Annotated in this window: 48 protein-coding genes and 5 pseudogenes (1 of these 53 only partly in view); 19 read left to right on the top strand and 34 right to left on the bottom strand. The window is 38.7% G+C overall.

Features of this window, described 5'->3' with window-relative positions; all coding sequences use genetic code 11:
* Positions 1-435 precede the first annotated feature (435 nt).
* The 6 genes from ybgC to ACFIMP_RS03995 form a co-directional block, all read right to left on the bottom strand.
* A complete protein-coding gene (ybgC, locus tag ACFIMP_RS04020) occupies positions 436-876 on the bottom strand; it encodes a tol-pal system-associated acyl-CoA thioesterase (protein ID WP_375611759.1) in 441 nt (146 codons plus the stop codon).
* A gap of 211 nt (positions 877-1087) precedes the next feature.
* Positions 1088-2182 carry a Holliday junction branch migration DNA helicase RuvB gene (ruvB, locus tag ACFIMP_RS04015; protein ID WP_375613207.1) on the bottom strand — a complete coding sequence of 365 codons (1095 nt, stop codon included), beginning with the start codon at positions 2180-2182 and terminating at the stop codon, positions 1088-1090.
* Between the two features lie 13 nt (positions 2183-2195).
* Complete coding sequence (gene ruvA, locus ACFIMP_RS04010) at positions 2196-2810, bottom strand: Holliday junction branch migration protein RuvA (protein WP_375611757.1); 615 nt, start codon at positions 2808-2810, stop codon at positions 2196-2198.
* Positions 2811-2823: 13 nt separating this feature from the next.
* Positions 2824-3339, bottom strand: coding sequence for a crossover junction endodeoxyribonuclease RuvC (ruvC, locus tag ACFIMP_RS04005; protein WP_375613206.1), 516 nt, complete (start codon positions 3337-3339; stop codon positions 2824-2826).
* Positions 3340-4930: 1591 nt separating this feature from the next.
* On the bottom strand, positions 4931-5449 hold the full coding sequence (locus tag ACFIMP_RS04000) for a DUF1465 family protein (protein WP_375649927.1): 519 nt from the start codon (positions 5447-5449) through the stop codon (positions 4931-4933).
* A 181-nt stretch (positions 5450-5630) separates the two neighbouring features.
* Positions 5631-6773, bottom strand: coding sequence for an OpgC family protein (locus ACFIMP_RS03995; RefSeq protein WP_375666267.1), 1143 nt, complete (start codon positions 6771-6773; stop codon positions 5631-5633).
* A gap of 366 nt (positions 6774-7139) precedes the next feature.
* On the opposite strand from ACFIMP_RS03995, the gene ACFIMP_RS03990 reads away from it, so the two are divergent.
* The gene (locus ACFIMP_RS03990; protein ID WP_375686019.1) at positions 7140-7802 is read left to right on the top strand and encodes a thiamine phosphate synthase; all 663 of its coding nucleotides are present in this window, start codon (positions 7140-7142) and stop codon (positions 7800-7802) included.
* Between the two features lie 308 nt (positions 7803-8110).
* A complete protein-coding gene (locus ACFIMP_RS03985; RefSeq protein ID WP_375638276.1) occupies positions 8111-8848 on the top strand; it encodes a TIR domain-containing protein in 738 nt (245 codons plus the stop codon).
* A 276-nt stretch (positions 8849-9124) separates the two neighbouring features.
* On the opposite strand, the gene ACFIMP_RS03980 is transcribed toward ACFIMP_RS03985, so the two are convergent.
* From ACFIMP_RS03980 to relB, 3 genes are read right to left on the bottom strand one after another with little or no spacing between them, the layout of a single operon-like run.
* Positions 9125-9334 carry a type II toxin-antitoxin system RelE/ParE family toxin gene (locus ACFIMP_RS03980; protein ID WP_375686039.1) on the bottom strand — a complete coding sequence of 70 codons (210 nt, stop codon included), beginning with the start codon at positions 9332-9334 and terminating at the stop codon, positions 9125-9127.
* Positions 9279-9413, bottom strand: coding sequence for a hypothetical protein (locus ACFIMP_RS03975; RefSeq protein ID WP_375686040.1), 135 nt, complete (start codon positions 9411-9413; stop codon positions 9279-9281). Before ACFIMP_RS03975 ends, ACFIMP_RS03980 begins: the two co-directional genes overlap by 56 nt.
* Entirely contained in the window at positions 9413-9601 is a 189-nt protein-coding gene (gene relB, locus ACFIMP_RS03970) for a type II toxin-antitoxin system RelB family antitoxin (RefSeq protein ID WP_375611750.1), read from the bottom strand. The genes ACFIMP_RS03975 and relB overlap by 1 nt, the downstream gene beginning before the upstream one ends.
* Before the next feature lie 497 nt (positions 9602-10098).
* On the opposite strand from relB, the gene ACFIMP_RS03965 reads away from it, so the two are divergent.
* The 8 genes and pseudogenes from ACFIMP_RS03965 to ACFIMP_RS03930 form a co-directional block, all read left to right on the top strand.
* A complete protein-coding gene (locus tag ACFIMP_RS03965) occupies positions 10099-10464 on the top strand; it encodes a helix-turn-helix domain-containing protein (RefSeq protein WP_375686018.1) in 366 nt (121 codons plus the stop codon).
* Positions 10465-10828: 364 nt separating this feature from the next.
* Positions 10829-11872: a tetratricopeptide repeat protein gene (locus ACFIMP_RS03960; protein WP_375638273.1), complete on the top strand. Its 1044-nt coding sequence runs from the start codon at positions 10829-10831 to the stop codon at positions 11870-11872.
* A 604-nt stretch (positions 11873-12476) separates the two neighbouring features.
* On the top strand, positions 12477-12845 hold the full coding sequence (locus tag ACFIMP_RS03955) for a helix-turn-helix domain-containing protein (protein WP_375632054.1): 369 nt from the start codon (positions 12477-12479) through the stop codon (positions 12843-12845).
* Between the two features lie 632 nt (positions 12846-13477).
* Positions 13478-13876 (top strand): conjugal transfer lipoprotein TrbH, encoded by a 399-nt coding sequence (locus tag ACFIMP_RS03950; protein ID WP_375686017.1) that lies wholly within the window; start codon positions 13478-13480, stop codon positions 13874-13876.
* A 338-nt stretch (positions 13877-14214) separates the two neighbouring features.
* Positions 14215-14565, top strand: a pseudogene (locus ACFIMP_RS03945) (helix-turn-helix domain-containing protein).
* A gap of 461 nt (positions 14566-15026) precedes the next feature.
* Positions 15027-15602 carry an elongation factor P gene (gene efp / locus ACFIMP_RS03940; protein ID WP_015856958.1) on the top strand — a complete coding sequence of 192 codons (576 nt, stop codon included), beginning with the start codon at positions 15027-15029 and terminating at the stop codon, positions 15600-15602.
* Between the two features lie 11 nt (positions 15603-15613).
* Positions 15614-16405, top strand: a complete 792-nt coding sequence (locus tag ACFIMP_RS03935; protein ID WP_375617860.1) for an inositol monophosphatase family protein — start codon at positions 15614-15616, stop codon at positions 16403-16405.
* A gap of 21 nt (positions 16406-16426) precedes the next feature.
* Positions 16427-17149, top strand: a pseudogene (locus tag ACFIMP_RS03930) (inositol monophosphatase family protein); the annotation flags it as partial.
* A 122-nt stretch (positions 17150-17271) separates the two neighbouring features.
* Here the strand turns inward: ACFIMP_RS03930 and ACFIMP_RS03925 are convergent.
* The 5 genes and pseudogenes from ACFIMP_RS03925 to rpmE all read right to left on the bottom strand — a co-directional run bounded on the left by ACFIMP_RS03925 (position 17272) and on the right by rpmE (position 21272).
* Positions 17272-19047, bottom strand: coding sequence for a coiled-coil domain-containing protein (locus ACFIMP_RS03925; protein WP_375686016.1), 1776 nt, complete (start codon positions 19045-19047; stop codon positions 17272-17274).
* Entirely contained in the window at positions 19007-19174 is a 168-nt protein-coding gene (locus ACFIMP_RS03920; protein ID WP_273790483.1) for a hypothetical protein, read from the bottom strand. Before ACFIMP_RS03920 ends, ACFIMP_RS03925 begins: the two co-directional genes overlap by 41 nt.
* A 929-nt stretch (positions 19175-20103) precedes the next feature.
* A pseudogene (locus ACFIMP_RS03915) lies at positions 20104-20332 on the bottom strand (ABC transporter); the annotation flags it as partial.
* Positions 20333-20556: 224 nt separating this feature from the next.
* A pseudogene (locus ACFIMP_RS03910) lies at positions 20557-20796 on the bottom strand (ATP-binding cassette domain-containing protein); the annotation flags it as partial.
* Positions 20797-21050: 254 nt separating this feature from the next.
* Positions 21051-21272, bottom strand: coding sequence for a 50S ribosomal protein L31 (rpmE, locus tag ACFIMP_RS03905; RefSeq protein WP_005774581.1), 222 nt, complete (start codon positions 21270-21272; stop codon positions 21051-21053).
* Positions 21273-21458: 186 nt separating this feature from the next.
* On the opposite strand from rpmE, the gene ACFIMP_RS03900 reads away from it, so the two are divergent.
* Positions 21459-23249 (top strand): ABC transporter transmembrane domain-containing protein, encoded by a 1791-nt coding sequence (locus ACFIMP_RS03900; RefSeq protein ID WP_375686015.1) that lies wholly within the window; start codon positions 21459-21461, stop codon positions 23247-23249.
* Positions 23250-24439: 1190 nt separating this feature from the next.
* Here ACFIMP_RS03900 and ACFIMP_RS03895 read toward each other — a convergent pair.
* The 6 genes from ACFIMP_RS03895 to tkt form a co-directional block, all read right to left on the bottom strand.
* Positions 24440-24562 (bottom strand): hypothetical protein, encoded by a 123-nt coding sequence (locus ACFIMP_RS03895; RefSeq protein ID WP_375628678.1) that lies wholly within the window; start codon positions 24560-24562, stop codon positions 24440-24442.
* Between the two features lie 688 nt (positions 24563-25250).
* Positions 25251-25688 (bottom strand): hypothetical protein, encoded by a 438-nt coding sequence (locus ACFIMP_RS03890; protein ID WP_375686014.1) that lies wholly within the window; start codon positions 25686-25688, stop codon positions 25251-25253.
* A 660-nt stretch (positions 25689-26348) separates the two neighbouring features.
* Positions 26349-27380, bottom strand: coding sequence for a class I fructose-bisphosphate aldolase (locus tag ACFIMP_RS03885; protein ID WP_375662196.1), 1032 nt, complete (start codon positions 27378-27380; stop codon positions 26349-26351).
* 107 nt (positions 27381-27487) lie between these two features.
* On the bottom strand, positions 27488-28681 hold the full coding sequence (locus tag ACFIMP_RS03880) for a phosphoglycerate kinase (protein ID WP_375632092.1): 1194 nt from the start codon (positions 28679-28681) through the stop codon (positions 27488-27490).
* A 513-nt stretch (positions 28682-29194) separates the two neighbouring features.
* Positions 29195-30202 carry a type I glyceraldehyde-3-phosphate dehydrogenase gene (gene gap / locus ACFIMP_RS03875; RefSeq protein ID WP_375613190.1) on the bottom strand — a complete coding sequence of 336 codons (1008 nt, stop codon included), beginning with the start codon at positions 30200-30202 and terminating at the stop codon, positions 29195-29197.
* Positions 30203-30405: 203 nt separating this feature from the next.
* On the bottom strand, positions 30406-32412 hold the full coding sequence (gene tkt, locus ACFIMP_RS03870; protein ID WP_375611738.1) for a transketolase: 2007 nt from the start codon (positions 32410-32412) through the stop codon (positions 30406-30408).
* A gap of 335 nt (positions 32413-32747) precedes the next feature.
* On the opposite strand from tkt, the gene ACFIMP_RS03865 reads away from it, so the two are divergent.
* Both ACFIMP_RS03865 and ACFIMP_RS03860 read left to right on the top strand, forming a co-directional pair.
* Positions 32748-33023 carry a DUF4164 domain-containing protein gene (locus ACFIMP_RS03865; RefSeq protein WP_005774573.1) on the top strand — a complete coding sequence of 92 codons (276 nt, stop codon included), beginning with the start codon at positions 32748-32750 and terminating at the stop codon, positions 33021-33023.
* Between the two features lie 12 nt (positions 33024-33035).
* Complete coding sequence (locus ACFIMP_RS03860) at positions 33036-33425, top strand: cell division protein ZapA (protein ID WP_375613188.1); 390 nt, start codon at positions 33036-33038, stop codon at positions 33423-33425.
* Between the two features lie 1476 nt (positions 33426-34901).
* Here the strand turns inward: ACFIMP_RS03860 and pyk are convergent.
* Positions 34902-36338 carry a pyruvate kinase gene (pyk, locus tag ACFIMP_RS03855; RefSeq protein ID WP_375686013.1) on the bottom strand — a complete coding sequence of 479 codons (1437 nt, stop codon included), beginning with the start codon at positions 36336-36338 and terminating at the stop codon, positions 34902-34904.
* Positions 36335-36823 carry a DUF1036 domain-containing protein gene (locus ACFIMP_RS03850; RefSeq protein ID WP_273790491.1) on the bottom strand — a complete coding sequence of 163 codons (489 nt, stop codon included), beginning with the start codon at positions 36821-36823 and terminating at the stop codon, positions 36335-36337. Before ACFIMP_RS03850 ends, pyk begins: the two co-directional genes overlap by 4 nt.
* A gap of 262 nt (positions 36824-37085) precedes the next feature.
* Here ACFIMP_RS03850 and ACFIMP_RS03845 point away from each other — a divergent pair, with 262 nt between their 5' ends.
* Entirely contained in the window at positions 37086-37346 is a 261-nt protein-coding gene (locus ACFIMP_RS03845; protein WP_005774567.1) for a DUF2312 domain-containing protein, read from the top strand.
* A gap of 538 nt (positions 37347-37884) precedes the next feature.
* Here the strand turns inward: ACFIMP_RS03845 and rimJ are convergent.
* The 4 genes and pseudogenes from rimJ to ACFIMP_RS03825 form a co-directional block, all read right to left on the bottom strand.
* Positions 37885-38448: pseudogene (rimJ, locus tag ACFIMP_RS03840) on the bottom strand (ribosomal protein S5-alanine N-acetyltransferase).
* A gap of 571 nt (positions 38449-39019) precedes the next feature.
* On the bottom strand, positions 39020-40882 hold the full coding sequence (locus ACFIMP_RS03835; protein ID WP_375686038.1) for an ABC-F family ATP-binding cassette domain-containing protein: 1863 nt from the start codon (positions 40880-40882) through the stop codon (positions 39020-39022).
* Positions 40882-41268 carry a YMGG-like glycine zipper-containing protein gene (locus ACFIMP_RS03830; protein ID WP_375671762.1) on the bottom strand — a complete coding sequence of 129 codons (387 nt, stop codon included), beginning with the start codon at positions 41266-41268 and terminating at the stop codon, positions 40882-40884. Before ACFIMP_RS03830 ends, ACFIMP_RS03835 begins: the two co-directional genes overlap by 1 nt.
* A 100-nt stretch (positions 41269-41368) precedes the next feature.
* On the bottom strand, positions 41369-42004 hold the full coding sequence (locus tag ACFIMP_RS03825) for a thiamine diphosphokinase (RefSeq protein ID WP_375621008.1): 636 nt from the start codon (positions 42002-42004) through the stop codon (positions 41369-41371).
* Between the two features lie 147 nt (positions 42005-42151).
* Between ACFIMP_RS03825 and ACFIMP_RS03820 the strand changes: the two genes are divergently transcribed.
* Positions 42152-43714 carry a M48 family metalloprotease gene (locus tag ACFIMP_RS03820; RefSeq protein WP_375686012.1) on the top strand — a complete coding sequence of 521 codons (1563 nt, stop codon included), beginning with the start codon at positions 42152-42154 and terminating at the stop codon, positions 43712-43714.
* A gap of 308 nt (positions 43715-44022) precedes the next feature.
* On the opposite strand, the gene ACFIMP_RS03815 is transcribed toward ACFIMP_RS03820, so the two are convergent.
* Positions 44023-44934: an RNA polymerase factor sigma-32 gene (locus ACFIMP_RS03815; protein WP_015856975.1), complete on the bottom strand. Its 912-nt coding sequence runs from the start codon at positions 44932-44934 to the stop codon at positions 44023-44025.
* Between the two features lie 576 nt (positions 44935-45510).
* Between ACFIMP_RS03815 and ACFIMP_RS03810 the strand changes: the two genes are divergently transcribed.
* From ACFIMP_RS03810 to ACFIMP_RS03800, 3 genes are all read left to right on the top strand, one after another.
* Complete coding sequence (locus tag ACFIMP_RS03810) at positions 45511-47091, top strand: hypothetical protein (protein WP_375671760.1); 1581 nt, start codon at positions 45511-45513, stop codon at positions 47089-47091.
* A gap of 21 nt (positions 47092-47112) precedes the next feature.
* A complete protein-coding gene (gene fdxA, locus ACFIMP_RS03805) occupies positions 47113-47454 on the top strand; it encodes a ferredoxin FdxA (protein WP_015856977.1) in 342 nt (113 codons plus the stop codon).
* A gap of 303 nt (positions 47455-47757) precedes the next feature.
* The gene (locus ACFIMP_RS03800; RefSeq protein ID WP_273790499.1) at positions 47758-48342 is read left to right on the top strand and encodes a CarD family transcriptional regulator; all 585 of its coding nucleotides are present in this window, start codon (positions 47758-47760) and stop codon (positions 48340-48342) included.
* A gap of 854 nt (positions 48343-49196) precedes the next feature.
* Here the strand turns inward: ACFIMP_RS03800 and ACFIMP_RS03795 are convergent.
* The 4 genes from ACFIMP_RS03795 to rpmF all read right to left on the bottom strand — a co-directional run bounded on the left by ACFIMP_RS03795 (position 49197) and on the right by rpmF (position 51333).
* The gene (locus ACFIMP_RS03795; protein WP_375686011.1) at positions 49197-49421 is read right to left on the bottom strand and encodes a hypothetical protein; all 225 of its coding nucleotides are present in this window, start codon (positions 49419-49421) and stop codon (positions 49197-49199) included.
* A 31-nt stretch (positions 49422-49452) separates the two neighbouring features.
* Positions 49453-49965, bottom strand: coding sequence for a phage integrase central domain-containing protein (locus ACFIMP_RS03790; RefSeq protein WP_375686010.1), 513 nt, complete (start codon positions 49963-49965; stop codon positions 49453-49455).
* A gap of 692 nt (positions 49966-50657) precedes the next feature.
* The gene (locus ACFIMP_RS03785; protein WP_375686009.1) at positions 50658-50852 is read right to left on the bottom strand and encodes a hypothetical protein; all 195 of its coding nucleotides are present in this window, start codon (positions 50850-50852) and stop codon (positions 50658-50660) included.
* A 301-nt stretch (positions 50853-51153) separates the two neighbouring features.
* A complete protein-coding gene (gene rpmF, locus ACFIMP_RS03780; protein WP_005774555.1) occupies positions 51154-51333 on the bottom strand; it encodes a 50S ribosomal protein L32 in 180 nt (59 codons plus the stop codon).
* A gap of 425 nt (positions 51334-51758) precedes the next feature.
* Between rpmF and ACFIMP_RS03775 the strand changes: the two genes are divergently transcribed.
* Positions 51759-52661 (top strand): polyprenyl synthetase family protein, encoded by a 903-nt coding sequence (locus ACFIMP_RS03775; RefSeq protein ID WP_375613181.1) that lies wholly within the window; start codon positions 51759-51761, stop codon positions 52659-52661.
* Between the two features lie 1676 nt (positions 52662-54337).
* On the opposite strand, the gene ACFIMP_RS03770 is transcribed toward ACFIMP_RS03775, so the two are convergent.
* From ACFIMP_RS03770 to ispG, 3 genes are all read right to left on the bottom strand, one after another.
* On the bottom strand, positions 54338-54874 hold the full coding sequence (locus ACFIMP_RS03770) for a hypothetical protein (RefSeq protein ID WP_375686008.1): 537 nt from the start codon (positions 54872-54874) through the stop codon (positions 54338-54340).
* 865 nt (positions 54875-55739) lie between these two features.
* Positions 55740-56891 carry an MFS transporter gene (locus ACFIMP_RS03765; protein ID WP_375632067.1) on the bottom strand — a complete coding sequence of 384 codons (1152 nt, stop codon included), beginning with the start codon at positions 56889-56891 and terminating at the stop codon, positions 55740-55742.
* Positions 56892-57391: 500 nt separating this feature from the next.
* Positions 57392-57671: the 3' portion of a flavodoxin-dependent (E)-4-hydroxy-3-methylbut-2-enyl-diphosphate synthase gene (ispG, locus tag ACFIMP_RS03760; RefSeq protein WP_375686007.1), read on the bottom strand. 962 nt of this gene lie beyond the right edge of the window; the window shows 280 of its 1242 coding nt (coding positions 963-1242); its start codon lies beyond the right edge, outside the window; its stop codon occupies positions 57392-57394.

Here is a 57671-nt window from a genome sequence, read left to right as displayed (position 1 = left end):
CACCCTTTGGGTGTTTTTAAGACAATTTTCGACCTAATGGCTTATTATCACTTTATTGCAATATTGCGCTGGGTATGTGCATTTTTATAAAAATAAATCTTAATCCATTTTTATTTCTTTTTATATTTTGTACTTTTTCGCTGCTTTCCGATGCCAACAAACCTTTCTTCAAAAGAAAGAAAATATCTTGAGTTTATAGAAGAAAATGGATGATATGACATTGTTTTTGAATCATAACATGGATGAGGTGTGTTTAATTTTGTGGGATATCATCTTCAATTTATTGTAGTTATTGTAGCAGAGGTGCTTTCTTTTGCTGTATCGTGTAACCTTGTTAGAAAACATCTAGGCTATGATAAATGTATAGTCTTAGATTATAGATTACTTTATATCTGCTGATCTCTCCTGAAACTGCTAATTCAATGAATAACACTTTTAACCAAGCATTTTTGCAAAAAGTTCTTTGGGTAAACGTCGCGGTTTTGCCTCCTCATTAATCAGAGCAATTTCAACTTTGGCTGTTACCAACGTAGTCATCTCATGCAAAATAGATTGCTCCATAAAAAAGCGGGCCCCTTGGATATGAGTAACACGTGTTTTAACGACTAAAAGATGATCAATTTTAGCGGGTCTTGAAAAATTAATTTCCATATGACGAACAACAAAAAACAGTTTTTCCCCCTCACCCCCTGCTGCTAACATCTTATTATTAAAACCGGTATCCCGTAAAAACTCTGAACGTCCTCGTTCAAAAAACTCAAGATAACGCGCATGATAAACTACACCGGAAAAATCTGTATCCGCAACATAAACGCGGACCTGAAAATTATGAAAAGCGTTTGTATGATTGCTCTTAAAAGGTGTTATTTCTGTCATCGACTTCATATCCCATAAAATCATCTAATATAGCAAATTATCTATCAATCAAAAGATTGAACACATTTTTGTGTTGAAGTTGTGAAAAGCAAAAAATCTTTAATAGTGCCAAACCTTTTTAGCCAGAATATGCTAAAAGAAGGCACGTCTCTTGTATTTTATGACCTTGCTATAAAATATTCACATAGTTTCTTTTAATAAAGAGAATGTCTTAATCATCTTCCCCATCCCATAAAGACGTCTGAAGTGATGAATTGTCTTGAGCATCAGAAAGTTGAGAACGCCTTTGTATAGACGTTGTAGAGGCTGGAGCAGAAAGCCCTAAATGGCTCCAAGCCTTTTCAGTTAGAATGCGTCCACGAGCGGTTCTTTGAATAAAACCTTGTTGGAGCAAATACGGTTCAACAATATCTTCAATGGCATCGCGTGGTTCTGATAAAGCAGCAGCAATCGTTTCAATCCCCACCGGTCCCCCTAAAAAAGTTTCCGCAATCAGGAGCAAGTAGCGGCGGTCAAGCGGATCAAGCCCAAGATGATCAACCTCAAGGCGCGAAAGGGCTTCATCGGCGATTTTTTGGTCAATTTGTTTTGCCTGTTTAACCAGAGCAAAATCACAAACGCGCCGTAAAAGCCGTCCGGCAATACGAGGCGTCCCGCGTGCTCGGCGTGCAATTTCATGAGCACCATCATCACTGATCTTAACGGCAAAAAGTCGTGCATTACGCTGCACAATATATTCCAATTCTTCTATCGTATAAAAATTGAGACGAATTGGGATGCCAAAACGGTCTCGTAGAGGTGTGGTTAAAAGCCCCAAACGTGTGGTTGCTGCCACCAAAGTAAATTTAGCCAGATCAATTTTCACCGAGCGTGCGGCCGGCCCCTCCCCAATGATCAAATCAAGTTGATAATCTTCCATGGCTGGATAAAGAATTTCCTCAATCGCCGGATTTAAGCGATGAATTTCATCAATAAACAAGACATCACGTTCTTCAAGATTGGTCAAGAGAGCGGCTAAATCTCCTGCTTTAGCGATGACCGGCCCTGAAGTAGAGCGAAAATTAACGCCTAATTCTTTTGCCATAATCTGTGAAAGCGTTGTTTTTCCCAACCCCGGTGGCCCTACAAACAAAACGTGATCCAGCGCTTCTTGCCGCGTTTTTGCTGCTTCAATAAATATTTTTAAATTAGCCCGCGCCGCTTCTTGACCAATAAAGTCATCGAGAACTTGTGGCCTCAAGGAACGATCTGGATCGTTAGGAAGGGGGGCGGAACCCAGAAGGCGTTTATCTTCATCTTTATGCATTGTTACCTTGATTTTAAGTAGGAGAAGAAAGCAATTTGAGACTATGGCGGATCAGCAGGGCAGAAGAAACAGTTTCCCCCTCAAGAGCATTCATCGCAAGAGCAAGAGCACGAGATGCATGCTCCCGTTCAAACCCTAGCTTCATCAACGCGGAAAGCGCATCATGCGCAGGTTGATTGGTCATCTCACGCTGAGAAACCGAAACAGTCTTGACAGCTTGTTCAAAGGGGAGTGTTTTACTTTTCAGTTCACCCACAATTCTTTCACTGACTTTTTTACCAACGCCTGGCGCTCGACTAATCATCGCAACATCGTTTAAAGCAATAGCCTGTGCAAGTTCATCTGGCGATAAAGTACCCAAGATTGCCAAAGCAACCTTTGCCCCTACTCCAGGAACATTTTGTAGAAGACAAAACCACTCCTGTTCAGCTCTTGTAGCAAAACCAAAAAGGCGGATTGCGTCTTCCCGAACATGCGTTTCAATAAAAAGGCTTAACGCCTCCCCAACAGAGGGTAAAGAAGGACGCAGCCGATTTGACACAAAAACAACATACCCCACACCGTGAACATCAAGAAGGATATGATCATCAAAGATATGTTCAAGAGTGCCCTTTAATTTGCCAATCATGCTTCCACCCCACTCATATCGCCATCCTTGCCTGATAAGATCGGTCAATACTGTTACGGTGCATACTATGACAAAGAGCAAGAGCAAGAGCATCAGCCGCATCACTGCTATCAAATTCAGCCCGTGGGAGGAGAACTTTGACCATCATATGGATTTGTTCTTTAGCCCCATGTCCAACCCCAATAACTGATTTTTTCACTTTGTTGGGCGCATATTCAAAAACAGGAAGATTTGCTTGCGCAGGAACCAGCAGTGCAATTGCACGCGCTTGGCCAAGTTTTAAAGTTGCTGTAGCATCTTTGTTGACAAATACATGTTCTACAGCGGCTTCATGGGGCATAAATTGATGCACAACCTCTGAAAGACCTTTGTGGATCTGACATAGTCTGGAAGCCAGCTCACACTGTACATCAGAAGAAACCGTCCCTGCTGCAATAAACTGAAGACGATTACCCGCAACATCGATAACGCCCCACCCTGTACGCCGTAATCCGGGATCAATACCTATAATACGAATCGTCTCTGCCATAAACTACAGTCTATACACTTTTCCCCCCTGTGAATAAAGATGTGAATAAAGACAAGACCACAAAGAAACCAGCAACCCAAGACAAAACCAGTAAAAAGATAATCATATCCCCCAAATTTATACAATTATAACACACAACGAACAGCATCTTTATGGAATACACTTTATGAAGCATAACTGAAATCAATCAAAACCATTCACACATCACAAGCAAGCACCTTATCAAGCACCCTCTAAAGCATAAAAATTCCCTTTCTGTATCATTTCCAATGCCATAATGGTTAAACATCGCAAACGAGCAAATAGATCAGTGCTGGATTGCACATTCATAAGTATAAAGAGGCTATGCAATGGATAGTATACACTTTACGGAAACTTTTTACATTATAGCATGACGCTACCACAATAACTCAACACATTGATTTACAAAGATAATTAATTATTTTGTATGTTGCATAAGAATCCCGAATATCCTAAGATTTTCTCATTACAAATCTGTTTATATTGAAGCAATCAAAACCATTCTCTTACATATGAAACGTGGGATTGCCGTATAGAGTGAAACTGTACAAGAAAGGACTAAAAATGCCTCTAATAAATTGACTCAAGTGCCAAGAGCTTGTCGCAACATTGAGAACTGGCAAATATGATGATCGTGCCGGCGTGCTCTGTTGCAAACGTAAAGATGAGGAGAGCTCAACGAATGTGAATAAGAACTGAGAGGTGTTTTTGAATATACTCATCACACCACAATGACATTGCATATAGAGGGACATTGCATGGGGGCACAGGGAACCCATGGGGCATTCATTATATGGCACTTTATTTTGGATATTTTACTTTACGCGAGGGAAAATACCTTCCATTCAAAACAAAAGAAGCCCAAAAACTGTAACAATGTGTATCATCCTCATTAACACACTTTACAGCAGCTTTATAGGCATAAATTATAGAGCATAAATAAATTGATGTACAAGCCCCTACTCTATCTTAGAGCCAGATCATTATCATAACCAAAACAAAATCACACGATAGATCAACAGAAAGTGTTCCAGCTGCAATCAACCAAAGTCGATTTCCATAAGACCAACCATACTCCATCCCATGCCATATTCGAAATCAATACTTATACACCCCCTCTAAGCTATAAGCTCAAGATATTTCTACGCCAAATAGAAATTAGGCAGAAAAAAACACTCTAGATTAGTTTTAATTGTGAAATTTCGGTTGTAAAAAAAAATGGGTATACTGCTCTAAATATCGTAAGAAAGAAGCAAGGAGCTATTCTTCTCAGAACGCCCAAAAGCTGTTTTCAGTAATTCAATTTATTTTCCCACTGGATTATCATCGCTTAAACGTACAGCCGCCGCTTATTGACCAAAGCGCTTAAACTACAGCCGCATCTCTAAATGAAACAAAATGCACGCTTCTAAACGTAATGAATGAGAACAAATTGACGGAAAGTTTCTGGCAATTCATGCCAATGAGGGGTTTCAAGTTCCAATGTCGGTGTATGAAGTGACACTTTTACAATTTCTTTTTTTATTTGTTCTGATGATATTTCCCCTTCGCACAAAGCAAGGGAGTACCTCTAAGAACGCCCAAAGGCTGTTTTGAGCAATTCGATTTGTTTTCCCACTGGATTATCATCTTCTAGAGCACAGGAGGCCGCAGTTTCCCACCCAGCACGCATATAGGTTATCCGCGCTTCTAAACGCAATGAATGAGAAACAAATTGGCGAAAAATTTCTGGCAATTCATGCCAATGCGGGGTTTCAAGTTCCAATGTCGGTGTATGAAGTGACACTTTTACAATTTCTTTTTTTATTTGTTCTGATGACATTTCCCCTTCACGCTCTGCGCGAAGAAGAAGGAGTTGAGAAGCGATTTGCATAAGTCGTGTACTTAAATACATAGCCTCTTTTGCATAGATTGCAGAAACCTCTGCCGAAAGAGAGCGTGCTACTAATTTCCCTTCTGAGTCAATATACGCTGCGGTTTTTTCAATCAGCGCCATTGTTTCTTCATAGAGACGATTAAAAGCATTTTCAAAAGCATTATGCTCAATCATGATAATAGGTTCATCATATGGACGTTTATGTACACTCACGCTTTTATACTCCAAGTATCAGCACAAAATTATACCACTCAACGAACAGAGTATTAAAAAGTTTCTTTTGTTGCTGTGTAGAACGCTTTTTTTTTAAAACTGCTACCTCTTTTAATTTTTTTGCGCAACGCACTTTTTATACTAAGGTTAACGTGCCCAATAAACACTATAGGAATGTTTTTTATAAACGGATCATTTTCCTTGAAAATGACCACTGCCAAGATTGCCGTTTTTCACAATAATAAGCGACTCCAAATTGCAAAGCAATACCCGTTATTATTAAGAGGGTATCGGAAAAAACCGTTTCTGTCATCACTGTTTTTATAATTTGTCCAAACATCGCAAAAATGGTTCCCGTTACAAAGACCGGTAAACTATGTTTGCCTAAAATTGCTAAAGGATGTTTCTGAGAGACATAAAACCATTTATTGATGCGCGGCAAAGAAAGAATGAGAAAGGCTAATGCAAGAACATGGAGTAAACGTGGCAAGCTTAAAAAGGTTTTATTAAAGTTCAACAATGGGGAAGACCAGCCAAGCCACCCCAAAATGCCCCACCAATTTAAGCGAACCCATAACAGCGCCAACAAGAGATACGCTGCCGCACAAACAATCCAAAAAGACTGAAAAGCGATTTTTTTTCCTTGTTTAAGCGCTAAAGTACTGGTCAATCCTATGACAAATAAGAATTGCCAAGACAAAGGATTTAAAAACCACTTTCCCTTTAAAGGATAAGAAGGAGGAGCAATTTTGTAAAATCCGCAGATAAGATACAGTGTAAAGGAGCCCAAAAGCAGCCATTTTGTCTGCTTACAACTCAAATAAAGGATAAAAGGCGCAAAAAACATCAAAACGATATAAAGAGGAAGAATATTATTATATCCCAATTGATGCCCAAAGCTTAAGGTACTCAAAAATGCGATACCAGGCTCTTTAAAAAAGAGTCCCACATTGTTCATCGATAAAAGTTTTTCTGTTCGCCATAATAAAAAGGCAGCAAAAAAAAGACTTAACGTGACAAAAGTCGTAAAAAGATATGCACCATAGAGCTGCAGAGCTCTGTACCAAAGTTTTCGGATAATAAAAGCAAAGGATTTTTGCTGTAATCGTCCATGAAAGCTTAACCCAAGAGCAATCCCTGAAAGCAAAACAAACACTTCTGCACAATCAGAAAAACCGAAGTTTCTATGAGTAAAAGACTCATAGATCGTTCTGGGAATATGGTTGATGAAAATCGTCAATAAGGCCAAAGAACGAAAAACATCAATGCGTGTATCACGATGAGAAGGTTGAGTATTATGCTCAAGAATACCTTGGTATTTCATCAGTGGACTCCCACACGTCACAAACCCCTTGAAGTCCCAATAAAAATGGTGCTTACCCTTATTGCCAACAAGCATGAACAGGATGAAATTTTAATTTTTAAGAGTCAAGTTTCATTTTAAGCGTTTATTTTTTTAAAAGCAAAAGTTTTTTAAAGGCAAAAGAACGAAAAGCGTCCATACGTGTATCACAACAAAAAGGCGACATATTATGCTTAAAAACACTCTCATTTCTCATAAACAGGCTTCCACACACCCACAAATCCTTTAAATTACGTGAAAATGGTGGTCACTTTCATCGCAAATAAGCATAATAGAATGAAACTTTAATTTTTAAGCGTTATTTTTTCTAAGAAACAGGGATTTGACATGACAGAACAAAAAAATAAACCAATTGATCCACCTCTTTTCCCTCAGTTGATTTTAACACTTGATGTTCGGCGCAACACCCCACACGCATTATTGCGGCAAATTTTGCAAACAAAGTCTTTTGCATGCGTCATCCTCTATGATTCTGAAAAATTGAAAGATGATAGCTCTTTTTTACAACAACAAGCGCAAACTTACGCAGAAGATATTCAACATCATGACGCAGCCCTTCTCATCGCTGATGACAGCCGCATTGCTGGGCGCATAAAGGCTGATGGATTGCACATAGAAAATGATCTTAACGCTCTTGAAAGCTTCAAAAATCAGCAAAAGGAACAAAAAATTATAGGCTTTGGCAATTTACGCAATCGCCATAGTGCTATGCTTGCAGCGGAAACAGGTGTTGATTACCTGTTCTTTGGAAAACTCGGTGCTGATAAAAAACCCCAAGCGCACCCCCGCAATCTCCAGTTAGCAACATGGTGGGCAGAAATTATGCAAACCCCCGCCATTATCCAAGCAGGAAGCGATTTTTCAACCTTTGATGAAGTCTTAAAGACTGGATGTGAATTCATTGCTGTAGAAGAAGTGATTTTTGGGAACGACAACCCCTTAATACTGCTTAAAACAATGCAAGAAAAATGTGAGAAAACCCCCTTGTAATATAGGAGGAGAATTTATAAATAAAGTGTTAATAAAAATCCAAATACTCACCACTATATTACTTATATAGAACACACAATAACAGATAAAGAGAATACCTCGAAACTCAATAAAATTGCTTAATAATTCAATCAAATTGATAAAAAACTAGCGTCTTTTTTCATATAATATATAGAAAAAAGGATCATAGAAACTTTCTCGTTCAATGTCTTATAAAGACAAAGCATTGTGATTGGGGAAAATGGTCATTTTCAATATTGGTACTGAATACCAATAGCTGACGATACAAATATGCAGGGGACATAAAAATGCAATATAGCGGAACACTTGAAGATCTTAAAAACATAATTCGCAAAGCTGGATATCAAATCAAAGAAACTAAACCTCTATCACATCCATCCCCTGAAGGATATCAGATCAAAACCTCCGAAGGAGGCACTACTAATTGGTTTAAAAGCACAGGAAAACTTCAAGTTCAAGGCAGCGCAAACATAAAACAAAAGTTAATAGAAGATTTAGCAAAGCATATAGAAGAAACATCAACGATTCCTTCCTCAAAAACTGCCTCCAATCCTTCAAATAAAAAAATTTTTATCGTTCATGGTCATGATTGTTATGCCTTAACGGAGCTTGAAAATGTTCTTCTCAAGCTTGGTCTCGAACCATATATCTTACAAAACACGAGTGGTAATGGTTTACCCATCATTCAAACTTTGAAAAAAGAAATTTGTGACAGTTCTATAAGTTTTGGTATTGTACTCCTCACGCATGATGACATGGGTTATGCTATATCTCAAGGTGCAGAAAAAATTCAACCCCGTGCACGACAAAACGTTATTTTCGAAATGGGCATGTTAGCTGCCGCACTTCCTCTTGAGAGGATTGCTATTCTACAAAAAGAAGGCATTGAAATGCTTTCAGATGTTGGTGGAGTTTACTACCTTTCTTTTAAAGAACACGTAAACGAAACATTTCCCAAACTTATTAAGCGCTTACAAAAAGCTGATTTCTCTTTTAATACAGATACAATTCATGCATTAAAGTAAATTTGAATAATGCTTATGTTTATTTTTTAAAGCGCACGCCCAAAACCACAAGGCACCCCACCACATTCCACAGACACACATCCTATAGCACAGAGAAACGATCACCCCCCCTTCTTCAAACAGCAAGCGATTGTGCAAATTTTAATGAAGAGACCGCGTGTAAATTCATTACCATAGAAGAAATCATTTTAATCCCTTTGATAAACACGGAGGCTGTTGTCATGATTTTGGTAATTGTTCCAGAGAGATTTAAGAAGCAGATAGCCTCTCATTAGATTAAAGAAAAATAGGAAATTCACGTCGGGCATGTACTACAGCTACAATTTCGATTTGATGTGCAGCTACTCGATACAATATAAGGTAATTTGGATGTGCTACAATTTCTCGTAATCCTAATACCTTCTCACTCTGTCTGTATAAATATGGATGTTCAGCCAATGGCAGTACGGATGCTTCCAAAAACCTTTTCATTCGGCGCGCGCGCAGCAGATGGATTTTCGCGAGCAATATAGGTAACATCTGACGCAAATTGTCGCGCGCCGAAGACAACCAAAACCGGAAGCATCACTTGTCCTGTTCAGCTTCAAGCTGACTGATTATAACTTCCATTTCAGCCATAACCTCATCATGCGGAATAGGAGGATATGGATTTGCAAGACTGCTCGCTACCTTATCGCGCAGCCATGCAGTGTAGCTGCTTTCCTGTTCAACGGTTTCGAACTCTGAAATTAGCGGAGAAAGGGTGGTCTTCATAATATATGTCCTTTCTATTCCTGAATATTGGAGATAATTACTCTTGTCTATGTTGTTAATATTAGCGAATTGAAAATGTTTAACTTTTAAGCGTCCAAAGTTCTTTTGATCTTAAAACTTAAGGCTTTTTAACCCTCTCAAAAAACACGAGGGCTAATGTCATGATTTTGACAATCATTCCAGAGAGATTTAAGAGGAAGATAGCCTCTCATTAAAAAACAAATTTTGTAAGTAAAAAACTATTTTTATTGTAAATTTCCTGAAATTACTTTATGAATTAAAAGATGTTTTGGTCGAATACGCAACGACCAAAAGGGGCCTTGAAAACCCTAAGTTCTAGCGTAAAGATGAACCCACTTTGTGGGTATCCCGGAATTCCGGGAGTTTTTGCTATGTCCAGGTGCTTTAAGCACTAAAAGCAAAAAGGCTGACTAGAACTCAGTATTTTCAAGCTCCCGGAATACTCATGCGAGGGCGCTCGCAACCGGCGGGGAAAAATGCAATCTCAAAATCTTAATATTGATCTTTTTATTGGCAAAAAAATTCGTTTGAGACGAAAAATGCTAAAAATGTCTCAAACAACTTTAGGGCACGCTTTAGGCGTCAGCTTCCAACAAATTCAAAAATATGAAAAAGGCTTAAATCGTGTCAGCGCAGGGCGTTTAATGGAAATTTCTGATATTTTGAATGTTCCCATTGCCTTTTTTTATGCCGATATCATTACAAAACACCAGCCCCCGTATCATCATGATGAAATCGCATCAAGCACAGAGGAATACCTGCTGCTCAAAAGATTTAGAACTCTCACAACGGTAAAAAAGAAAGCCTTTTTACAGCTGATCTCTGATGAGAATGCAAGCTAACATCACACGGATAGCGTGCGCTATTCATAAGCATTCATACGTATTTTAAAAAGCAACCTCCATTGTAAGAATTTTTTCATTTTAGGGGGATAAGCCCTTGATATAATAGAAGATAAGCATCTTTACATACGATAACCCTTCATCATTATTATTTTTAACAGGACTGTATTATTTTTAACAGAACTGTTTTAAACAGTCTGTCTCTCGTCGACATTTATGCTACTTTTTTAACTTACCCAACCCTACCTTGAACCAAGACGAAAAACTGAGAGATAAAAAGTAATATAGAAATGAGATTCTTATACGGCTTGTAATGATGAAAAAAAAATGTGAAAATTCTGATCGGTAATGAGGAGAAAACACCATGATCAAGAGAAGCGTGAAGCTGCTTATCTTAGGCGTGATTGGGCTTGCAAGTTCTGCTGTAAGTTCAGCGGGAAACACTGAAGAAATCTCAAATTCTGAAAGCTCTTTCAATACGATTCAAGAAGCTTCAAACACTCAAGAACCCTTTCAGCCCTTAAAAGCTGGAGACTATGACCAAGCCTATGACTATTACATCCAAGGTTATTATTTAAAAGCTTTTCGTGAAGCACTCCGACGTGCTGAAAAAAATGATCCTTTTGCACAAACTCTTCTTGCCCGAATTTATATGGAAGGATGTGCTGTTCCTATTGACGGTGCGCGTGCTGCTTTATGGTTTGAACGCGCTGCAAAACAGGGGGAACCCCAAGCACAACTACGCTATGGACTTATGTTGTTTGATGGTAACTTTATAAAACAAAATCAAGAACTTGGTGCGCAATTCATTCAAAAAGCTGTCAAAGCAGGCGTCAAGGAAGCCTATTTTTATTATGGACAACTGCTTCTTTATAAGGCCTCACAGGAAAAACAAGCTCTCCCTGGTGTTTCTTCCCAAAGTCGTGAAAATGAAGCAATAGAGCAAGCCTTAAAATGGTACTTAAAAGGTGCTGCTCTTGGCGATGCTGAAGCGGCTTTTTCTGCTGCAAAAATTCTTTCCTTAGGCACGTTAAAGCGACCAAAAGATGATCGCAATGCCCGCAAGCTCATGGAGGTAGCGGCTCAAAACAACCACTTAAAAGCTCAACTTCATTTAGCACAATGGCTTGTACAGGGGCGTGGAGGAGAAACAGATTTTCAGCGTGCTTTTCATTTACTTCACAGAAATGCCGTCAACATGATTGCACCAGCACAGATTTCCCTTGCAAGGCTTTATCGAGATGGCACAGGAACAAAAGGCGATATAATAATGGCAGCGGCATGGTATATGCTCGCAAAGGAAGCAAAAATGCAAGCTCCTGATCTTGAAATAATGCTCCAAGGCATGGATAAGGCACAACTAGAAAAAGCGCACAAAGAAGCAATAAAGCTCCTTCCTGTTTTTTAAATACTCCTCTCTGCATCAAAAAGATAAAATTTATAGAAATTCCGGGAGATTTTGCTCTGTCCAGGTGCTTTAAGCACTAAAAGCAAAAAGGCTGATTCGGATTCAGTATTTTCAAGCTCCCGGAATACCAACGCGAGGGCGCTCGCAACCGGCGGGGGCTTTAAAATGCGAGCCAAAAATCTTGATAATGACATTTTCATTGGTAAAGAAAACGCACTGGTATCATTTGCTTAACAAACAATACCCAATAAGCAAAAGAGCTAGGCTATCCTGAAAATTCCGCAAGCTCTATTTTTTCATTCTTTTTGCTTGGATGAAAAACACGCCGACTCTCAGTAAAAAGCTATTTTTTATTGCCAAGCCTCCGAAATTACTTTACATATTGAAAGGTGTTTTGGTCGCATACGCAACGACCAATAGGGCTCTAAAAATCCGAAACCTCGTACATAAATTTACCCCGCTTTGCGGGTATCCCGGAATTCCGGGAGATTTTGCTATGTCCAGGTGCTTTAAGCACTAAAAGCAAAATGCTGATTCGAGGTCAGTGTTTTTAGACTCCCGGAATACCAACGCGAGGGCGCTCGCAACCGGCGGGGGCTTTAAAATGCGAGCCAAAAATCTTGATAATGACATTTTCGTTGGCAAAAAAATTCGTTTGAGACGAAAAATGCTAAAAATGTCTCAAAAAACATTAGGTCAACATTTAGGTGTTACTTTCCAACAAATCCAGAAATATGAAAACGGCTTAAATCGTGTCAGCGCAGGGCGTTTAAAAGAAATTGCCGATATCTTAAATGTTCCACTTGTCTTTTTCTATGCAGATATCTTAACAAAACAACAGCCCCCGTACTCTCATGATGAAATCGCATCAAGTACAGAGGAATACCTACTTTTAAAAAGATTTAGAGTTCTAACCTCGATAAAACAAAGAGCCATTTTACAATTACTCTCTGATCAAAATGAAAGCTTTTAACATCATAATATAAGGCGCTACACTCTCTATTCTTGACTTGCCTCCCACCCCTCAAAGGACAGAAGCCCCTTCCCTATCCAGTTGGGAAACAATCCGTCTTCTCAGAACAGAACTCTTTTAGCTTCCCATTTTATGTGGTTCATTTCACAAGATTATCCGGACAAGCTCTCCCTCAAATATTCACCACACACTCTCATAAAAACATCACATGTACAAAGTTTTATGTCTTATAGCACCACACCTCAAACGACAGTATTTTACAGCAAACAGAATAAGCATTCATACGTATTTAAAAAAAGACAGCCCTCAAAAAGCAATGCTTGAAAATTTTTTTGGTCGATCTGGAACAGAACCTAACGCATCATTTTATAATGGTGATAGAGGACATGATCTTAACATGCAAACGCAAAAAATTGCTTTTTTATCATAATCACTAAAAGCAGCTGTTTATTAAAATATACGCCACCAGAAGCACTTCAAGCAGCCTTTACAGCTGAAACCATTATTCATTGATTAATTAACCGATTGATTAGATACCGATATGTTGTTAATGTGCTATAAGTAAAGTTGCTCTTATTTCTGGAAGAGGAGCTTCGCAAATAAAGAGCAACAATAAGTAAGGGGAATTAAAGATGTTAAAATATTTATTGCTGTCACCGGTTGTGTTGGTGGTTGGTTGCGCATCTGTAGGCAATTATTCATCAAATTATGTTGATCAAAGTCTTACAAAGCGTCAGGCACAATTAGTTGCTAACAAATTTATTAGCGGTAACAAAGGGTTTTTACCACCAGCTACAACCACACTTCTTATAAAGAAAAATAATACAGCAGACAACTTTACTCCTTTATTTATCAATCTGTTGCGACGGAATGGATATAATGTGATCTATACAGATCAACCTCAAAAGCAACAAAACATGGGTGTGAATTTGAGTTATAGAATAAGATTAAATAGTAGCACTATAGTGTCTCTTTTTCAGTATAACGTGAACGGAGAGCCGCGTTCTTATATAAATACTCAGCCCAGATGAACCCGCTATTTAATGTAAACATACTCTATATTTTACACGTAAAGACTTAAAAGCTCTTGCGAAAGGCAAAGAGATTTGCACCTCAATAAAAAACCTCATTTTTAGCCAGAGTGGATAAATTTTATTATAGATTGTGACAATACAAAATAGTGTAAATTATAGCTTTAAGATTTAAGAAAAGAAGAATACTAAAAATAATGAAAATGCCCCACACCCTAGTGAATTGTTACGCGAAGATGTAAATGCAAAACTTGGACTATCTGTGATTGAAGCAGCTGAAGAGTTTTCTATATCCCGTGTAGCATTTTCTAGGGGCTTGGTAAAATCCTTATAACGACATTTTCAGTGGCAAATTCATTGGCAAAAAAATTCGTTTGAGACGAAAAATGCTTAAAATGTCTCAAAAAACATTAGGTTAACATTTAGGTGCCACTTTCCAACAAATCCAGAAATATGAAAACGGCTTAAATCGTGTCAGCGCAGGGCGCTTAAAATAAATTGCCGCTATCTCAAATGTTCCACTTTCCTTTTTCTATGCTGATATCTTAACAAAACAACAGCCCCCATACCACCATGATGAAATCGCATCAAGTACAGAAAAATACCTGCTTTTAAAAAAATTTAGAGTCCTAACCTCGATAAAACAAAGAGCCTTTTTACAATTACTCTCTGATCAAAATGAAAGCTAACACCACGCTCTATCCCATGAGACACTCATAATAAACTCCGTATTCACATATTCTTAATTAAAAACACCTCATGGTTTTAGGGAACTTATATCATTACCATCAATTATATCATTGCCATCAATGATGATATTTTACGACACAACGGGATAAATTTCCCCAAAAATTCTAAAAAATTTTTGTGCAAATTTTTAAAAAGCTTGCGTCTGAGCGCTTTTTATGGTCTTGCAAAGAGCTGAAAAGCAAAAATACATAAAGGTCCTTTTTTACTTAAGCTTTTCTCTTTGCAAAAAGCAGGAGAAAGCCCATAAAGAGCACACAGGACCATGAGAGAGCAGCAAGGTTAATCAAAGGGATTTTAGCCCGAAAATAACAAAAGAGCTTGACTGTTAAAGGCAGCAAAGAAAAGCGCCATAAAGACAACAAGAGAGTTCTTTTTGCAAGAATAGAATTGGATAGAAACGATGAAAATTAATGGCAATGAAATTCGCCCTGGTAATGTGATCGAACATCAAGGAAGCTTATGGGTTGCAGTTAAATGCAACGCTGTAAAACCAGGAAAAGGTGGTGCATTTAACCAAGTTGAAATGAAAAATTTGATTGATGGTACAAAACTTAATGAGCGATTTCGTGCTGCTGAGACGGTTGAACGCGTGCGCCTTGAACAAAAGGATTTCACATTTCTTTATCAACAAGGGGATGCTTTGGTCTTTATGGATTCAGAATCTTATGAACAACTAGAACTTCAAAAGGATTTTGTTGGTGAACGTGCTGCTTTTCTCCAAGATGGGATGACAGTCACAGTTGAACTTTATCAAGAAAAGCCTATTGGCATCTCACTTCCTGATCAAGTTGCTGTCACGATTGCAGAAGCCGATCCTGCCATCAAAGGACAAACGGTTACCTCCTCTTATAAACCCGCCATTCTTGAAAACGGAATTCGTATTCTTGTTCCCCCTTTTATGAATGCTGGTGAACGTATCATTGTAGACACCAATGAGTTGATTTATTTGCGTCGTGCAAATGAAAAAGATAAATAAAGGAATAAAAAATGGCCCATTCTGCAGTCATGAATGTCATGGTGCAAGCTGCAATGAAAGCAGGACGCTCGTTGGTACGTGATTACGGTGAAGTGCAAAATTTGCAAGTGTCTTTGAAAGGACCAGCAGATTATGTCAGCCAAGCAGATCGCAAAGCGGAAAAAATTATTTTCAATGAATTAAGCAAAGCGCGCCCCAAATTTGGTTTTCTGATGGAAGAGTCTGAAGAAATCATTGGAGAAGATTCACAACACCGTTTTATTGTTGACCCTTTAGATGGTACTACAAATTTTCTCCATGGCATTCCTTTTTTTGCTGTTTCCATTGCCTTAGAAAGCCAAGGAAAAATCGTTGGTGGTGTCATTTACAATCCCGTGAGTGATGAACTCTTTACCGCAGAACGCGGGTGTGGTGCTTTTTTCAATGACCGCCGCTGTCGCGTTTCTGCTCGACGCAGACTAGAAGATTGTGTCATTGCCACAGGAATGCCTCATTTTGGTCGCCCAAATCATGGAACCTACCTTATTGAATTACGTAATGTGATGGCAGAGGTTGCCGGACTTCGCCGTTTTGGTGCTGCTGCTCTTGATTTAGCTTATGTGGCTGCTGGAAGAACCGATGGCTTTTGGGAAGATAACCTGCAAATTTGGGATATGGCTGCTGGAATATTGATGGTTCGTGAAGCCGGTGGTTTTGTCACCGATAAAGAAGGCGGCAACAATATATTTCGCAAAAAAAATATCATTGCCGGCAATGAACACATTCGCCTAAAATTAGAAAAAACCCTCAAAAAAGGCATTTAAGCCTAAAAAAATCCAGCAGATTACCTCAGCCAAGCAGATCGCAAAGCGGAAAAAATTATTTTAAATGAATTAAGCAAAGCGCACCCCAAATTTGGTTTTCTGATGGAAGAGTCAGAAGAAATCACTGGAGAAGATTCACAACACCGTTTTATTGTTGACCCTTTGAGATGGCACCACAAATTTTCTCCATGGCATTCCTTTTTTGCTGTTTCCATTGCCTTAGAAAGCCAAGGAAAAATCGTTGCTGGTGTCATTTACAATCCCGTGAGTGATGAACTCTTCACCGCAGAACGCGGGTATGGTGCTTTTTTCAATAACCGACGCTGTCGCGTTTCTGCTCGACGCAGACTGGAAGATTGTGTCATTGCCACGGGAATGCCTCATTTTGGTCGCCCAAATCATGGAACCTATCTTATTGAATTACGCAATATAATGATGGAAGTTGCCGGACTTCACCGTTTTGGTGCTGCTGCTCTTGATTTAGCTTATGTTGCTTCTGGCAGAACCGATAGCTTTTGGGAAGATAACCTGCAAATTTGGGATATGGCTGCTGGAATACTGATGGTTCGTGAAGCCGGTGGTTTTGTCACCGATAAAGAAGGCGGCAGCGATATATTTCGCAAAAAAAATATCATCACAACAAAACGCCCCAAGAAGCAACAACGACATCAGAAGCCAACATTCTCCCCTACTTCTCTTAAGAAATCACCGCCTACACAGCAAAAAAGATTGACTATAATTTAAAATATCCCCTCTCTGCTAAGGGCTATCACATATGCCTCTCATAGTTTTCACCTCTACATGACAACAGAAATTTTAGCAAATCCATTGATTTATACAGCCATTCCCCCCCCTTCATTTAACCATTATCTCAGATAGTCTATGAAATACTCTCGAGATTTATAGTAACAAAAATCTTTGTTTTCCAAAATTGCTTTCTGCATTTCACTTGCAAGCTGCTCTTTATCTTTTTCAACAACCTCTTTCAGCGCCTTTACCTTCTCATTACCGAAGATAATTTTTAATTTTTCTTTTAACTTTTTTTCCTCAACAAGCTTCTCCCAAAAGATCAATCGGTTATCGCATTTCTCATTTGATGATTTCATCCACTCTTTAACGCCTAATTTGTAAGCTTCTTCAAATGTTGGATTCCCTTCAACAATGGAAAGCTTTTTTGCTCTATTTGTGTCATTCTCTTTACAAGTATTGATTACATCTCTAACTGTGACAGAATGGCAACCATTATCAAAGGCAACATAGCCTTTTTTCACTGTTTTAATAAGCTTCTTATAGTAAATGAAAGTTTCTCTTGCCTCCTTATAATCACTGGAAATATCACACAACAACAACAACACATTCTTTTTACAATATAATAATAAAGTACACTCACCAGACCAAGATTCCGAAAGCTTTAGCATTTTCTCTATCTCTTTGTGTTCTATACTTATAGATATGTTGTCCCACAAAGTATCTGTAAATTTTTTCTTTTCATCCTCCCCTGTAAAGTTTTCCTTTTGGTGCTGTTTGCATTCAGCTGTAATCATATCATCAAGAACATATAACCACCAATGAAGTAATAACATCGTAGGTTGACTCCGTTTTTTGTTCGTAAGAGGATCTACAAACTTTTGCAGAGTTATTCCATTCTTGCTCATTAATCGCACTGCTTTTACAAAAAATTTCCTAAAATATGAGGTATCCAAGAGACTACATATTTTTTTGTAATGTTCATAAGTAAGTTTTTTTCCAAGTGCTTGCTTGTACAATAAACGCACTTTGTGATCCCCTCGAACACAAATATCCTTTACCAATGGAAGCCGATCTCCACTGAATTTCATATCTTCCCTAGGATTTTTTATCCCCAGTACGTCTCTTTCCCATAGCCTTACTCCCTCATCCCATTGTTTCAACCATTCCTGCGATATTTTTTGAGTTTTTTTAACAAGCCTTTGTTCCCCTTGTGCAATAATATCTTGATATCCAGCGCATTCTTGCTCTTTTTGCTCAAGTCGTTCAGTCAATTGAAGACACTTCTGTTCCCCTTGTGCAATAATATCTTGATATCCAGCGCATTCTTGCTCTTTTCGCTCAAGTCGTTCAGTCAATTGAAGACACTTCTGTTCCCCTTGTGCAATAATATCTTGATATCCAGCGCATTCTTGCTCTTTTCGCTCAAGTTGTTCAGTCAATTGAAGACACTTCTGTTCCCCTTGTGCAATAATAGCTTGATATCCAGCGCAATCTTGCTCTTTTTGCTCAAGTTGGTCAGTCAATTGAAGACACTTCTGTTCCCATTGTGCAATAATATCTTGATGTCCAGCGCAATCTTGCTCTTTTCGCTCAAGTTGGTCAGTCAATTGAAGACACTTCTGTTCCCATTGTGCAATAATATCTTGATATCCAGCGCACTCTTGCGCTTTTTGCTCAAGTTGATCAGTCAATTGAAGACACTTATATGCCCCTTGTGCAATAATATCTTGATATCCAACGCACTCTTGCTTTTTTTTCTCAAGTTGTTCAGTCAATTGAAGACATTTCTGTTCCCCTTGAGCAATAATATCTTGATATCCAGCGCACTCTTGCTCTTTTTGCTCAAGTTGTTTAGTTAAATGCTTGTTCTGATAAATTGCCAATGCAAGCATTAAGCTTCCCCCACAACACACTATCATTGCCAAACCGAACAAAAAATCCACTGAGTATCCCGAATACCACGACTTCCCCATCCATATGATGCAGAAAATCATAACGCCGCATCTTACACTCCCACATTTTTTCCCCCATTTCCAAATGACCTTAATTATAGCTATTATGAAAGCTATTGCCAATTTTATGTCTTCTTCCATTCTTGCTCTCTTTTATTCCCACCAATATTTAACGCAGCTCTTTTATCGATCTCTCGATATTGTATCATTGTGTGTACATCTGATTTGAAAATAACTACATATTATATTTTAATAAAAACAATACACAAAATATAGATATTTTTCTGGTAAAATAAAACAATTTGTATTTAATTGTACTGCTCTAATGATTTATGTACTTTAAAGAAAAGCCTTATAAGCCCTCAAAATGCATGATCCATGAAATATTGATTTTCAAAGTAATAAAAACCTTAACTCAACCAAACAGCAAAACAAACTGCGTGCTTTGTTCGCACTGTTTTATAACATCAATAAAAAGCGCCTCTGCCTATTTAGCAGTTCTTCTTTAAGTAGCCCAGCACCATCATACTCTTATGCCAGCGCCCCCCGTTGTGATAGCCCTTGAAACTTGAGACGATTCATAAAGAGGACTTATTCTTTCTTTAAGTGTTTTTACTTCACGCGAGCTCTCTCTGCTTGCAGCATGCAAGAGACATGGTTTTGACTAATGCAACATAACCAAATTTGAAACGAGAAATTCCATGTAAGATCTCTCATGAAAAACAATGAGTTATCCTTATAAATCAACGTGAAGATACTGTTATAAAGAGAGCTCTCCCCTTAATTATTCATAGAGATTAACGTGGCATCGTTTTACATTCTATACACAGAAGTGTCTTTATAAAAATGTCAGGCAGAAAAAAGAACAGCCCGTTAAAAAAGAAAAACACCTCAATGCTTGCCTTTCTTTTTTCCATGAGAGTTTCAAATTGATAAGCCTGTCTGAAAAGAATACTGTTTATGCCCTTAAAGATACTGCTCTTGTATCAAGATCACTTACTCAGATGAAAATTGCAGTTGAGCCAAATGCGCATAAACATTATTTTTTATAATGAGTTGTGTGTTCCTTCTTCCACAAAAGCGCCTTTATCTATCACGAGAATACGATTAGCTTTTAAAATTGTTGCCAAACGATGTGCAATGACCAGGATTTAGGATTTTGTATCAATCCTTCTAAGGTATCTTGCACCAACTTTTCACTGTTTGCATCTAAAGAAAATGTTGCTTAATCAAATAGTAATACTTTGATTTATAATAATAATTCATTGTCTTGTATGTTGAATGAGAATCCCGAATACCGTAGGATTCTCTCATTTCAAACCATGTTTCATGGTGAACCAACCAAAACCATGCCTTTTGCACGTACCAAGCGGGGAAAGCCCGCGTGAATAAAAAACTATTAAGAAAGAACTTAAAATGCCTATAATAAATTATCTCAAGTGCCAAGGGCTGTAGCAACATCCACGAGTTGGCAAATATAATGACGGTGCCGGCTTGCAACAAGAGGGCTGCATTTCTTAAAATCGCCAGTGCAATACCAATGCGTTGTTTTTGCCCCCCAGAAAGCATAGTACCACGTTCTTCTACTTGCGTATCCAAGCCATCTGGTAAAGCTTGAATAAATTCAAATACATTGGCAGCTTTAGAAGCGGCAAAAATTTCCTCTCCATGGGTATGTTCAGTTCCAAAAAAAGAAGAAAAGTTTGCAATTATTTTATTTCAAGTCTTTATACTCTAGGGAAGAAAGGATTTATGCATATATTCAAAATGATTTTTTAATTTAAAAAACGCAACCACAATGATTTATAAGTGTTTAAGACCCATCTGTTTATGTCGGATGCGTTTTTGAATTAATATTTAAAGTGCACTCTTTGATAGGATCAAAAACTCATCGTTTGCAATCGATTTGTTTAAAACCCTTGTACCCCATAAAGAGGAGGCTTTTACATGCCAATATTACCAAAACGATTTTTGAATTTAGAAAGACGACCACCACGATCTACAAGCGTTTGGGAGCCACCTGTCCATGCCGGATGCGTTCTTGGATCAATATCTAGATTAAGAGTATCGCCTTCTTTTCCCCAAGTAGAGCGCGTCGTATATTGGGTTCCATCCGTCATAACAACGGTAATTTTATGATAATTGGGGTGAATATTCGCTTTCATGCGTCAAACCTTTTGCGTTTATAGAATGAAATAGCACTTGCTTGTTTTTTTAAGTGCACTTCCTTTGTCTTTTTGATACATTGATTAAAGTATTTATTCCTATAACTGAGCACGCATCAAAAAACAAGTGTTCAAGATACATCATTGTATCAAGTGTTACAAATCCAATACAGTGAGCAAAATTTTATGACATTACGTTCTCGTTCAGAAAAATCGACAAAGTCTTCCCCTAAAAAATCTTCATTCTCTTCGCTTGCAATTTTTGTTCCCTATATTTTGCGCTATCGTTGGTTGTTTATCTTTGCTTTTCTAGCATTATCTGTTGCTGCTCTTGTCACATTAGCTTTGCCTGTGGCTATCCGCCAAATGTTTGATCATGGGTTTTCTACTTCAAGCCATGGACATATTAATTTTTACTTTGGAATTTTGTTTATCTTAGCCTTGTTTCTCGCATTTGCTTCAGCAGCCCGTTATTACTGTGTTATCACCTTAGGAGAACGGATTGTTGCCGATTTACGGCGTGATGTGTTTGTCCATATTATGAAACTTTCTCCTGCTTTTTTTGATCGATCACATTCAGGAGAGATTGTTTCAAGGCTTCTAACAGATACCACACAAATAAAATTAGCTGTGGGCTCTACCGCCTCTACCGCATTGCGTCAGCTGATTATCGTGATCGGAGCCGTCGTGATGATGGTGATCACCAATGCTAAATTGTCTTTGTTGGTTTTAGCGGCTATTCCTGTTGTGGCCATTCCCTTGGTAGTCTTTGGACGTAAAGTTCGCTCTCGTACCCGCGCGGCGCAAGATCGTCTCGCAGATGCCAATGCTGTTGCTACAGAGCAGGTAAGTGCTATTCGCACTGTGCAAGCTTTTACCGCTGAAAAACTCGTTACAATACGTTTTTCACAATTGATAGAACGTGCTTTTCAAACAGCACGTGCTTCTGTAATCTTGCGCTCCTTTTTTACGGGGTTTGCAATTTTTTTGGTTTTTAGCAGTGTGGTTGCTGTTTTATGGATTGGATCGCGTGATGTTTTGAATGGAACGATGACAGGAGGGACATTAGGGCAATTTGTCCTTTATGCGGTTTTTGGAGCTTCTACTTTTGCGCAATTATCGGAACTGGGAGCAGAATTAATCCAAGCAGCAGGCGCTGCTGAACGGCTTGCCGAATTGTTACAAGAACAACCTACTATTGTAGCTCCTAAAAATGCTTTATCATTAGAGCAACCTGTTCGAGGTGAACTTGTTTTTGATCAGGTTGATTTTACCTATCCTTCTAGACCACAAGAGAAGGTTTTACGCTCGCTTTCATTTTCTGTAAAAGCAGGCGAAACGGTTGCTTTTGTTGGGGCTTCCGGAGCAGGAAAAAGCAGCATTTTTTCTTTGATCCTTCGTTTTTATGATCCAACAAATGGAACAATTCGGTTGGATGGCATAGAAATTAATCGCCTTTCTTTACAAGATTTACGCAGTGCAATTTCCTATGTTCCACAAGATGTTGCTATTTTTGATGGAACATTGCGTGATAATATTATTTTTGGAACTGAAAATACCCATGAAGAAGAAATCCTTGCTGCTGCTAAAACGGCTAATGCACTTGAATTTATTCAAGCTTTACCAGATGGCTTGGATACGCAAGTAGGAGAACGCGGTACCATGCTTTCTGGGGGACAAAAACAACGCATTGGTATTGCGCGGGCAATTTTAAGAAATGCACCCCTGTTGCTGCTTGATGAAGCAACATCTGCTTTAGATGCAAACAGTGAAAAGTTGGTGCAAGACGCCTTAGAAGGGTTGATGCAAAACCGCACAACCTTGGTCATTGCACATCGTTTGGCAACAATTTTAAAAGCAGATCGCATTCTTGTTATGGATAAAGGCGCCCTTGTGGAAGAAGGAACCCATGCCGAACTTGTGGCAAAAAATGGCGTTTATGCTTACCTCGCAAAATTGCAATTTTCACCCGAATAAGTAATCTTGATACAAGAGCAATATCTTTAAGGGCATAAACAGCACTTTTTTCAGACAGGCTTATCAATTTAAATCTCTCATGGAAAAAAGAAAAGCAAGCATTGAGATGTTTTTCTTTTTTAACGGGCTGTTCTTTTTTCTGCGCAAGATGGAGTATTTTTATAAAGACACTTCTGTGTACAGAATATAAAATAATACCCAGTTAAATCTCTATGGGCTATTAAGATGTGCAAGGAGTTCTCTTCATAACAGCACTGTCACGTTGATTTATAATGACAATTCATTGTTTTTCATGAAAGATCATGAATACCATAGGATTTTCTCATGTCAAACCCTCATAGTGAGTCAAACAAAATCTCTTGGCTTGCTCATCACAAGCAGAGTTGGCGTGTGAAGTGAAACGGTACAAGAAAGGAATAAAATACCTCTCTTGCCCCTTTACGTTCTAAGGGCTGTCAAAACATTGGGGCGCTGACAAAAGAGTATACGCTGGCAAAGAGTATAATGGTGCTCGCTTGCTGAAACCCTTACGCGGCTCACTTGATAGGCTCTAGGGACACAAGCACTACCCTAAAGACTGACCACACTCTTTAAAAAAACTGAATATGAAAATTTTTTCATGCCCTCTCTCACCGCTCTAAACAATAGTGTTTACCGAAAATCATGACAAATTGTAATTCACAAATACGCTTCTCTCTATTGCAAGAATATCCTTTTATTCTCTTTCAAACACACGAACACTTTTTGAATATTGTTTGCAGATTCATATTATTGAAAAAGAGCAAAGACTTTTTTAGCACTTTTGGGCTTCTTATAACTTTGTGAGAGCACATGAGCAACAGCTTTTATAATAAACCGGCTTTTGGCAAAATTGTAAAATTTTATCAAATTTATTGTTTGTAAATATCACCACGATCACTGTTCTGCTCTTGCAGACACCGCAACCTCAAAACACCGTTCTCTTTGCTCATAAATTGTCTCTCCAGCTCTCTCTTTCAGGCATAGCCCATAAAAATAAGGATAGAGTACTTCGATTGAACACCATCTTCTCACCCCCTCCAAGCCCCATATATTTTACAGCCCTCAACTTTATAGCACCCCCTATCATGCTTTAAGAAGGCACATTAACGATGATAAGAACATATACAAAGAAGATATATCTTTAGGGTATTTATGTTTAAAAGCTTGCACTAAATCATAATTTTTTTGTATAGCGAGCCAAGCATATGCAGAACTGACACCCTAACCATTTCAAACCATTCAACTGTTTCAGGAACAGATAAGCCAAGTTCTACGATTATATCTTCAACCACGAATTCACCGAAGTACGGAGGATTTTCATCATTTTTTAGCGCTCCCTCTTCAGTGATCCTCTCGATAATTAACTCATTCAGCATCTATACCAGAAAAGCGAAATATTACATGCTAATTTTCCTTTACATTCATTAGCCAAGCCCCCTCAAAATGACCTTTTAGTGAATAGAGCTAAAAGGATAAGTCTTCAAAACCATTTGGTGAGATAGCTATATCAAGAGCACCTAAAATACGCCTTAGTTTCTAAGATAGGCAACTTCCCCCCTTTATCGTATCAGTCTTGTAGAACTTTAAACCCTTTATCTTCAAATCAAAAAATCATAATTGGATTATATTGCATAAAGATGCTTTTTCTCATTTTTCCATTTAACACACGATAAGTTACCATTTAGGCACGATGAGAAGCTTGCCCTTTATATCATGATTTCAGAACCGCATGAGAAGAATAAAAGATGATGTGGCTTAATAAGAGAGTTTGTTCATAAGCCGTTTGGGTGTCTCAAGGTCAAGGATGCCGTTAGGCGCACCGCCCTTGTAAAGGGTTGCCTTGAGGCTTAAGGACCCAAGGCTTGTTAGTCCCTTCATTAAAAGCGGGTTTGATGTTATGATTTTGGAGAGCGATTATTAAGAATTTGAGAGGCAGACAGCCTCTCATTTTTATTTGTATGCAAACGAATTGCACTCTATTTATTCAGGGAGAATAAGAACATACCCAGGAGGTGCTAAACGGAATAAGAGAGCGTCGTAACCCCACATAGCATACATGCAGCAAATAGAAAAAACGCCTTCACCAATTGCTAAGATTAATGTGAGCGATATACCGGCTTCATCTGCTGTTGCTTCGCGGCGTTGTAAGTAGTATCCGACAAAAAAGAAAAAGCACGCTAATCCACTCGCACCCGAAAAGAAGCTTAGTACGGCATGAACCGGTCCACGTATGTTGAACAGGATAAGAAAAATTGTGAAAGTAAATACTGTAAAGATCCCTTCGAATACCCCACGCACCATATTGCACAATTTTCGCATCATAATTGCAGAAAAGCTCTGTTCTGCGTATCGATTTTTTCTTTTGATGCTTGTATTCTTAGAAGATATACTGTTATTTTTAGAAGATATACCGTCCACAACTCCCCCCGTTTTAAGCCAAGATGCTATGAAGTTAGACATTTGTAATTATATCATCAAAAAATACAAGAAAAATTTATCCATTTTAATGAAAAAATAGGTGTTTTATTGAGGTGCAAATCTATTTTCTTTCGCAAGAGTTATTCAATTCGCTCGTTAATAGAAAAACTACCCCCATTGAAGAGGAAGCTATCCTGACGTAGAGAAGCTTCATAAGCTGTATTCCAATCCGCTCAGAAATCGCAACTTTCTAATCTACCCGCTTAATCCACCTTTGAAACTGCAATCAAATGAATTCTGCCGATGACAAGTAATGATAACATGAAAAAGAAAAAATATCACAATATCAAACTCTTCAATACAGTATGAGCTTTATGATTTTCACTCAAAAAGCAAGTGCCCACCCATGAACGACACCATACTAAAGTGCTGTGCACTCACAAATTTCCTAGCATTATCTCCCCTTCTCGAAATTGCACCTCTCCCGCAATCTTATCTCTCGATAGCACCCATTAAAGACTTTTAAAAGGTCCAAGGAAAAAACTCTCTGAGAAAGCTTTCAAGCCTAAAATGCCCCCGCCATTCTTATCATGATGAGGGCACCTAAAATCACGCAGAAACATGCAAAATCTCCCCGCATTTAAGAACAGAGCTTGTGCTTCAATCGCACGCTTTTTCTTGTTCTTTTGTCCATTGTCCCAAAGCCGCAAGATGGTTCATCCGAGCGCGATGACGAAATGCCTTCTGTGCAACAGCAATATTTTCATCTTTTCCTGCCCATGCTTTTAAGGCAGCTGCTTGCAATGCGCGTCCATAGGAAAAGGTCAATTTCCAAGGCAATACGCCCAAAGAATTCATAGCAGATAAATGCGCCGTTGCTTCCTGATCAGACTGCCCTCCAGAAAGAAAAGCAATTCCGGGAACAGCGGCAGGAACAGTCTGTTTAAGCACTTGGACGGTCTTTTCAGCAACTTCTTCAACAGAAGCCTTGCGTGCATCCTTTCCATCAATCACCATATTGGGCTTTAAAATCATCCCCTCCAAAAGAACACGAGCTTCAAACAATTCTTTAAAGACAGCCTGCAAAACAGTGCGTGTCACCTCAAAGCAGCGTGTAATTGAATGCCCACACGATGATCCATCCATCAACACTTCCGGCTCAACAATGGGCACAATATTGAACTCCTGACATAAGGCAGCATAGCGTGCAAGAGCTTGTGCATTTTGTCTTATGGCGCCTCTTGTTGGCAAAGTGTATTCATCAATAGCAATTACCGCACGCCATTTAGCAAAACGTGCTCCCAAAGCATAATAATCTTTTAGCCGCTCACGAAGACCATCCAACCCTTCGGTAATTGTTTCTTGGGGAAAAGCAGCCAAGGGTTTTGCACCGGTATCAACTTTAATCCCTGGCAAAGCGCCTGAATCCCGAATAAGATCCGTCAACATTTTCCCAGTTGATGCTTTTTGCCGAATGGTTTCATCAAATAAAATAACCCCAGAGATGGCGTTTTCCATCGCTTCTTTTGTACTAAAAAGCATTTCACGATAAGCACGGCGCTTATCTTCATTGGATTCAACACCAATGCTTTCAAAACGCTTTCCAATGGTCGCCGTACTTTCATCTGCCGCCAAAATACCTTTACCCGCATGCACCAAAGCAAGTGCAATATCTTCAAGCCGTTCATTCATAAAAAATTCCTCTTATTTTGTCTTAATTTCTAAAAATGCGCAACACTATCAAAACACTCTACACGACCGTATAGTTTTTCTTTAACCTTCCCCTTCAAAGAAGCCCTTTAAGCCTGCATAAGGGCAAGAATACCAGGAAGAACCTTACCTTCCATCCATTCCAAAAAAGCTCCTCCAGCAGTTGAGAGATAAGTAAAATCATTGGCAACACCGGCATGATTAAGGGCAAAAACCGTATCGCCCCCTCCCGCAATTGAAACCAACTTTCCCGTCAAACTACGTTCTGCTGCATGGCGTGCAACGGCAATGGTTCCCTTATCAAAGGGAGGCATCTCAAAAACACCAAGGGGTCCATTCCACACAAGAGTAGCAGCTTCATCTATCGCAGCATTGATATGCGCAATAGAGCGCGTCCCAATATCCAATATCATGCCATCTTGTGGAATATCTTCAATGTCATAAAGACGATGCGGTGCATCTTTTTCAAAACGAAATCCCACAACAGCATCCTGAGGGAGCAGAAGCGTACAGTGACACTCTCGCGCTTTTTTAATAATTTTTTTTATCGTTTCCATCAATGCATGTTCACACAGTGATTTCCCTACATGGATACCTTGCGCTGCTAAAAAACTGTTAGCCATCCCCCCACCAATAATTAAGGAGTCAACTTTTTCCACCAAATGATTGAGCACAAAAAGCTTACTAGAAACCTTTGCTCCTCCCACAAGGGCAACCACAGGACGTGCTGGATTGCCAAGTCCTTTTTCTAATGCCTGCAATTCACCTTGCAAAGAGCGTCCTGCATAAGAAGGCAACAAATGCGTTATTCCCTCCACCGAAGCATGGGCACGATGAGAAACTGAAAAAGCATCATTGACATAGAGATCTCCATTATGAGCCAAAGCTTCTGCAAAAGAACAATCATTCTTTTCTTCACCAGCATAAAAACGAACATTTTCAAGCAGTAAAACACCACCATTTTGTAATGACTCAACTGCAACCTGCACCGCCGAACCGATACAGTCAGGAGCAAAAGCAACCGGCTGATTAATGATCTTTTCCAGCACTTGCACAACAGGACGGAGTGAAAACTCTTGCTCTACCTTTCCTTTGGGGCGACCACAATGAGAAAGCAGAATAAGTTTAGCACCACGCTTTTGTAGCTCAACGAGTGTCTCTTTATGTCGTACAAGACGCGTCTCATCGCATACCTTACCTTGCGCCATAGGAACATTAAAATCTACGCGCACCAGAACACGTTTACCCAAAACATCAACATCATCAAGTGTACGAAACCCCATCACTGCTTCCTCTTCACTTTCCATTGTTTCAAATAAAAACGCATCCAACAACCCTGCCCACTTTTCTTTCCACTTATCCCCCCCTCTTTGCTTTTACAAGAGATCCACGACAGCCCATCTCTCACCCTCTGTTTGAAAAGCCAAAGCTTTTATCGTCAAATGTACAAAAGCCCACCATTGCTCTTAATCTTCATATTCCATTGTGGCAAACAAATGCATTGGCTCAACTTGATCTCTATTAAAGCTTCCTTTTACTTCTAGGAAAAAGAGTTTACATCTCCTGTTTTCTAACGTTTTCTCAAAGGGTATCTCGTTCAGATCTTACTTTTTAAAGTTTACTCTTTCATTCATCTTTTAAAAGCACGTATTGACACAGTATTAAAACAAAATACATCATCAATGTTTCAATAGCCTCTTCTCTCTAGCGCATGAGAACAACAGCCTCTATCTGTTTTTCTCAAAATTGCACAAAAATGAGACTTTTCCCTATAAAAAGAGGACCCTGAGGTCCTCTTATATTGTCTTAGCAAAAGCCACTGCCGTATCACTCATACGGTTAGAAAAGCCCCATTCATTATCATACCAAACCAGAACGCGACAGAGCTTACCATCAATCACTTTGGTTTGATCATTGTGGAAAATAGCTGAATGAGGATTATGATTAAAATCACAACTCACGAGTTTCTCTTCTGTAGTGTCCAAAACGCCCTTCAAGGAACCTTGTGCAGCAGTAGCAATAGCTGTATTAATTTCTTCGATTGTTGTGGAACGCTTAGCGATAAATGTCAAATCAACCACAGAAACATTAGGGGTCGGAACACGAATCGATACACCATCAAGCAATCCCTTTAATTCTGGTAAGACCAATCCCACAGCTTTTGCCGCTCCTGTTGAGGTAGGAATCATAGAAAGAGCTGCCGCACGTGCACGATAAAGGTCCCGATGCATTGTATCCAACACAGGTTGATCACCCGTATAAGAATGGATTGTTGTCATAAAGCCCTTTTCAATGCCCACCGTGTTGTGTAAAACTTGTGCAACAGGCGCCAAACAATTGGTTGTACAAGAAGCATTTGAAACAACGCGATGCTCGCTGCTTAAAGATTGATGATTAACCCCATAGACAACCGTAAGATCTGCTCCTTCAGAAGGCGCAGAAATAAGAACACGCTTTGCCCCCGCATCTAAATGAGCACTTGCTTTATCACGCGCAGTAAAAATGCCCGTACATTCCAAAGCAATATCGATATCCAAATCTTTCCAAGGCAATTGAGCAGGATCACGCTCTGCGCATACCTTTATTAAACCACCTCCCACATCAATAGCATCCCCTACCACCTTAACGATCCCAGGGAAACGCCCATGAACTGAATCATAGCGTAATAAATGGGCATTTGTTTCCACCGATCCCAAATCATTAATTGCAACCACTTCAATATCTTGTCGTCCACTTTCCACAAGCGCACGTAAAATATTGCGACCAATACGACCAAACCCATTAATTGCAACACGAACTGTCATTTCACATGTTTCCTCATCAATTTTTAAAAGCACAACATTTAAAACACAATAAATGGGTATTTCACCAATCCAAAATCATTAATTCCCACAATGTCAATATCTTGATCACTCACTCACTTATCCACAATAATGCACAAGATCATCCACAGCACTGCACAGAATATGATGCCCTACAATCACCCCATTCATGACAACACAAGCTGTCACTTTGTCTTTTCCTCTTTGATCTTTTCCAGCTCTTTTTCAACGGTGGCAACGACATTTTCCCAAGTAATACCAAAATGCGCATAAAGGGCATCAATTGTTCCACTTGCCCCAAAGCCCTCCATACCAATAAACACACCATCACAGCCAATAAAACGATCCCATCCTTGGGCGACAGCAGCTTCAATGGCAATTTTAATCGGTGCATCTCCAATGAGAGCACGCTGATAGGAGAGAGATTGTTGAGAAAAAAGTTCAAAACAAGGCACAGAAACCACACGCGTTGGGATGCCTTTTTCTTCTAACACTGCATGTGCCTCCACTGCAATTTGCAATTCTGAACCAGAAGCAAACAGCGTCACTTGTGCATCATCGCTAGCTGTTAGAAATTCATAAGCACCAAGCATACAGAGATTTTCTTCTTCATACTCTTGACGCAAAAGCGGTAGATTTTGTCGACTTAAAGCCAAGGTAGAAGGCGTCCCGCATGCTTTCAAAGCCAATTGCCAACACTCGACTGTCTCCATAGCATCTGCAGGACGGAACACAAAATGATTAGGCATTGCACGCAGGCAAGCCAAATGCTCTACGGGTTGATGGGTCGGACCATCCTCACCAAGACCAATAGAATCATGAGTCATGACATAAATCACCCGCAACCCCATGAGAGAAGACAAACGCATAGCAGGACGCATATAATCAGAAAAGCATAAAAAGGTTCCCCCATAAGGAATAAAGCCGCCATAAAGGGCAAGACCATTCATCACAGCTCCCATTGCATGTTCGCGAATTCCATAATGCAGATAGCGCCCTGAAAAATCTTCAGCAGAGATACTTTTCATCTGGCTACTTTTTGTATTATTAGATCCGGTTAAATCAGCCGAACCACCAATAGTCTCAACAACGACTTCATTGATCACTTCAAGAGCCATTTCCGAAGCTTTACGCGTAGCAACAACGGGGCGCTCTTCAACCAATTTCTGTTTATAAGTATCAATAGCGCCATCAAATCCGCCCACGAGATCGCCCCGCATCAATCTTTCAAACTCCACACGCTCTGAGACAGGAAGATCAGCAAATTTTTCTTCCCATTTTTGGCGTTTTTTAGCAGCATTGAGACTAGCCAAGCGCCAATTATCGAGAATATCGGCTGGAATAACGAAAGGCTCAGCATCCCACCCTAACGCGATACGGGTTTCAGTGATTTCTCGTGCGCCCAAAGGGGCTCCGTGAACTTTATTGGTACCCGCTTTATTGGGTGCTCCAAAGCCAATTGTTGTTTTACAAGCGATCAAAGTTGGTTTATCGGAATTTTGTGCCGCCTCAATAGCCCGCGCAATTGCAGCTTGATCATGCCCATTGACTTTATGTGTCTCCCAACCAGATGCCTTAAAACGCGCAATCTGATCTGTACTGTCAGCAAGGGAAATCTCTCCATCGATAGAAATATTATTATCGTCCCACAACACAATAAGCTTATTGAGTTTCAAATGACCAGCAAGGGAAAGTGCTTCTTGAGATATCCCTTCCATAAGGCATCCATCGCCCACCAACGCATAAGTGTAATGGTTGATAAGATCACCAAAACGGGCATTTTGCAAACGTTCCCCAAGCGCCATCCCCACGGCATTCGCCAACCCTTGTCCGAGAGGACCAGTCGTTGTTTCGATTCCCGCCACATGCCCATATTCTGGATGCCCAGCAAGCTTTGCTCCTAATTGGCGAAAGTTTTTGAGATCTTCAATGCCAATATCTTCATAACCAGAAAGATACAAGAGAGCATAAAGCAACATAGACCCATGTCCTGCTGATAACACAAAACGATCACGGTTAGGCCAGCGAGGTTTTTTGGGGTCATGAGCAAGGAATCTTGTATAAAGAACCGTAGCAATATCGGCTGCTCCCATTGGCAAGCCCGGATGACCAGAATTTGCTTTTTCAATCGCATCAATAGCAAGAAAACGGATAGCATTGGCCATCTGATTCTGTTGGTGGGTGTTTGTCATGAATACTCGACCATTTCGTTAAATACGTTATTCTGTTGCTTTTTCCGTATTCTCTTAAAATTCTCCAAGAAATACTATTTTCTAACCATTAGCGTGAGACTTTTTGCCACCACTTCAATAATATTAATAACATTCCCCTCACGCGTTCTGTATATCCATGTCATTTATGCCAATACGCGCAAAAAATCCAGCTTTTAATTTATATCTATCCCCTGCTTTGCTTGCTAAAATATCCTACATACTTAAAAATAAAATGCATACAACACAAGAGTGAAAGTGATTCGTTTTTGCATAACACATTGATAAAGGATACAATTACCCAAAGGATAAAAGCAATGAACCAAGAGACTACAGTTCTACAAGATGCTTTAGAGCACCTAGAAAAGGCACTTAGAACTTTAGAGATCACCATAATAAACCGCAATGCCGTTATTGATAAAAATAACGAATGGGAAGAAGAAATCCAACGAATGAATGCTGACCGCAGCCATCTTGCCCAAGCGCTTGACAAAGCTGAAGCCCAAATTGAACGCTTAGAGTCCGTAAACAAAGAAGTTTCCAAACGTCTTATTAAAGCAATGGAAACAATTCGTGTTGTCATTGATAGATAAAGGTTTGAATGTATGGAAACTGTTTCCGTTACCATTGATGGTAAAGTTTATCGCATGGCTTGTGACAAAGGACAAGAACGTCGTCTTATTGCGCTTGCTGCTCAATTGGATCAATATATCACACATTTAAAGAACAATTTTGGTGAAATTGGCGACCATCGTTTATCGGTTATGGCTGGCATAATGATTATTGATGAAATGGAAGAAATAAAACGAGAAAATAAAAAATTACAAGAAGACTACAATACTCTTTTACGACTCCACAACGAAAGAGACCGCACCATGGGGAAAATTATGCGTGACACCACACAACGCATTGAAAATCTCACAAACCAATTGCTCAAAGATGATCAAAACCGCACAAACCTTCAAGAACAAGAACAGGAACAGGAAGATTTCTAAAAAGTACATCAGCGCATAATAAACCAGAGATTTGACTTGTCCGCCACATCTCACAGGATAAAAATTCTTAAACCCACACCAGTGTGTAAACAGTCTGGTTTTTTATAGGAAGGATTCCAGCTACTCACGACTTATGGGATTAACTTAAACCTCAACAAGAAAGCCCTACCCTGAATATTTCACCTCCGCACAAACGCTTCCTACATCAAGGAGACTGCCTTATATCACCACATTTCAAATGAGATGTCTTTTAACCGCGCAATAAGATAACAAAATCAACATCATTGTAAAAAAATCATATAAATGACAACAGCAACAAACAAATAAAGCACCCTTCGAAAAAAAGAGCTATATTCATGTTCCCTATGAATGCATGCCCAAAAATCCTTGCCCCTTAGATAATATCAAGCAGATTCAATATATATTAAAAAATAACCTTATCTATTATACCGTAAAACACCGCTATTTGATACTATAAGCACCATGGAGTCTTTGCACCTGAGATGTCCATCCGATGAAACCCACCGAAAAGAACCGTATCATTTATAAACCAGCGTGAATTAAGTATTTTCATCCTTTAGAGCAAGAAAAAAGTCAAAACCGAAGAGTATGTTAATCTCATACAACCTCAAACATCATAAACAACAATAATAGCTCTTGAAAACATCCTCTACCGCTATTTTTATCCTTATAACAAATAATCCATATTCCTCTCCCCACCACCCAAAATCTCCAAGCTTAATAAAAGAGCAAGTCGGCACCATCATTATAACCAGCCCTCAATATTGCGACAGCCCCCTTGGCTCTTAAAACGGTTCATAAGAATTATGCCTTTCTTGTACAATTTTTACCCACATGTCCCACCCGCTTGTGACGTACAAGCAAAGAGTTATAATTAACAAAACATAAATAAATTTAAGAGAATCTTACGGAATTCGGGGTTCTAATTCAAGTTTAATAACGATAAATTATCATTATAAATCAATATGTTGCAAATGCTTCGACAAAGCATATTTTAAAAACACATTCACCCATCACTTTTTCTCATAACATACCAGTACGATTTTTTAGGCACATAATTTTAATTTTATTCAATTCTGTTTGCAAAAGTTTAAAATGGGAAAAATTTCAAGGCTCTTATCCAAAAAGCGAAAGAATGAACTCTCATTATCAATAAACATCTCGCTCGTATAAACATCAATAAAGCAATCCCCAATCTGTCTCAATGAAATAAAAGGGGGGCTCCCATTAAATGCCTACCGTAAAAGCAGTTTCCTCAGAACTAAAAAAAAATCAACAGACAACATCACCGCATCTGCTTCCATCCCCAAACTGGACGACCTAATGCAACACCTTGCTATCTTACGATAGGAGATAAAAGAATAATGGGTCTATGGAGGCATTCACAAGAAGCGCACACCCGTTGTTTTTAAAGCCTGTTCAAAGGCGCATGAAAAAACACCATGCGTAAACGGCTCAAATCCCTTTCGTTCCATCTTGAGAGACAGAAGCAATACGCAAGAGATTTGTCGCACCGGGCGTTCCAAGAGGAACACCGGCTGTTACAAGGAAACGATCCCCTCCTTGGCAAAAGCCTTCCTGAAATGCAATGGCTGCTGCTCGATCAACCATATCTTCTAAATTGCGAGCATCTTGCGTGACCACACAATGAAGCCCCCAAACTAAAGCCAAACGCCTTGCTGTTTCCACAATGGGCGATAAAGCAATAATCGGTCTATTAGGGCGTTCACGAGAGGCGCGCACCCCCGTTGTTCCTGAAGCCGTATAGGCAACGATAGCGGATAGAGCAAGTGTTTCAGCAATCTGACGCGCAGCAAGAGAAATCGCATCCGTTCCTGTTGATTCTGGTGCTGGATGTTGTGCTCCAACCTGAGCGGCATAAGTGTGATCCTGTTCGATTTGTCGCGCGATTCGGTCCATCATAAGCACAGCTTCTTCAGGATAACGACCAGAAGCAGATTCAGCAGACAACATCACCGCATCTGTTCCTGCATAAACTGCTGTAGCAACATCCGACACTTCTGCGCGTGTGGGAACAGGAGATGTGATCATTGATTCGAGCATTTGTGTTGCCACCACAACCGGTTTTCCAGCTAAACGACAAGCTTTTATCAACTCCATCTGAAGTGCAGGGACCTTTTCCAGAGGCATTTCCACACCGAGATCACCCCGTGCAATCATAATACCATCGGAAATTTCAATAATCTTCTCTATATGCTCCAAGGCTTGAGGCTTTTCGATTTTAGCCATCAAAGACACCTTACTTTTCGTCAACTGACGCACCGCCATAATATCTTCTGGACGTTGAATAAAAGAAAGAGCAACCCAATCAACAGGCTGCTGTAAAAGAGCCTGAAGATCCTCCTTATCTTTTGACGTCATCGAATCAAAAGGCAAAATTGTATCGGGAAAACTCACACCTTTTCGATCAGAAATACGGGTACCAGCAACCACGCGGCACTGAACAAAGTGATCATCACATACTTGCGCGCGCAGTTCCACCCTTCCATCATCAATCAACAACCGGTCCCCTGGTTTAACAGCCGCAAATACATCCTCATGAGGGAAAAAAACACGCTGCGCATCGCCAAGAACATCGCGATTATCTAATGTAAAGCTTTGCCCAACACGCAAATCTTCTTGCCCCTTAGCAAAACGCCCCACACGCAGTTTTGGCCCCTGAAGATCCACCAAAATACCAATGGGGCGTCGAACTGTTTTTTCAACTTCTCGTATAGACTCGACCAAATCACCCAGCATATCACGATCAGTATGGCTCATATTAAGACGAAAAACGTCTGCTCCTGCCCTAAAAAGCTTCTCAATCATCAAACGAGAAAAAGAAGAAGGACCAAGAGTCGCAATAATTTTTACTTTACGTGCACGTTTCACGGTGGAGAATTTCCTGAAAGAGAAGGTATAACTGAATTGTTTAACAAAGACTCATCCGTCAACTGTACCATCCAACTGGTTTGATTTCCGGTATCGATCTCTTTAAATTCAGCCTTTTGATATCCTCGAGGGAAACAATCATGAACCCCTTGAATAGTAAATTGGCTATCTTGCACACACATGGTCACAGAGCCTGCCCAGTTCCCTTTTTTTTGTGCCCCTTCCGCATAAAAATAATAAAACCGTGAAGCAAGGGGCCCCTCAATTAAAGTTTTACATTCCGTCACTGGTACCGTCCACCAGCCTTCGCTCACCCACCCTGAAAATGTACGATATCCAAGAGCAACCCCTACAGACTGTTGGGTTGTATTACAAACTCTAAAGTCAGCTTTTGCAAAAACAACAAGGGGAAACAAGAGCAAAATGCTCAAGAGAAAAACTTTTAATCCTTTCTGAAACACCCAATATCGCTTTTTTAAAATCACAAAACTTCCTCTATAATGCCAAATTCTCAAAACAAATTACACATTTCTTTTTTTAAAGCTTTTCAAATCTAAAACGTATATTTTTATATTTTTCTTTTTATAGCCCTTTTATCAATGCATATATCTTAAAAATTTTACAAAATATTTAAAGTCAATTTGTAAAAAAGCTGTGTAGCTTGATTTACTTTTTGTTTTCAAGCTTTTTTAACATAAATTCGTCGTCGAAAAACAACTTAAAATATATAACTTGGAGAAAAATACAATGAACGATACAGTAACCGATCAAACACACGCTATATCCGTAAACCAATTACGCTCTTTTATCGAACGTATTGAACGACTAGAAGAAGAGAAAAAAACCATTTCTGATGATATTAAAGACGTTTACACTGAACTTAAAGGCTCTGGTTTTGATAGTAAAGCTGTTCGAAGCATTATACGGCTGCGTAAAAAAGAAGAGCATGAAAGAATGGAAGAAGAAGCAATCATTGAACTTTATAAAAATGCGCTTGGTATGAATTAAAACCATTGATAACATTGGAAATTTTCTTAAGAAAAGAAAATACAAATGGCAAAAAATAAATGAATGTATAAAAATTTCACCCAACAATAAGCCGTTTGTGTAACTTGTAACGAGACTATCGGTCACAGAATACACAATATTGCAACAGCCCTCACATTTAAAAGGATTTATACAGAGAATTTTTATTCTTGTTCTTCAATAATTTTTATCCACATAAACCCTCACTTGTATGCCAACCTATGCCAACTCAGTTTGTGATGTGCAAGAGAGGTGTTTTTATGATTAAACATCAATAAATTTGAAATGAGAAAGTCTTCCGATATTGAGGACTCTCTTCAAATTGAAAAAAATGAATTATGATGATAAATCAATTTATTATCTACGCAAAGAAACATATGAAAGCGGTCAGCCGTTGAAATCCGCTAAACGAGAGTCTGAACTGTTTACAAAAGAAGAGGTGGTTAAGGATCTTCGTCTTTTAGGATAGGGAAAAGTGCAGCATATTTACACATTTGATAAAAAGACCCTTAACAAAACTTTATTCGAATCTATTAACGGACTCATAAAGATCATTGATTCGAGAGGTTAGAATGTGATCTCTCCATTTTCCAGAAATCATCAAATAGTCTTTGGCATAGCCTTCTTTTTCAAAATGAAGGCGTTTTAATAAACGTTCGCTTTTTATGTTCTCAGGTCTATAATTTGCCATCACTCTATGCAGATGATAAACATGAAAGATATGGCGTATTAGAGCCGATAAACTCTCAAACATGAGACCTTTGCCTTGTTATTTTTCATCAAGAGAAAAACCAAGATGACAGGCTTGAAAAACACCCCGAACCACATTTGTAAAATTCACAACACCGATGACTGTGTTTTCATTTTTTAATCGTACAGCATATCGGTATGCTTGTCCCTGTGCGCTTTCATAAGCAAATGCATTGGCTCGTGTTTCCCAAGCTGTTAGGCTGTGGTAACCATCAGATCTAACAGGTTCAAAAGGACGCAGATGATTCGCATTACGGAGGAAATAAGAAGACAGTTCAGCTGCATCTTCTAAACTGATCAATGTGGAAATTGTTCGCTTTGTTTTAATTGCCATCATTTTCTCCTCCTAGAAATGTTGCAATAACACGTTGATTTATCTTAACAAATCATCATTTTTAAACTTAAATTATAACATCAAATACAGTAAGCTTTCCTCATCACAACACTTCTTACGTTAGAATTAATGAGGATCATTTGCTTTTCCATCATAAGCGGGGGTGGTATGTTTAAAGCATAAGGTAAAGACAAGGGCATGTTTCTTATGAATGCTCTCAAATTCCAAGGGGCGCTATAGCAACACTAAGAGCGAGCAAAATATGCAATGGAACTGGCATATTTCCATATACGAAATTTTGAAAAAACTCACGGCAAAGGTAGTTTTGTTTCTTTGCCTTGTAAGCTCAGAGCATGTTTGTTTTGCGCTATCATATCACTGTCCCCCCATATACAAATCCTAATGACCATCGCCTTGAGATGCTATATGTTACAGTGCAATCTAAAAAGTCTCTGCCATAACTCGTCAACAACACTGTTCCCGCTAAATCAGCCACAAACTCTTGTAACAAATTAAAGAAAAGCGATGATGCAATACGAATTAAAATGTTTAGATATTAATATCTGAAACATTACCGTGAACACGCTTCCATTTCTTCGCGTAAAATTTCAAGTTCTAACCATTCTTCTTCTTTTTGTGTGCAAGTATTTTTCTTTTTTTCCAACGTTGTTGATAAACGCTCAAAACGCTCTTTATCACTGCGATAAAGGGCTGGATCAGAGAGTTCTTGCTCAATTTTTTTGATTTCGTCCTGTAAAACAGCAATTTCTTCAGGCAATTTTTCCAATGCATAAACCTGCTTATAAGACAATTTACTTCGTGTTTTTTTCTCCCGCCCTATCAAGCGATCATCTGTTGATGTATCCTGTTTTGAAAGCTCTCCCGCATGAGATTTTGAAGGTGCTTTACGCTGCGATAATTCTGTTCTTTTGCGTTGTAAGCGAAGAGCATGCTGGTTCTGCGCCATCATATCACTATAGCCGCCCGCATACAAAACCCAATGACCATCACCTTGAGGTGCCAACATATGCGTTACAGTACGATCTAAAAAGTCTCTGTCATGGCTGACCAACAATACTGTCCCCGCAAAATCAGCAATAAATTCTTGCAACAAATCCAAAGTTTCCATATCCAAATCATTGGTCGGTTCATCAAGAATCAAAAAGTTTGCAGGACGAGAAAGAAGTCGTGCAAGCATGAGGCGTGCTCTTTCTCCCCCTGAAAATTCTTTAAGGGGAGTGCGAGCTTGTTCCGGTAAAAATAAAAAGTCTTTCATATAAGAAACGACATGCCGCTCCAGCCCATTGATCACAAGAGTATCACCTCTTCCTCCCGTTAAATAATGCGCTAAAGTTTCTTCTTCATTTAAAATACGTTGCTGATCAAGCAATGCCATAGAGAGGTTATAGCCATGCCTCACCGTTCCACTATCCACGGCTTCTTGCCCAATTAATGCAGAAAGGAGCGTTGTCTTTCCGATTCCATTGGGTCCTACCAAACCGATTCGATCACCCCGCTGAATGCGCAAAGAGAAATCTTTCACGATAATGCGATCACCATAGGATTTTGAAATTTTCTTTGCTTCAAGCACCAATTGCCCAGAATCATGACTTTTTGCTGCTGTCAAAAGTGCATTTCCTGGCTGCCCTTTATAGGTTTGATGACGCTGTCTTAAGTCTTTTAATTCGCCTAAGCGCCGTACATTACGCTTACGCCGTGCGCTCACGCCATAACGCAACCATTGCTCTTCACGAGCAATTTGGCGCCCCAATTTATGCTGTTCGATGGCTTCTTCTTCCAGTGCTTTATCACGCCAATTTTCAAACTCAGAAAAACGCTTTTCCAGTCTTTTGGTTGTGCCACGATCAAGCCATACCGTTGACCGTGTAACATTTTCTAAAAATCGTCGATCATGGGAAATCACCACAATCGCTGAACGCAAAGAAGCCAAAACAGCTTCCAGCCATTCAATAGTTGGTAAATCAAGATGATTGGTTGGTTCATCTAAGAACAAAATATCGGGTTTTGCAGCAATGGCCCGTAACAATGAAACACGCCGCTTTTCGCCTCCCGAAAGCGTTTCCAATTTTTCCGTCCCAGAAAACCCTAAATTTGTGCGAAGCGTATTAATCCACTGAACATCAGATATATCATCCAGCCCCGCTTCCATATAAGCATTAATATCTTCAAATCCTGAACAATCCGGATTTTGTGAGACATAACGGAGCATTACTCGCGGGTGGCGAAAAATTTCGCCACCATGAGGTTCTAATATTCCTGCGGCAATTTTTAATAAGGTCGACTTTCCACAACCATTACGGCCAACCAACGCAATACGCGCCCCCTGCTCAACCGATAAAGAAGCTTGATTGAGCAAAGGCGTTTTTCCAAAATTTAAGAAAATGCGGTCAAGCCGCAAAAGCGGCACCGCCATTAACGAACGCGGCGCGGACAAGGTGCTTTATACATCACCCCTCTTGCATCACGGTAAGCACACAATTGCCGTACAGGAACTCTTTGTCTACAAGGTGCTTGGTAAACATGCCCTCTACGACCACGATACGTGCACAATTGTGATGCCTGTCTTTGTTGTTTTCTTTGATTTGCAGCTGCACCTGTTACTGTTCCAGCCAAAGCACCAAATGCTGCACCGGTAAGTGCTGCTCCAGGCGTACTTCCAGCAATAGCAGTTCCAGCCAAAGCACCGATTGCTGCTCCTCCTACGCCGTAACGTGCAACGCGTTCATCATTTGTAGTACAAGCGACTGAACTGAAACCAATGGCTGCAACAACGGCCACTTTAAAAATTGATTTTAACATATCAAAACCTTTCCTTCTCAAGATCAATACATATATCGTTTATGTCGGCACTTCATCACTAGGCCCCCCCCTGCCTTATTCAAAATATATTGGAAGAGCTTTATGGAATAGGTACAGACGCTAACAATATAGCTTTTCCAGAACCTAAATGGCAAGAAAAGGTTCCACAAATACGGTTAGAAAGTGTTAAAGAAGAGCCAAATGACACATTTTTGTCACAAATTGGCCATTTTACCCCTTTAAGAGTTAAACTTTTTAAATCAGAAAAACCGATAATACTAAACAAACATCCCTTAGGCAAATCATACGAACAAGGTTTTGACAAAACCGGCCAACCTTCTTCCAAACCGCTTGTCAACAACACTGAAATACCCCTTTCAGCCATCATCAACGCTTGCGTCATATGAGAAAGGCTATGATCACTTCGCTCCCCTCCCAAAGCACCACACAAAATAAGCTTTTTAGCGCCATTTTGCAGCGCTCTTTCACATGCCAGAGCACTATCTGTCATATCTTTATCAGAGGGAAAAACTTCACGCGGAACATGACTATATTGACGTATTAAGTTCTCATCTGATGAATCAAAGTCCCCTAACCACAACTCAGGCGTCACATTAAGCGCTGCCGCATGACGCATACCACCATCAGCAGCAATTACCCGACTGTTTTGAATTTGATTAAGCAAACGATCAGTGATATGAACATCCCCATTTAATAATATCGTAAATGTTGTCATGCCATACTTTGCCTTTCACAAAATTTTCTTTACAGTGCATCTTTTTATAAGTGAGAGTCATTTTTTATAAACAAAAAGCATGATATAGCCAAACGAATCCTTATCCCTAATGCCTTTCTTAAAGAAACATACGATACAAAGATACAAATGCAATTTGCCAAATTACTCCGCAGAAATAATGTGCACCATGGTCCAACGCACCCCATTTTTCACCGCAATTTTCTTTTTCGCTCTTGCCTGTATAAAGCCACTCTCATAAGTTTAACGTTTCTCCTTTCAGCTTGTCATACACCCTTTTCTCAAAATGATAGGCTTTCTTCCACTTCTTCTAAAACGATCAAACGTACCAACAACCACAATATCTATGTCACATTAAGCGCTCTGCAACACCCACGTATTTTGCAAATGTATGGTGGCGCTTATCATGATGCAAAACTTGAACACCTTTTAGCAAAGATTGTCCGTAAACTAGCAGTTGCATCCCATAGTTCTCATCAAAGCTATTCTGTAACAATTTTAAACTCAGAAACTATCAACGCTTTTGCGCTCCCCAACGGCTCGATCTACATCACTCGTGGTATGCTGGCATTAGCCAATGATTCTTCAGAAGTTGCAGCCATTTTAGCCCATGAGATAGCACATATCAGAGCCAATCATGGCATTTTACGCCTGCAAAAAGAAGCCCAATTAAAGATGACCAATCATATGTCTTCACATCTTCTTTCTTCTATTGGCAAAAAACTTCATAACCCTATGCAAAACAAGCAACAACTCGCGCAATTTTCCCGCAATCAAGAGCTGGAAGCTGATTCCCTTGCGCTCGAAATGCTCCAACAATCAGGATATGATCCTTTTGCTTCACCACGCTTTCTTCAAACAATGGAAGCCTACAGTGCTTTTCGTAATATTTCTGGCACCCAAAATGCCTCTCTAGATTTTTTAGCCTCCCACCCAACTACCCCTCAACGCATTCGGCTTGCGATAGAAAAAGCGCGTAAAATCAGTAAAGGGAATAGTAAAATATCCGATCATGATTCTTTTCTCAAAAGCATTGATGGCATAATTTTTGGAGGAGGCTTTTATACAGGTTTTGTACGAGGCAACCAATTTATTCACCCACAATTGCGCATAGCTTTTTCTGTTCCAAACAATTTTACAATAGAACATTCAGCACACACTGTTTGGGCCAGTGGACCAGATAAAATTGCGATTCGTTTTGACGCTATCCCACATCCTGCTGAAATATCTGCGATTGATTATTTGAAAAGCGGCTGGATTATCGGTCTAGACCAATCATCTATCCGCCCCATCACAATTCAAGGACTTACAAGTCAAGGTTTTCAAAGCCAAAGTTTACTTGGAGCAAGGGCCCATGCTACCAATGATCAATGGCAATTTGATGTGGTTGTCATTCCATTCAACAACCACATCTTTCGTTTTTTGACGGCCGCTCCACATAATTCTCGAAATTTTGCAGAAATTGCCCAAAAAACGCTACAAAGCTTTCATTCTCTTTCATCTTCACAGTTAAAAAAATTGCAGCCCTTAAAAATCCGTGTTGTCCGTGTTAAACAAGGAGAAACCGTTGCCAATCTTGCAGATAAAATGCAATACACACCATATAAAGAAAAACTCTTTCGCATCCTCAACGCCCTCTCACCAACGCAAACTTTACCCGCAGGTACAAAAGTGAAAATTATTACAGAATAAGCCTTTCTTCTCATCCGTTACAGTTTTGATTCTTTTCTGCCTGTATCACGCCCTCCCCCTTAAAGCATATTCGAAAATAAAGAGGAACACTTTAAAATCCAACTTCATCATGCCTTTATAGGTCTCCGTTTGATATATATATTTCCTCCAACTAACAGCCCCCTATCTTCCTCTGTTTATCAGTAGCGCCCCCAAGGAGGCATATTCCTAAACAAATATGAACACCCCCTAAAACTGACTTTATCATATTCTCATATGCCCCCACTTAATACATTCTCTTTCCTCCCCCCCCCAAAGCCTTTCACTGCTTATATATCGTAAGCGTCTTCTGAATGAACCGTAAGGAGAGCAGAACGCAATTTTTGCAAAGCCCTAGCTTCAATTTGACGCACGCGCTCTTTCGAGATTCCTAACTTTTCACCTAAAACTTCGAGAGTCGCCCCCTCTTCATTTAAGCGACGAAAGCGAATAATTTCCAACTCCCGTTCGTTGAGAATTTGCAACGCATCGTAAAGCCATTGTGTACGCCGTTGACCATCAATGACTTGCTCAATTAAAGCATCAGGAAGAGGACTATCATCCACCAAAACATCCATCTTAGCAATGGGATTATCACTGTTCTCAGAAACAGAAACACTCAAGGAATTATCAGAACTGGAAAAACGAAAATCCATCGTTTCAACATCGCGCACGGAAACACCGAGTTTTTCAGCGATTGTGCGAAAAATATCCTGTTTTGACAAAGCACTATCATCTTGTATCAGTTTTGCACGCAAACGCCGAAGATTAAAGAAAAGTGCTTTTTGCGAAGAACTCGTTCCCCCTCGAACGATTGACCAATTTCGCAAAATATAATCTTGAATAGAAGCGCGTATCCACCACGTTGCATATGTTGAAAAACGCACTTCCCGATCAGGTTCAAAACGTGCAGCTGCTTCCAATAGTCCCACATACCCTTCTTGTACCAAATCCCCCAATGGCATTTTGAAACGTTTAAACCGATTAGCAATAGCAATCACTAAACGCATATGAGCCGCTGCAATTTGATGCATGGCATCATCATCACGTTTGTCTTTCCACCGCAGAGCCAAATCATGCTCTTTTTGTCGTTCAAGATAAGGTGCTTGCATAGCAGAACGCATCATATTACGTCCTAAGCTTTTGTCTGCATCGCTATAATTTTTGCTGCTTTTATAAACAGCATTTGAAAGATTACCCATAATAACCCCTTGCGATTAAAATTATCAAAATTGATTTGGCAACGACATCATTGTTCTTCGCTTAAAAAGAACGCAAAAGTTGTTAACTTCTGTGACCACTACTTTAACGTGTAATTTTATAATCGCAATTGTTTTTTTTACTGTCATGGTAAAACTTCTTGACATAAGACACAATTTCACCTGCAAAATGCCTTTACAATATGCCTTTTAGCCTATGAAATATTTGAAAAAACTTTCTCTTCACTTTTCATGACAAAACAGCAAAAAAATAAAGTGATCATGCAAAAGAAATGCCGTTTTTTGATAACCGGTTCCGTTTCCTTTTAAATTGAAGAATTTATTTATGCTTTTAGCTTTACAATACAACTAATAAGTGTAATTTGCAAATATAAAGCATCCAAACTGAATGAAAACTGAATGAAAAAAGAATCATTCAAGTTTTAAAGGCGCAAAGAAACAGCAAAAAATGACAAGAGTGATTGAAGCAAACGCAACAAACGTGTTAAAGAAAGAGCACCATTATGAAATTGTCGCAAAAAGCTTTTGACCAGTGTCACACTGAGAAAGAAAATGATCATGGATAGCAAGATTGTTCAACAGAATGAGATTCTTCAAGATGATATTCTCATTGAAAAACACGGAAGGGGTAAATTTGAAGGTTTTCGTTTTTATGCCAACAAAAACAGTACCGATCAAATAGCTGAGAAGCAAATTTCAACAGAGAATGAGAATTTGATTCTTGCTTTTTCCAAACGCGCGACACGTTTTTGTGCTTCTGCAAATGGAGATTTTACCCTCAGTTCTGATGGAATTGTGCGCTGGATTGGTCAACCCGTAGGACAACTTGTAGCAACAGAAGATTTTTTTAAACCAAAACTGATTGTTTTAGCAGATGAACAACTCACGGGAGAATCCCGCAATAACGTTGTGAAACGATTAGAACGCTTTGTCACCTTTCATTTTGAAACGACTTTAAAACCCCTGTTTGATTTGCGCAATGCTGATAATTTAACGGATTCAACAAACAGTCTTGCTTTACAACTTTTTAACTCTTTAGGGATTTTACCACGCCGCGAAGTCTTAGACATTGTCAAAAACCTTGCGCAAGAATCACGTGCCGTTCTTCGGCGTCTAGGCGTGCGTTTTGGCGCTTTTCATATCTATGTTGCCGGAATGCTTAAACCTGCTCCGGTTCAAGCCATTACTCTCCTGTGGAATCTTCAAAATGCGGGACAAGATCAAACTGGTTTGGGTGAAGTTTTTTCAGCATTATCTGCTGGTCGAACCTCTTTAATTGTTGACCCTACCTATAACCGCCAATTTTATCAATTAGCCGGCTACCGAATCTTAGGACAACGTGCTGTACGGATTGATATTTTAGAACGTCTTGCCAATCTCATCCGTCCCGCACTTCATTGGAAACAAGGAAGTGATCCTAAACCCGATGGAGCCTATGATGGCAAAAGTTTTTTTGTTACACCAGCCATGATGTCCATTCTTGGGGCCAATGGAAACGATATGGAAGAAATCCTCAAAGGACTTGGTTATCAATCGTACAGCATAAGCAATACTGTTTTTGAACAAAATCTCTTTGCACACCAAGCCTCTTCCCCTGTCAATAGGGCAATGCAAGATGTTCCTGCAGCAGAATGCGTTGGAAGTCAATGGCAAACAGTAAGCGATTTAGAAACAACACGAGAAGAAAAAAATACCTCATTCCCAAACACTTCATCCTCTGGTATTGAAAAACATCTCCATAAAACCAATCGTTTACCAACAGCTGAACCTGTTGGGAATTTTGCCAAATCCCCTCGCTCTACAGAAGAAGATAAAGTTATTTTGTTATGGCATTATAAGCATCAATTTCCCCACCATGCACAAAAAAAACGTGATAAATTAGGAAATAAGTGGCAAAATAAATCGAAGAACGCTGTAAAAAAAGCGGAATACAAAAATGAAAATTCCCCTCAAGAAGCACCATCACAAGCAAAACGCTCTCATAAGTTCCACAAATCCCAAGGGAAACATGCAAATCATAAGCCCTTTCAAAAAGAAAAGCGCCTTAATCCTGATTCACCTTTTGCGAAACTAGCTGTACTACGCGATCAACTCACCAATCATAAAAACACGCACACACTTTCCTCTAAAGAGAATTAAAGTAACAAATGGAGTTTGATCTTGACCCACGTAGTAACCGACAACTGCATTCACTGCAAATATACGGATTGCGTTGAAGTCTGCCCAGTTGATTGTTTTTATGAAGGGGAAAATATGCTTGTTATTCACCCCGATGAATGCATCGATTGTGGTGTTTGCGTGCCAGAATGCCCAGCAGAAGCGATTTTACCTGATACAGAACCAGGATTAGAAAAGTGGTTAGAACTCAATCTTCATTATGCAAACAAATGGCCTAATCTAACCACCAAAAAAGATCCTCTTCCTCAAGCAAAAGAAATGGATGGTGTTCCAAATAAATTAGAAAAGTATTTTTCAGAAAATCCAGGAAGTGGCGAAGAGTAATGATAAAGTGTACACTCTCCTCCTTCAACGATTGAAAGACTTCTCTTGTAAAAATAAAAAATCCTTAAGCGAAATGATTGATTCTTTTAAATTTTGATGTTAGTGTTATTTTAACATGATCATCTTTCTAAGTATTTTTCTTTGCTTGTTATAGTAAAGCGGTGTATTTTTTTTTGATTTAAAAGTACTCGGCTTTTATGCTCACTTAATTGGTACAATATACTTGGTTAAAGAAAACTCAACCCTCAGGTTTATAACCTGTTTTCCGATACATTTGTTGATCATAAGGGAGTAAACTAAAATATGGCATCCCAACATGGAACGTCTTCCAAGACCAAAGAATTTGCAACCTCTGAATATATCGTCTACCCTACGCATGGAGTAGGACAAATTATAGCGATTGAAGATCAAGAAGTTGCAGGACATAAATTAAAACTTTTTGTCATTCATTTCGCGAAAGATAAGATGGATGTCAAAGTCCCCATTGCAAAAGCCCTTTCCGTTGGAATGCGTAAATTATCTGCTAGTGATTCTGTCGAACGTGCCTTAAAAGTTTTACGTGGAAAAGCACGCGTTAAACGGACCATGTGGTCACGTCGTGCACAAGAATATGATGCTAAAATCAACTCAGGAGATCTTATTTGTATCGCCGAAGTGGTCCGTGATCTTTTCCGCTCTAATCTACAGCCTGAACAATCTTACTCTGAGCGCCAACTTTATACAGCTGCTCTTGAAAGAATGGCCCGTGAAATTGCGGTTATCAATAGTCTTTCTGAAACAGAAGCTATCAATCTCATAGAGATGCATCTCTCCAACAAGCCGGAACGCGAGTTTAAAACTGAGAGAGAAGAAACAGATGAAAACAGTAAAGCTGTCTACGCTGCATAATACACTCTTTCATCATAATGATGATATTTCGATAAAACCAGCGAAAAGCTGGTTTTATTTTTTAACATCCTCTCTGCCCTTAAGGACAAAGTTTCTTAACCAGCGCCAATCTATAAACAATCTAACTTTTCGACAAATTCCTCCTCCTTATTTTCTTTCTTCATAGATAACAAACTGATTAATCATCATAATCTAGCATTATTCATATTAAATTAGAATCTTGAATATGGTAAGATTACTCATTTCAAATTGCTCTCATGTTGAATTAATCAAATCACTTGCTTGTCAATCACAAGCGGAGCTGATCTGTGGGTAAAAACTGTACAAAAAGAGCGAGACACTGTCTCAAGCACCAAAGGATATACCAACATTGGAATCTGGCAAGATGTGTAAGGCTGCAGGCTTGCTTTTTTATTAAGCGTAAAGATCATAGTGCCGTTTATACACTACACCGAAACTTTACCATTTACCCCCTTCTACAAAACCATTGGAACATTCAAAAACACCGTCATAAAATGGATGCCACAAATATTGAAAAATATTGCTTTAAAAAAATGCGTGACGGTACAACATAAGATATTTTGTCTTGGGCGCTCTATTTTGCATGAGAAGCATTCCCCCATTAAAGAACGCGATAAAAAAAGCATGAACTAAAACCATCATCTCCATTCTGTAAAAGGCATTCCAAATACTTTTGAAAGCTGTAAAACTAACTTAAAAAATAACAATAAAAATGAACGTTAGCATTGCCCCTTTCAATTTCATATTTTTCCCAAATGAGGTTTCTTATTTCAGAGATTACGAGATATACGCAATATTCTTATTCCAATCGAACACAAAAAATCTAGAACGATTCATAGAGCTCTTAAAAGTCTCACTCTCTGTTTCAAACAGACCGCTAAAGATTGGATATTCTCAGCAGGGATTGTCCAGTTATCATCTTCAATCTGATCTTCACGAATATGACGCAAAGGATTGCTACGAACGCCTGTCAGGATAAGCAAACGCAAAGCCAGTCGTGTTATGTTTTGTGTTTTACAGAGTAACTGATAAAAGGCAGGAACATCTTTCCAATCCATGGCTAGTCTATTAATAGTTTTATAGCGTTGCTTACCTTAAGAGTGCGCGTGCTTTTTTTGCTTGTAAATCAACATCCAAACCCAAAGCAACCGCATGCTTAAGACAACGATTAAGACGCTTCAGTGCTTTATCTGCTGTTGCAGCTTTTGCATGCCAAATAGAGGCAAGGGTATTGCGTATCTCTGTTTGCGTAATCTCTGAAACGGGTAGACAGCCTAATTTAGGGAGAATATAAAGGCGTAAGGGTGAAAACCAATCACAAGCTTTACCATCTCTTTTTAATTCAGCTTTACGACTTTCAAATGCATCTAAAGCAATGTTTTTTAAATAATGAAGATTACGCATTGCCTCACGCTTTTGTTTCTCACGTTCTTTAATGGGATCACGCCCCTCACGTAAAACAGCCCGCCACCCAGTTGCCAATTCACGGGCTTGTTTTAAAGAAACATCTCTCAAGGCACCCAAACCCATTTCGCAGCCCCCGGAAAGGTATAACGGTAAATCCATTGACCACCCCCATCTCTTACGTTTGTGAAGAAGCAAGCCGGCACCATCGTTATATTTGTCAGCTCGTGGGTGTTGTGCTACAGCCCTTGGCTCTTAAGACAATTCATAAGAGTCCTTTCTTATACAAATTTTATCCACACACTCATCCCGCTTGTGACGTGCAAGCAAGTGGTTTTGATTGATTCTAGATAGAGAGATTTGAAATGAGAAAATCCTACGATAGACCTTCCATTCAAGGCGCAAAACAACAAATGATCTTTATAAATCAATGTGATGTCGATCTCTATTTTTTTAAGGAGAATCACATGTCACAATATAAGCCTATAGACAACCATTGCCTTAAATATTCTCATAAAAAACACCGATATGCTTAAAGCCTTACATAGATCAACTGCCTTAAACGATGATATTTTACGGTCTAATAGGATTCTCTCTATAATCAATAAAGATTAAGTGCGATACAAAATGATTCTATTACTGAGCTAACTTATATCAATACCCAAGCTCTTAACGAAGTCATCATAAAAGACACTGATACAAGTAGCCCTTTATAGCCTCTCAAGAAAACAAGAAAATCATCTCCCACAATAGAATCATTTCTCTACGGCAAAACTTTATCCCACATATGTTCCCAAGAAAAAGCGAAAAACGCATCTTACCCAATGCATTCACTAATGAATCAAGAGAAACTTACCACTGAAAGAGATAAAACGCTAAAGTTTTAACCACTAAAACAGAACGTCCACGATACATTCCCTGTTCCACATCGATAGAAGACGATGCAAGAGAACCTCAACATTCATCTTAAAGCGAAAATGCACGCCCCAAGCGTGCATTGATCGATGCAATAAAAGAAGTTTACCACTGGAAAAGAAAGAAAACGCTAAAGTTTTAACCACTAAAACAGAACGTCCACGATACATCCCCTGTTCCACATCGATAGAAGACGATGCAAGAGAACCTCAACATTCATCTTAAAGCGAAAATGCACGCCCCAAGCGTGCATTGATCGATGAAATAAAAGAAGTTGACCTCTGGAAAAGAAAGAAAACGCTAAAGTTTTAACCACTAAAACAGAACGCCCACGATATATTCCCTGTTCCACATCGATAGAAGACGATACAAGGGAACCTCAACATTCATCTTAAAGCGAAAATGCACGCCCCAAGCGTGCATTGATCGATGAAATAAAAGAAGTTCACCACTGGAAAAAAAAGAAAACGCTCAGTCTTTAACCACTAAAACGGAACGTCCGCGATACATTCCCGTTTTCAAATCAATGTGATGAGGACGACGTAATTCACCAGAATTTTTATCTTCGATATAAGTCGGCGCCTTCAGAGCATCAGCCGAACGGCGCATGCCCCTCTTCGCTGGAGAGGTTTTTCGTTTAGGTACAGCCATAAAAAGACACTCCAAATCCATTAAAACAGAAAAAGCAATGTCAAAAATGACAATGCTTCATTTAAAAACACCATAAAATTTTAAGATATTATACACTGATAAAAAAGAAGAGGCAATGTCAAAATGATCCTTCTCTTACTAAAAATGACCTTCTTGTTATCAAAAATGGTGTCACAATAATCAAAGGAATATCAAAAACACTGCAAAATTTGAGAATTTTATACACCAATGAAAGCTTTTTTATAAGACCTTCATTCAATTTTTATTTGGTTTAAAAAGGGATTTGCGCATACAGTAGAGATACGGATAAAAAGAGAAGTTGATTTTTAATAAAAAACGACGCCAATTTATGAAAACAAGAAAAAGCGACAACCTTTCTCTTTAAACTTCATAATTTCATTTTTGTAAAAACAAAGGAAGCAAGAATGCACGAATTTACCACCCTTCTTGCAAAACATAGAGACACCGTTGAAAAGCGGCTTGATACCCTGTTAAGTGATCAAATCCAAAATGGTGAAATTTCACGCCCTAAAAACTTAATCAAAGCCATGCGTTATGGTGTGCTGAACGGTGGAAAACGCTTGCGTCCTTTTCTTGTAATTCAAAGTGCTGCACTTTTTGATGTCCCTGTAGAACATTCTCTTGATGTTGCATGTGCCTTAGAATGTATCCATTGTTATTCGCTCATTCATGATGATCTTCCCGCTATGGATAACGATATACTCCGGCGTGGAAAACCCACTGTCCATGTAGCATTTGATGAAGCAACAGCAATTCTAGCAGGCAATGCCCTCTTAACATTTGCCTTTGAAATTATTGCTCATAAAGCTAGTATTTTATCTACAGATATTAGAATCAAGCTGATCACGTCTCTTGCACAATCGGCAGGGCTTGGCGGTATGTTAGGTGGACAAATGCTGGACCTTGAAGCTGAAAAAAGACCGCAAGAAAGTACTGACATTATCACTCTACAACACATGAAAACAGCAGCCCTGATAAGCTTTGCTTGCCAAGCAGGTGCCATCATTGGCAATGCATCTAAAGAATTAACTGAAAAGCTTACTGATTTTGGTACCTATCTTGGTTTAGCCTTTCAATTAACCGATGACCTTCTTGATGTCACCGCCAACACGAAAACCCTAGGAAAAACGGCTGGGAAAGATGAAACGGCACAAAAAGCCACTTTTGTTCATCTTTACGGCATTAAAGAAACCCAAAAAAAGCGAGATACACTCATCAGTAAAGCAGAAGCATTCTTACATCCTTTTGGCGCTAAAGCACTCCCCCTCCAACAAGCAGCACACTTTAGTGCAATACGCCAAAATTAAACTTCATCCACCCTATTGTACATAGTGTACACCATCATATTTATTGAATGCATAATAGACTTTTCAAAGAAACGTTACCATTAATCTCCATTATAGTCCTTATCATGAAATGGGTGCGACAAATCTTAAGAAGAATTTCATTAAAACAAGCCGCGTGAATTTATAACACAAATGCATTCTGGGTATCCTATTTTGCATGAAAAATGCCTTCCATTAAAGACTGAAAGAAACAAAATGTGAAAATGCGTAATCACCATGTTTTAAAAGATATTACAGTGGGTGGTGGGTGCTTTAAAGCCGAATAAAAAACAACCGGAAAGAGGAAAACTCGTTTTCTCCTTTATATCTTTAATCTTCTAACGATAAGGCAAAAAATAAACAGAATAAGTATAAAACCAGGCATTTTATAAACCCGCAAAAAACAATAAAAGAAGTACAATGCCCTCAGTAGAGAGTCGTAATTTTTATGCCTTTCCACGCTATCTTGTTGTAAAAGATCAAATATGCTTACATTCTGTAAATTCACTCGTGTATTGCTTGCTCTCTAAAAACACTTTTACAAAAGTGCTCGTTGTTTAGTTTAAGCATCATTTTTTTGAAGCTCGTATTTAAAATATCAGAAAAAAATGAACATAATGGCTATTTTGATTTTTATGCCACCCTCAAAGAACAAAGTCTTTTAATCCAATCTGCTCTGTAAACAGTCTAGTTTCCTACCGAGTAGGTTTCTCTCGCTTTCCACGCATGCGATTCACTTAAACTAAAGACTCGATAAACAGACTTAAGAATATTCACCATGCACTTCTTAAAATACTTAATGTATCAAACAGGCTACCTTCACCACCCCTCAAATGACAGTATGTTACGGCATAACAGGATAAATAAAACCACTAATTTCAATAGAACGAAAGACCAAAGCAGTATTATTACCGATCTCTCTTTTCTTAGCAAGAATAATACAACACATTGATTTATAATCATAATTTGTGGTTTTTCAACTTGAATAAGAACCCTGAATATCATAAGATTCTCTCATTTCAAATCTGTGTATGTTAAATCAATCAAAATCATTTGCTTGCACGTCACAAGCGGGAAAAGCCGTGTGGGGCAAAACATCAAAGAAAAAACTAAAAAAATGCCTCTTATGAACCGTCTTAAAAGCCAAGGGCTATCCGCAACATTAGGGGCGAGAAAAGTGAATGATTGTGTCGGCATGCTCCTTCAAAAGCAGAAACATTTTTATTTACAAAATTGTGTAATAACTTCAATTTAATAATAATCTTGATCACTGTACAACTTTAATTCATCACGCTCTTTATCTCGTTTATTCAATTCATCACATAAAAAGAGAATTGATAAGCTTAAACAGAGAATGATCATTGCAACAGAAAGATAAAAAAGTCCTTATTATTATATATAATAGCGCAATCTAATTTGTGATAAGTAGTTTTTTCAATCCAAGTGCAAATTTCCTCCTTTAAGTGCAATTTTCTTATTAAGATGAAAAGCATCATTGTAAGTGAACCTATGCCTGTTGTAAAAGCTGGAAAATATGTCCACCTTTTGAAGCCATAATAAAAAAACATGCAACATGGCCAAGAAAATGCCGCGATTATCAAGAGTATTATAGCCATTTAATATCCTTCGAGAGAATTTTTCTCATTATCCATTCAATGTCATTTGTAAATTCTTCTTGGTTTCATCATGTCATATATCGTGTTTAGCTCTATGCAAAAACGCGCTATTTGTTTAGTGTTGTCACCATGACCAGCTCTCATACTAGACACAAGGTCAATAATTTGTGTTGTTGGGCTGATGCCATTTCCGCTGGAAGAATTAAGAAATTTTTTCGCGTAATCAATCATGGGGTCGGTAGCATTCATAGACATATTATATGCCCAAATAAAATCGCTTTCTCTCCAGTTATAGTCATTACGCAAACTGCTTATGACATTGAGTAACATATCTGCTGATATCCATTCATTATAATCACCACGCAATAAATTAACAAAACGTCCACATAAAACAATCAGTATGTGACGATGCCGTATAATGTCAAACTTTGGTACGATATTCTGATAGCCATGGCTGTATACAAATTTTTTTGCTTGTTCATGCTTTTGAAAATGTTCAAAAGCGCCGTAATTTTCACTGATATATTTTTCGTAAAGTCTATCGTACTGTTCTAGACTATCTACGCGCGTACATCCCAACAACACAGATACAAAAAAAGAGTTATAAATGTTACAACACGCGTTATGGATAACGATTTCATCGCTTTACCTTTTAATGACCATAATTTGTACGGCTTAACAGATTCCTATCAAATATATCAATATATGCTGGTTTCTTGTGGCTTATTTATAGCAAATTGTACTCAACAATATTTCTGTACTTGGTTTTATTCCCTCTCAAAGAGGGGGCTGTCATTCAAAGTTTCCATAGATAAGTTTATTATCTGGATTAAGAGTATTTTCTAACATCAGAAAATACAGAGCTAACGCCACAATCAAAGAGAAAATACTCAAAAATGAGAATGTACAACGTAAAAAAATTATCTCAACAAGATGATTGATATTTTAAAGGAGGCAATGGTAAAATCCGCTAAATATACCAACAATAAAATAGATCATCAAAATATCAAAATCGATCATACGGGAATTCTTATGAGGACAGGCTATAAATTGTCCGACTGCTTAAATTAGCTCTAATGAGATAAAGTGTTACCAGCAAGGAACCAATAAAAACGGGAAAACTGCTCTATCACCATTCCTTAATAAGCATATAATCTGGCACAATCATTTTCTTTATCAGCGTCCAATCTTATCAGCAACTCTTTGTGCAATATTCATAAGCAGCATTTTTATTTCCCTTTTAACGATTATTATGCCAAGCCCACTTATAATGTACAAGCAGATGACTTTGATTACTTCAACATACATAGATTTTAAATAAGAATAACTGAGACTATTCAGTCTTTCTCATTCAACATGCAAAAACAACGATGCGCCTTAATAAATCAAAGCCTTGCCCCACTATGAAACCCTATAAAACACGTATCGTAATAAGTTAATATTCTCACTGAACTTTTTTGAGAGTTCCTTCTAAAAAAAATACTGCTAACAAGTAAATCAATAAATAAATAGCAAAAATATAAACGAGTGAGAAAAAGCCAAATATATTGACCATATACGCACTCATGTAAAAAAATACCAATAAGCTAAATCTCCCAACAGTTGACAAGAAAGATTCATATGTAGCCCTGAAATAATCACTAATACTATCATGCAAAACAACTTCTACACGAAGATATGTATACTTAATGAGATAAAAAATCATACAGACTAAAATGACAGCCATTTCTTTTCTTGGTTCAAAGAAAGCAACGGTAAAAATCAGTGAAGCCGAAAGAAACAACAGTAAAATAAAATTCACTCTTTCACTTAGTTTTGTAAAGAGAAGACTAGCCAAGAGCTGAGAGAACAATATAAGTGAAAATGTCACACCAAGATCAAAATAAGTGACATTAATATTATGATCTTTAAATATCCACTGCCAATACTGCGAGAATATATTGAAAAAGATCAATGAAAAATAAAAGCATAAAGAGATATAAGGAACTTTAATAAAAATAGACAACATCTCCTTAGCTTCACAAATGAGAGAATTCGCTTTATTTGGTTTTTTCTCCCCCTTCAAGTCATCAAGAAAAAACAAACCAAATAGTGTCGTCATCAACATTAAAAACGCCGCGATATACCATATATATTGGCTAGAATAATCAGCAAAATATGCCCCGATTAAACTGAATATAAACATGCCGATGTAATTATATTGAGAGCTGGAACCAAGCACTTTTTTAGTAGATGTCAATTTTTCTTTTGCATATTGAACAAGTAAAGCATTATAGGCTCCAGCAATTAATGTCAGCGATAAGGCATTAAAAGTTTCTGCCAAAAGAAAACCATAAAAGCTTGTAGAAAATCCCATGAGAAAGAGCCATGTGGCAGCAAAAGCCGCTGCCAAAACGATCGATATTTTATAACTTTTTCGATCAGCAAAATATCCCAGAGGAATATCGGTAACCATCATAATAAAAGCCTGAAACGACTTAATGACACCAATATCAATAAGCGTTAAGCCTTTTTCAAGCATATAAAAGACAATAAAGGCGCCAGTTAAAATCCTTATACCATTAAATAAAAAGCCAAACGCTAATATACTTGTCATGCACTCCCCCAATAACGCCAAAAAAGGCACCCGTATACATCATTTTATATCCATATAAAAGCTTACATTTTACGACAAATAGGACTATAATCGCTATAAGGATTTCCAATCCTATCAATTTGATACCCCAAAAAATGCTGGGAAAATGCCTGAAAAATCAATAAACAATGTTCTTTCTATAATTTGATATTTGAAGAATCCGTTAAATATTTTACTGTCTCAAGAGCAGCCAAAAACCAGCAACAACATTTACGGATCCATTTAAAGTATTCATATCGTTTTGCTTAATAGTCTTAACACACTCAAACTCATTAATATCCTTCATAAGCTTCTGATTCTAAAACAGGCATATCATCTGGTTTTACCTAAAATAATAAGCAACCAACAACAGTATTGACCATAGCTAAAGCAGCATACAACAGCACCCTCTTCACATTGAAGACAGCTTGTTTAAAAAAAACGACACACCCTTTTTACTTCAACCTTATGCGATTTTTACCTCAACCTTGCCCAAAGCGTGTATGAATATAATCACTCAAAAGCGCTTCAAATTCTTCAGCAATGTGATCACCCCGCAAAGTTTTTACCTTTTGTCCCTCAATAAAAACAGGTGCCGCTGGACTTTCCCCCACTCCAGGCAAAGAGATTCCAATATCCGCATGTTTTGACTCCCCCGGTCCATTGACGATACATCCCATCACAGCCACCTTCAAACTTTCAACGCCAGGGTATTTTTCACGCCAAACAGGCATATTTTTGTATAAATCTGCTTCAATTTTT

It is taken from the genome of Bartonella sp. AP65SXKL (assembly GCF_042195725.1).
GTDB lineage: Bacteria > Pseudomonadota > Alphaproteobacteria > Rhizobiales > Rhizobiaceae > Bartonella.
Note: the sequence above shows the minus strand (reverse complement) of the source record. Positions and strands in the feature narration are given on the sequence as shown.

Bases quoted from the DNA above. Each gene is read 5' to 3' on its own strand.
- ybgC (WP_375611759.1), bottom strand. From the start codon at position 876: ATGACAGAAATAACACCTTTTAAGAGCAATCATACAAACGCTTTTCAT.
- ruvB (WP_375613207.1), bottom strand. From the start codon at position 2,182: ATGCATAAAGATGAAGATAAACGCCTTCTGGGTTCCGCCCCCCTTCCT.
- ruvA (WP_375611757.1), bottom strand. From the start codon at position 2,810: ATGATTGGCAAATTAAAGGGCACTCTTGAACATATCTTTGATGATCAT.
- ruvC (WP_375613206.1), bottom strand. From the start codon at position 3,339: ATGGCAGAGACGATTCGTATTATAGGTATTGATCCCGGATTACGGCGT.
- ACFIMP_RS03995 (WP_375666267.1), bottom strand. From the start codon at position 6,773: ATGAAATACCAAGGTATTCTTGAGCATAATACTCAACCTTCTCATCGT.
- ACFIMP_RS03990 (WP_375686019.1), top strand. From the start codon at position 7,140: ATGACAGAACAAAAAAATAAACCAATTGATCCACCTCTTTTCCCTCAG.
- ACFIMP_RS03985 (WP_375638276.1), top strand. From the start codon at position 8,111: ATGCAATATAGCGGAACACTTGAAGATCTTAAAAACATAATTCGCAAA.
- ACFIMP_RS03975 (WP_375686040.1), bottom strand. From the start codon at position 9,413: ATGCTTCCGGTTTTGGTTGTCTTCGGCGCGCGACAATTTGCGTCAGAT.
- relB (WP_375611750.1), bottom strand. From the start codon at position 9,601: ATGAAGACCACCCTTTCTCCGCTAATTTCAGAGTTCGAAACCGTTGAA.
- ACFIMP_RS03965 (WP_375686018.1), top strand. From the start codon at position 10,099: ATGCAATCTCAAAATCTTAATATTGATCTTTTTATTGGCAAAAAAATT.
- ACFIMP_RS03960 (WP_375638273.1), top strand. From the start codon at position 10,829: ATGATCAAGAGAAGCGTGAAGCTGCTTATCTTAGGCGTGATTGGGCTT.
- ACFIMP_RS03955 (WP_375632054.1), top strand. From the start codon at position 12,477: ATGCGAGCCAAAAATCTTGATAATGACATTTTCGTTGGCAAAAAAATT.
- ACFIMP_RS03950 (WP_375686017.1), top strand. From the start codon at position 13,478: ATGTTAAAATATTTATTGCTGTCACCGGTTGTGTTGGTGGTTGGTTGC.
- efp (WP_015856958.1), top strand. From the start codon at position 15,027: ATGAAAATTAATGGCAATGAAATTCGCCCTGGTAATGTGATCGAACAT.
- ACFIMP_RS03935 (WP_375617860.1), top strand. From the start codon at position 15,614: ATGGCCCATTCTGCAGTCATGAATGTCATGGTGCAAGCTGCAATGAAA.
- ACFIMP_RS03925 (WP_375686016.1), bottom strand. From the start codon at position 19,047: ATGCTTGCATTGGCAATTTATCAGAACAAGCATTTAACTAAACAACTT.
- ACFIMP_RS03920 (WP_273790483.1), bottom strand. From the start codon at position 19,174: ATGTGGGAGTGTAAGATGCGGCGTTATGATTTTCTGCATCATATGGAT.
- rpmE (WP_005774581.1), bottom strand. From the start codon at position 21,272: ATGAAAGCGAATATTCACCCCAATTATCATAAAATTACCGTTGTTATG.
- ACFIMP_RS03900 (WP_375686015.1), top strand. From the start codon at position 21,459: ATGACATTACGTTCTCGTTCAGAAAAATCGACAAAGTCTTCCCCTAAA.
- ACFIMP_RS03885 (WP_375662196.1), bottom strand. From the start codon at position 27,380: ATGAATGAACGGCTTGAAGATATTGCACTTGCTTTGGTGCATGCGGGT.
- ACFIMP_RS03880 (WP_375632092.1), bottom strand. From the start codon at position 28,681: ATGGGGTTTCGTACACTTGATGATGTTGATGTTTTGGGTAAACGTGTT.
- gap (WP_375613190.1), bottom strand. From the start codon at position 30,202: ATGACAGTTCGTGTTGCAATTAATGGGTTTGGTCGTATTGGTCGCAAT.
- tkt (WP_375611738.1), bottom strand. From the start codon at position 32,412: ATGACAAACACCCACCAACAGAATCAGATGGCCAATGCTATCCGTTTT.
- ACFIMP_RS03865 (WP_005774573.1), top strand. From the start codon at position 32,748: ATGAACCAAGAGACTACAGTTCTACAAGATGCTTTAGAGCACCTAGAA.
- ACFIMP_RS03860 (WP_375613188.1), top strand. From the start codon at position 33,036: ATGGAAACTGTTTCCGTTACCATTGATGGTAAAGTTTATCGCATGGCT.
- ACFIMP_RS03845 (WP_005774567.1), top strand. From the start codon at position 37,086: ATGAACGATACAGTAACCGATCAAACACACGCTATATCCGTAAACCAA.
- ACFIMP_RS03835 (WP_375686038.1), bottom strand. From the start codon at position 40,882: ATGGCGGTGCCGCTTTTGCGGCTTGACCGCATTTTCTTAAATTTTGGA.
- ACFIMP_RS03830 (WP_375671762.1), bottom strand. From the start codon at position 41,268: ATGTTAAAATCAATTTTTAAAGTGGCCGTTGTTGCAGCCATTGGTTTC.
- ACFIMP_RS03825 (WP_375621008.1), bottom strand. From the start codon at position 42,004: ATGACAACATTTACGATATTATTAAATGGGGATGTTCATATCACTGAT.
- ACFIMP_RS03820 (WP_375686012.1), top strand. From the start codon at position 42,152: ATGCAATTTGCCAAATTACTCCGCAGAAATAATGTGCACCATGGTCCA.
- ACFIMP_RS03815 (WP_015856975.1), bottom strand. From the start codon at position 44,934: ATGGGTAATCTTTCAAATGCTGTTTATAAAAGCAGCAAAAATTATAGC.
- ACFIMP_RS03810 (WP_375671760.1), top strand. From the start codon at position 45,511: ATGGATAGCAAGATTGTTCAACAGAATGAGATTCTTCAAGATGATATT.
- ACFIMP_RS03800 (WP_273790499.1), top strand. From the start codon at position 47,758: ATGGCATCCCAACATGGAACGTCTTCCAAGACCAAAGAATTTGCAACC.
- ACFIMP_RS03795 (WP_375686011.1), bottom strand. From the start codon at position 49,421: ATGGATTGGAAAGATGTTCCTGCCTTTTATCAGTTACTCTGTAAAACA.
- ACFIMP_RS03785 (WP_375686009.1), bottom strand. From the start codon at position 50,852: ATGTATCGTGGACGTTCTGTTTTAGTGGTTAAAACTTTAGCGTTTTCT.
- rpmF (WP_005774555.1), bottom strand. From the start codon at position 51,333: ATGGCTGTACCTAAACGAAAAACCTCTCCAGCGAAGAGGGGCATGCGC.
- ACFIMP_RS03775 (WP_375613181.1), top strand. From the start codon at position 51,759: ATGCACGAATTTACCACCCTTCTTGCAAAACATAGAGACACCGTTGAA.
- ACFIMP_RS03765 (WP_375632067.1), bottom strand. From the start codon at position 56,891: ATGACAAGTATATTAGCGTTTGGCTTTTTATTTAATGGTATAAGGATT.